This is a genomic window from Aeromicrobium sp. Leaf350, assembly GCF_916858655.1.
Lineage (GTDB): Bacteria > Actinomycetota > Actinomycetes > Propionibacteriales > Nocardioidaceae > Aeromicrobium.
The window spans coordinates 447457-503655 of the sequence record NZ_CAKASL010000001.1; the positions used below are offsets into that span (position 1 = coordinate 447457).

The following is a 56199-nucleotide window of genomic DNA, read 5'->3' on the forward strand; positions in this document are numbered from 1 at the left end:
ACGCGCCGTACCTGGCCTACGTGGCCGACGTGCTGCCGAGCCTCGGCGAGGAGGGCGTCCAGACATGCACCGTGCGCGACCTCGTGCCCGAGGGGCGACGTGCGCGCGCCGAGTCCGATCCCGAGGTCGCCCGGCTCAAGGCCGGCGTCGAGCTGCTGACCGCGATCGAGCCCGCCGTCGCCCTGTACGAGGAGGCACCCACCCAGCCCCTCTCGGTCGAGACGCCCTGGGCCGACGTCCGCCTCGCGTCGCGCGACTGGGCGGAGGCGTTCGCGGCGGCCGAGCCCGGCGTCCCGCACAACGTGGCCCGCGACCAGGTGTGGGACGCCCTCGTCGCGATCGTCGCCGACCGGGTGGCGGAGGCGCTCGGCGACGTCGACGACGACCCCGAGGCGGAGCGCGGCCCCAGCGACGGTCTCCGGCGCTCGCTCGACCGCAACCGCGACCTGCGGGAGACCTTCGACCGCGCCTGGACGATCGTCGAGCCCACCGACCTGGTCGCCGACCTCTGGACCGTGCCGGCCTACCTGCAACGGTGCGCCCCGTGGCTGAGCGACCAGCAGGTGCAGCTGCTGCAGCGCGACGACGGCTACGCGTGGACCGAGGCCGACCTGCCGCTGCTCGACGCCGCACGCCTGCGCCTGGGCGACCCCGACGCCTCGGCCCGACGCCGACGCCAGCAGGAGGCCGTGGCGGTCGAGCGCGACCGCATGAGCCGCGTCGTGGACGACCTGATCGCGACCGACGACTCCGAGCTCATGCTGATGTCGATGCTGAGGGGCGACGACCTCAAGGCGTCGCTCGACGACGCGGCGGTCGCGCCGGACGCCGACCCGGACCTGCTGGCCGGGCCGTTCGCGCACGTCGTGGTCGACGAGGCCCAGGAGCTCACCGACGCCGAGTGGCAGATGCTGCTGGTGAGGTGCCCCTCCCGCAGTCTCACGATCGTGGGCGACCGCGCCCAGGCGAGGCACGGCTTCGCCGAGTCGTGGGCCGAGCGGCTCGCCCGCATCGGGCTGGACCAGGTCGAGCTCGCGTCGCTGACGATCAACTACCGCACGCCCGCGGAGGTGATGTCCGAGGCCGAGCCGGTGATCCGGGCGGCGCTGCCGGACGCGAACGTGCCGACGTCCATCCGCAGCACCGGAGAGCCTGTCACGCACGGCGACGTCGCCGAGCTCGAGGACGTGCTGACCGCCTGGCTCGAGTCGACGGACGAGGGCACGGCCTGCGTCATCGCGCGCGCACCGTCGGACCAGGCGCCGGCGGATCCGCGGGTCCGGACGCTGACGCCCACCCTGGCCAAGGGACTCGAGTTCGACCTCGTCGTGCTCGTCGACCCGGAGACCTTCGGCACCGGCATCGCAGGCGCCGTGGACCGCTACGTCGCCATGACACGAGCCACGCAGCGGCTCGTCGTCCTGACGTCGCCGTCGGTCTGAGCCGGCGAGTGGGGTCCGCCCGGTTGCCGGGGCTTGGAGCGCGTGGTTCCGTGGAGGGGACTCACCGGTTGAGCACTCAGCCGTTCGAGTCCGAACCCCGGGGACGTACCCATGTCAGTCTCAGTCGACCTCGAGGAGCAGTCTCACCGGTTGCTCACCGAAGCCCATTCGCACGGATCGCTCCAGCGCGAACGCCTCCAGAACCAGGTCATCGAGGACAACCTCCCTCTCGCGCGCCGTCTCTCGCGCCGCTACTGCGGTCGAGGGGTCGCGGCCGACGACCTCGAGCAGGTGGCTCGACTCGGTCTGCTCCAGGCGGTGCGACGGTTCGACGTCGAGCAGCGCTCGTTCCTGGCCTTCGCCATCCCGACGATCTTGGGTGAGCTGCGGCGCCACTTCCGCGACCAGGCCTGGGTCGTGCGTCCCGGACGTCGGATCCAGGAGGTCCAGGCTGCGGCGACGGCCGCGCGGGACGATCTTCGCGCCGAGCTGTCCCGCGAGCCGACGTCCCACGAGGTTGCCGATCGCATCGACCAGCCCGTCGCGGCGCTGACCGAGGCCGACGCCGTCGCGGGTGCGTTCTCGCCGCGGTCGCTCGACGCCCCGACGCCCGGGACCGACGTGGCGCTCGCGCAGACCCTCGGCGCCGAGGACCCGAACCTCGCGCTCGCCGAGGGACTCGTGGCCGTCGCCCCGGCCATCCGCGCGCTCGACGAGCGGGACCGACGCCTCCTGCAGCTGCGCTTCGCCGAGGACCGGAAGCAGAAGGACATCGGCCGCGAGCTCGGGATCTCGCAGATGCAGGTCTCGCGACGCCTGACCACGGTGCTCGCCCGACTCCGCGACGCCGTCGACGACACGCCACTGGCGAGCTGAACGGGCACCGAGACATCTCCACCCATCGAGAGGACGCACCATGACCATCGCTCCGCAGGATCCTGACCGTCCCCCGGTCAAGCCGACGCAGCCGGACACGCCCGGGGCCGACCCGGCGATCGAGCCGGGACTCCCGGCTCCGGACCCTGACGTCGACCCCGCGGGCACCCCGGCGGGAGACCCGGTCCCGAGCGACTGACTCGCGGTCCGGCGAAACTTCCTGCGTCCGACGGCATGCGACTCGGCGGAGCGGGTACGTCTCCTGCATGGATCGGGTGCCCCGCGGGACAGCCGCTCCCAGGCCCCGGTGGTCAAGCCCACGGCTACCGGGGCCGCCCCCTGTCGGGGCGGCCCCACGAGCTCAGAGGCGGTCGAGCACCGTGGTCATGTCGTCCTCGGTGTCGCTGCCGATCTTCTCGAACACGAGCTTCACGAACGGCGTGCCGAGCTTGGCGGCGCCCTTCATCTCGATCTCCGCCGTGTAGGTGATCTCGCTGCCGTCGCCCGCGGGCACGACCTCGATGGTGTCGGTCGTGCTGGCCGAGTCGTTCGACCCGGTGAACACGACCCGCGAGTCGGTCAGCTCGACGAGCTCGTAGACGAGCTCGGTCGACACACCGGCGATCTTCGAGACGTTGTGCCAGCGCGTGCCGACCTCGACCGGGCCGCTGTCGATCTGCTGGCACGTCTCCGTGCCGGGATCCCACTCCTCGGCGTTCGCGAAGTCCTTGAGGTAGTCGAGGACGACGGCAGGCGTGGGCTGGACGGTGAACGTACGGCTGATGGTGGTCATGCGACGGGAGTACCCGCCTGGACGCCGCGCGAACCTAGAGCTTGCGCCAGGCCACGACGATCGCGACGGCGGTGACGGCCAGCACGGCGAGCTGCGGCCAGCGCTCGGCGGCGCCGTGCTTCGCCTGCGCGGCGACGTTGGCCGGGCTGACCTTCGCGCCGAGCGCGTCGACGGTGTCGGCCAGCTGCTCGCGGGTCTGCTCGATGTCGGCGCGGATCTCCTTCGCGGAGGCTCCGGGCCCGGGTCGGTCGCTCATGCGTGCTCCCCCTTCACGGCAGCCAGATCCTTCTTCACGTTCTCGGCCGTGTGCGGCGGGCCGACCTCCTTGACCTGCTTCACGCCGAGCAGGGCGCCTAGCCCGGCCAGGACGAACAGGATGCCGGCCACGATGAGGGCCGCCAGCCACACGTCGACCACGAGGGCGAACGCCGCGATGGCGGCCGCGACCAGCGCGCCGACTCCGTAGACGGCGAGGAGCCCGGTGGCGCCGAACAGTCCGACGCCGATGCCGGCGTGCTTCACGCTCTCGCGCACCTCGGCCTTGGCCAGCTCCATCTCGTCACGGACGAGGCGACCGGTCTGCTCGGCCAGCTGGGCGGTCAGCTCACCGACGGTGGGCTCGCGCGCGTCGCCCTCAGGCATCGTCGGCCTGGACGGGGTTCTCCGGGGTGCCCGGGAGCGGGTCGCCGTGTGCCTTGGGGGTCTTGCCGCTGGGGGCGCCCTTGACGGAGGTGTCGGGCGTCGGCACGTCGTCCGACGACACGAGGTCCTGGACCTTGTCCTTCGCCGTGGCGGCGGCCTCGGCAGCCTTGTCGGCCGCCTTGCCGGCAGCAGCCTGCGCCTTCTCCTTCACGACGGGCGCCTGCTGCGCCGCGTAGTCCTGGGCCTGGTTCGCGGCCTTCTGCACGTGCGGGTCGCTCTTGACGCGGCCGGCAGCGGAGACGATCTGCTCGTACCGCTCCCGCCCGGCGCGTGCACCGAGCACGTAACCCACGGCAGCAGCCGCGAGGATGGTGGTCTTCCTCAGCATGGTTCCTCCCGAGTGTGTCGCCGACGGGCCGGGCCCGCCTGTCGCGTCGGACGTACCCCTCGACCCTTGCACCATTCGCGACACGTCGCAGTCCGAGGATCAGCCGGCGTCGCGGCGCAACCATTCGCGTGGCGGCATGCCGTGCGCGGTGCTGAAGGCCCTGCTGAAGGCCGAGACGTGCGCGTACCCAAGTCGTCGCGCGACGACCGAGGGCGGATGGCCGTCCCACATCAGGGCCCGCGCCTCGGTCATGCGCGCCGTGGCACGCCACCGCGGGAACGGCGCGCCGAGGCACAGCTCGAAGTCGCGGCGCAGGGTCGCGGCGTCGACGTCCAGCTCGCACGACCAGGCCGCCAGGCTGCGTCGGTCCGACGGGTCCTCGATCACGGCGGTCACGATCGCCTCGACCGGTGCCGGCAGCTGCTCGGGCACCGGCTGCACCGGGTGGAGCAGGTCGAGGAACGCCTGCTCGTCGTGCCCTCGCGGGCGGAGCAGGAAGTGGTTCGCCACCACGGTGTGGAGCAGGTACAGCTCGACGTCCTCGTCCTGCGGCATCCGGACGACGCGCAGGTTCTCGGCCCGCACCGGGCGACCACCGGGCTTCCACCCCAGCGGCAGCACGACAGAACCCTCCGCGACCTCCAGCTCGTGGGCGAGCCCACGACCGAGCCAGACCACGTCGCCGGCCGTGAGCTCCCGGCGACGTCCTCCCATCTCGATCGTGGCGGCACCGCGGTACACCCACAGCACGCTGTCGAAGGGGGTGATCCACGAGGCCAGGGGCACCGCCGGCACGGGTGGCGGAGCCGTCGGCAGCGCCTCGGCGACGACGAGCGACGCCAGGTCGTGGGACGGCGGACCGGAGGCCGGGGCTGCCGACGCGCGACCGGCGGCGAAACGGCCGGGACTGACGCCCATGCGGTCGGTGAAGGCGTGGGTGAAGCCTGTGATGCTCGCGTACCCGACCCGATGCGCGGTCCAGCCGATGTCCCGGCCCGCGGCGAGATGAGCGGCCGCCGCATCCGTCCTGATCGCCGTGCGCCACTGCGCGAGACTGCATCCTGTCTCCGCCCGCAGCTGGCGCTGCAACGTGCGAGGACTGGTCGTGGCCCCGGACGCCAGCTCGGTCAGGCTCGCGGCGCAGGCGGGGTCGCGGAGCAGTCGATCGACGACCGCGCGGGGGCCGGGCGACCGTGGCATCGGTGGGAGGGGTGTCCAGTCGGTGTCACCGCCGGCCGGCACGAGGCCGGCCAGCAGGTCACGCAGGCGGGAGCGGTCCGGGACGGCCCCGCTGCTGAAGCCGAACGAGCGTGCCATGCGGTGGACGATCCAGTCGGACCAGTCCGGCGGCACCGCGACGACGCACGGGCCCACGAGCGGCTCGGGGAGGTCGTCGCCGTCGGCGAGCAGCGGCAGAGCCACGCCGCCTCGGGCCAGGTCGACCGAGTGCCGCAACCCCGGTGGCACCCACACCGCCTGACCGGCCGTGGCGACCAGAGCCTCGCGACCCTCGACCTGCACGGTCAGCGTGCCGTGCCGCACCCACATCAGGACGGCGTCGTCCTCGGCGACCGGCTCGATCCGCGACGCCGGGATGCTCGGGACGGCGCCGCGCCAGAGCGGGGTCAAGCAGGTGGCGCGTTCGAGCAACTCGGTCACGAGAGGGAAGGCTAGCCTAAGACGGTTTGCTGCCCACCCGAGAGGCCCTCATGTCCCCCGTCACCTCCCGCCGCCCGCGCCGCACCCTCGGCGCCGCGCTCGCTCTCGTCCTCACCGCCGGTCTCGTCGCCTGCGGCGGCTCGTCCGACGCCGGTGACGGCCCCGTCGCCGCCGTCCCCCTGCCCGAGGCCGAGGGCACGACCGAGTACCCGCTGACCCTCGACACCTGGCTGGGCGAGTCGACGCTCGAGGAGCGTCCGGAACGCATCGCCGTGGTGGGCTTCTCCTCCAACCTCGACGCGCTCGAGGCCATCGGCGTGACCCCCGTGTACTACGGCGGCCGTGACGCCGAGAAGGGCTGGGCCTGGAACGACCCGGCCTACCTCGAGGAGATCGGCGTGACCGACGTGCAGGACGACGTCCTCAACTTCGAGGGCATCGCCGCCGCCGAACCCGACCTCATCGTGTCTTTCAACGCGATCATCGAGCAGGCCGACTACGACAAGCTGGCCGACATCGCCCCCGTGATCGACCTCACCGAGGATCCGGGTGTCGGCGACAAGGTCGACTGGCGCGAGGTCCAGCGACAGCTCGGCGAGGCGCTCGACCTGAGCGCGGCCGCCGATCAGGCCGTCGCCGACGCCGAGGCGACGATCGCCGAGGTCGCCGCGTCGCACCCCGAGTACGCCGGGAAGACCTCCACGATCATGTACGACTACGGCTCCGAGTTCGGCATGTCCTACTACACCGTGACGGGCGGCCCGACCGAGGGCGTCATGCTCGACCTCGGCTTCGTGCCCAACCCGCTGGCGGAGAACTTCACGACCGACGACGTCGTCTCGGAGGAGAACCAGGCGCTGCTCGACGGTGACGTCCTCGTGGTGATCTACACCGACGAGAAGAGCCGCGAGTTCCGTGAGGCCCAGCCGCTGTTCCAGGCCATCCCGGCCGTCGCCGAGGGCCGCTACGAGTCGCTCGTCTTCCAGGAGGACTCGGCGACGGATCAGCTGATGACCTCGGACGGCCAGCTCGTCGAGAACGCCGTGTGGGTCCTGCGACGAGGCGCCAGCGCGATCGCCCTCCCGTGGGCGGCCGACAAGATCGCCAACGGCTGGCTCGGCGGCGTCGACCTCTCCTGACCCGACCGGCCGGTCCGCACGTGCTCGGGGGCGTGCGGACCGGCCACCACCCCACCCGTCACCCGAGCCAGCGGAGGAGCAACCATGACCACGATCCACCCCACCCGGCGACGCCTCGTCCTTCTCGCGACCGCGGGCGTGCTGGTCGCCGGCCTGCTCTCCGCCTGCGGAGGATCCGATGACGAGGGTCCCGTCGAAGCGGTGGCGCTGCCCGAGGCCGAGGGCTCGACCCAGTACCCGCTGACCCTGGACACGTGGCTCGGTGAGTCGACCCTCCAGGAGCGTCCCGAGCGGATCGCGGTGTTCGGATACTCCTCGAGCCTCGACGCGCTCGAGGCCATCGGCGTGACGCCCGTGTACTACGGAGGCCGCGACGCCAAGGCCGGCTACGAGTGGAACGACTCCGCCTACCTCGACGGCATCGGCGTCGCCGACGAGATCACCGACTTCGTGCTCGACTACGAGTCGATCGCCGCCACCGAGCCCGACCTGATCGTCGTGCCCGGCTTCCTGCAGGACACCGAGCAGTTCGACAAGCTCAGCGACATCGCTCCCGTCCTCGACCTGCCGGAGGACCCGGGCAACGGCGACCGGACCGACTGGCGGGCGTTGCAGCGACAGATCGGTGAGGCCCTCGACCTGAGCGAGGCCGCCGACGAGGCCGTCGCCGAGGCGGACGCACACATCGCCGAGGTCGCTGCAGCCCACCCCGAGTGGGCGGGCAAGACCGTCACGATCGGCTACGACTACGGCCCCGAGTACGGCATGTCGTACTACACGGTCGCCGGCGGACCGGCCGAGGGCCTGCTGCTCGACCTCGGCTTCGCGGCCAACCCGACGGCCACCAGCTTCGTCGAGTCCGACGCGATCTCCGAGGAGAACCAGGGCCTGCTCGACGCCGATGCCCTCGTGATGATCTACAACGACGAGGTCGGCCGCGAGGCTCGGGAGTCGCAGCCACTGTTCCAGGCCGTGCCCGCTGTCGCCGACGGTCGCTACGAGTCGCTCATCTACCCCGCAGGGGCTGCGACCGACCCGCTGATCACCTCGGACGGCGGCGAGGCAGCCAACGCCGTGTGGCCGTTGCGTCGCGGGGCCAGCGCCCTCTCCCTGCCGTGGACCGCCGACGCGCTCGCCGACGGCTGGCTCGCCGACATCCCGTTCTCCTGACCCCGCAGCCTCCACCGGCGCAAACGGCTTAGGCTGCCCTACGTTCCCGAGAACAGGACCTGATGACCGCCACCAGCACCCCCGCGACCGACCGGGCACCCGACGAGGTGCCCGCCCGGCCCGACGGATCGCTGTACCGGCGGCGCGCGCTGGGGCTGCTGGTGATCCTCGGACTGCTGGTCGTCTCGATCGCGCTGAGCCTCATGTACGGGGCGAACCCCTTGCCGCTCGACAGCGTGTGGCGCGGGTTCTGGGCGCACGACGACACCGAGGCGTCGATCATCGTGTGGACGTTGCGCATCCCGCGCACGCTCGTCGGCATCATCGTCGGGGCGGCATTCGGGGTCGCCGGCGCGCTGATCCAGGCGCTGACCCGCAACCCGCTGGCCGACCCGGGCATCCTCGGCGTCAACGCCGGCGCGGGCTTCGCGGTGACGCTCGGCGTCGGCATCTTCGGCATCTCCAGCGCGCAGGGCTACGTCTGGTTCGCGTTCCTCGGGGCTGCGATCGCCACGGTGCTGGTCTACGTCATCGGTGCGTCCGGCGGCGGGTCGGCCTCGCCGATCACGCTCGTGCTGGCCGGTGTCGCGCTCGCCGCGGTGCTCGGCGGCGTCGGCACGTTCCTGACCCTGATCGACCCCGAGACCTTCCAGCGCCTGCGACGGTGGGGCGTCGGCTCGATCGACGGCACCAACCTGACCGACACGTGGCAGGTGTTCCCGTTCCTGATCGCGGGTCTGCTGCTCGCGCTGGTCCTGTCCGGCGCGCTCAACTCGATCGCCCTCGGCGACGACCTCGCCGCCTCGCTCGGCACGAGCATCATGCGCACCCGGGTGCTCGGCATCGTCGCCGTGACGCTCCTCGCCGGCGGCGGCACCGCCTTGACCGGTGGCATCGGCTTCGTCGGTCTGATGGTGCCCCACATCGTGCGCTGGTTCACCGGGCCCGACCAGCGCTGGGTCATCGCCTACTCCGCGCTGGCCGCGCCGATCCTGGTGCTGCTGTCCGACGTGATCGGCCGCGTCATCGCCCGGCCTGGCGAGATCGAGGTCGGCATCGTCACGGCGGTGGTCGGTGCTCCCGTGCTGATCCTGCTGGTGCGTCGATCGAAGGCGAGCGGACTGTGAGCATCCTCCAGCGGCAGACCGGGACCAGCGTCGACTTCGGCTACGCGACCCGCAGCCTGCGCACGCGCTGGTTCTCCGCCCGGGTACCGGTGCGGATCCTCACGGTGTCGGCGATCCTGTTCGCGATCGCCCTCGGCAGCGGCGTCGTGGCCCTGCGCTTCGGCGACTACCCGCTGACGCTCGAGCAGGTCGTGCGCACGGTCACCGGTGGCGGCCAGAGCTTCCACCGCATGATCGTGCTCGAGTGGCGGCTGCCGATCATCGTCGCCGCGATCGTGTTCGGCGCCGTGCTCGGCATCGGCGGGGCGATCTTCCAGTCACTGACCCGCAACCCGCTCGGCTCCCCCGACGTCATCGGCTTCGACGCGGGCTCGTACACCGCGGTCGTCGTCGTGATGCTGCTGATGAACACCCGCGACTACTGGTCGCTGGCCTCCGCCGCGATCATCGGCGGCATCGCGACGGCCTTCGTGGTCTACGTGCTGTCGTACCGACGCGGGGTGCAGGGCTTCCGGCTGATCATCGTGGGCATCGGCGTCTCGGCAATGCTCGGCTCGATCAACAGCTACCTCATCACCCGCGCCGACATCGAGGACGCGCTCGCCGTGGGGTTCTGGGGAGCCGGCTCGGTCAGTCGTGTCACGTGGTCGAGCATGGTGCCGGCGCTCATGATCTTCGGCGTGATCTGCGCGTGCTCGGCCCTGCTCGCGCCCGCGCTGCGGAGGCTCGAGCTCGGCGACGACGCCGCGGTCACGCAGGGCACCCGCGTGGGCGCGACCCGGCTCGCCCTGATCGTCGTGGGTGTCTCCACGACGGCCCTCGTCACTGCCACGGCGGGGCCGCTCGGATTCATCGCCCTCGTGGCACCGCAGATCGCCCGACGCCTGACCCGCTCCCCCGGCGTCAGCCTGCTCTCGGCCGCCGCGATGGGCGCGGTGCTGCTCATGGGCGCCCAGCTGCTCTCGCTCGTGGTCGCCAGCTTCTACCGGCCGATCCCGGTGGGACTCATCACGGTCTGCGTCGGCGGCGTCTACCTCATCTGGCTGCTCGTCCGCGAGGCGCGCCGCCACCAGACCACCTCGATCGCGTGAGACGGGACGAGACATGACATCAGGAACCGAGAGCTCACGCCTGAGGGCCGACGGCGTCACGATCGGCTACGACAAGCGCACGATCTCGACCGACCTGACCGCCGAGATCCCCGACGGCTCGTTCACCGCGATCATCGGCCCCAACGCGTGCGGCAAGTCGACCCTGCTGCGCGCGCTGGCGCGCGTGCTCACCCCCACGACCGGGCAGGTCGTGCTCGACGGCGAGGCCATCCGCTCGTACAAGTCCAAGGAGGTCGCGCGCCGCCTCGGGCTCCTTCCCCAGACCTCGCTCGCCCCCGACGGCATCCGGGTCGCCGACCTGGTGGCCCGCGGCCGTGCGCCGTACCAGTCGCTGATCCAGCAGTGGCGTCCCGAGGACGAGACCGCCGTCCACGAGGCCATGGCCGCCACCCGCGTCGACGAGCTCTCCGGCCGCTACGTCGACGAGCTCTCCGGCGGCCAGCGCCAGCGCGTCTGGGTGGCCATGCTGCTGGCCCAGCAGACGCCGATCATGCTGCTCGACGAGCCCACGACCTTCCTCGACATCGCCCACCAGTACCAGCTGCTCGAGCTGCTCACGACGCTGCACGGCCAGGGGAAGACGCTCGTCGCCGTGCTGCACGACCTCAACCAGGCCGCCCGCTACGCCGACCACCTGATCGTCATGAAGGACGGTCGCATCGTCACGACCGGGGCGCCCGAGGACGTCATGACCGCGGAGCTCGTCGAAGAGGTCTTCGAGCTGCCGTGCCTCGTCTCGCCGGACCCCATCACCGGCACCCCGACGGTCTACCCGCTGCCGCCTGACCACGCGCGGGATCACGTGCTGACGTGAGTGGAGCCCCGACGTCGGCCTGGAACCCGCCGAAGCGGCTCCCGGTCTTCTTCGACGTCCCGGACACGCCGCCGAAGCCGCGCATCGCGATGCGCGGCGGCATGCGTCCGCTGCAGCTGGCGGTCGCGGTGATCCGCTCCGGCGGCTGGCTGGCGGGCGTCGGATGCCTGCTGCTGATCACCTACAACACCGCGTTCACGCTGGTGCCGCTGGCGCTCGGAGCCGCGATCGACCGCGGCATCGGCCCGGTCACCGAGGGAGCTGCGGCGAACGACGCGATCGGGACGTTCCTGGCGTGGGCCGCGGTGATCGCGGGCCTCTACGTCGTGATCAACCTGACCTACCGCTTCGGCGGCCGCATGGGCTGGCACTGCGTGCAGCGGGCCCAGTACGAGCTCTCGGCGCGGGTCGTCGAGCGCATCCTCGACGTCCGCGGGTCGGCCGGTCCGGCCCAGCTGCCCGGTCGCCTGCTGTCGGTCGCCACCTCCGACGCGTCCCGCACCTGCAGCGCGCTCTACTTCGCGATCTACCCGCTCGGCAGCGTCGTGGGCATCGTGGTCGCGACGGTCTCGCTGTTCGTCATCCACCCGCTGCTGGGAGGACTCGTGCTGGTGGGCGCACCCCTGTTGCTGGCCGTCATGACGGTGGCGTCGCGACCTCTCCGCACCCGCGCCCAGCGCGAGCAGGAGACCATCGCCGACGCCTCCGGCACGGCAGCCGACCTGATCGCGGGTCACCGCGTCATCGCCGGCATCCACGCTCAGGCCGCAGCCTCGGAGCACTACCGCCACGTCAGCCGATCGGCCCTGCGCGGCTCGCTCGCCGCCAACTCCGCCGAGGGCGCACTGGTGGGCACCAACGCGATGCTGACCGGGCTGTTCGCCGGACTGGTCACCGTGGTGGCCGCCCTGCTGACGTTCGACGGCGCGATCTCGGTGGGCGCCTTGATCGCCGCGGCCGGCCTGGCCCAGCTGCTCCTGCAGCCGTTGCGGCACCTCGTGGAGGAGGCCGCGACCTTGGGGGCCGTGGTGCTCGCCTCCGCCGGACGCGTGCTCGACCTGCTCGGCAGCGAGCCCAACCCGGCCGCGCTCGGCACGGCGGCGGTGCCCGCCTCACCCCGCCTCCGCCTCGTCTCGCCGCACCTCGACGCGCCGGTCGAGGTGGAGTCGGGCGACTTCGTCGTGATCGACCTTCCGTCCGCCCACGCCGACGCCCTGGTGGACACACTCGTGCTCACCTCCCGGGGTGAGGGAGACACCGAGGCCACCCTCGACGACCGTCCCCTTCACGAGCACGACCCCTCCTCGGTGCGCCGCACGATCCTCGTCGCGCCCCACCACGCGGACCTGCTGGAGCCGACGGTGCTCGCGAACGTGCACGCCGATCCCGCCCTCGCCCGAGCGGCGCTCCAGGTTGCGCGCTGCGAGAGCCTCGAGCACGAGCTGCCGCTCGGCTACGACACCCTCATCGGCGACGCCGGCCGGACGCTCTCGGGCGGCCAGCGTCAGCGCGTGGCGCTCGCGCGGGCGATCGCGCACGAGGCACCCGTGCTCGTGCTGCACGACCCAACGAGCTCGGTCGACGCGGTGACCGAGCACGACATCGCGGCACGGGTCCGCGCTGCGCGGCAAGGGTCGACCACGATCGTGATCACCTCGTCGCCCGCGTTCCACGCCGTGGCCGACCGCAGCATCGGGTCCGCCCACGGAGTGCGGTCGTGAGCAGGGCCGACGAGGGGCTCCTCCCCCGCCTTCCCGTCGCCGACCGCGCGCAGATGCGTGCCGAGGTCGGCAGGCTCGCGAGCGGTCGCGGGTGGTCGATCGCCGGCATCCTGGCGCTCCTGCTGCTGTCCGCCGCCAGCACGCTGGTGCTGCCGCTCACGATCGGCTGGATGGTCGACACCGTCACGACGAGCGACGGAAGCGGCGTCCCGGCTGTGTTCTGGTGGCAGCTCGGCGCCCTCGCTACCGCGGCGGTGGTCGGCGGCATCGTCGAGCTCTTCGGGGTCGTGGCGCTCGGCAGGCTCGTCGACACGATGGCAGCCGAGCTGCGCGAGAGGTTCGTGGCCTCGTCGCTGGACCTTCCCGAGGCCGAGGTGGAACGGGTCGGCGTGGGCGACGTCGTCACCCGCGCCGCCACCGACACCCGCGCCGTCGCCGACGACCTGCCCGGCATCCTGCCGACCATGGCGTGGGCCGGTTTCACGATCGTCCTCGTGCTGGCCGGCACGGCGGTCATCGACTGGCGCTTCACGATCGCGTTCGCGCTCGGGCTGCCGCTCTACGTCCGCGCACTGCGCTGGTACCTCCCCGCCGTGCCGCCGGTCTACGCCGCGCTGCGGTCGTCCGACAGCACGCGCGGCGAGCAGGTGCTCACGACGCTGAACGCATTGCCGACCGTGGCCGCCTTCCAGACCGGCCCGGCGCGTGTGGCCGGCGTGCAGGCCGCCACGTGGGAGGTCGCGCGCTGGGAGGTGCGCGCCCGCATCATGCAGAACCGCTTCTTCGGCCGCATCAACCTGGCCGAGGCCGTCGGGCTGCTGCTCGTGCTGGGGTGCGGCTTCGTGCTCGCCGACCGCTTCGGCACGACGCTCGGGCAGGTCACCGCAGCCTCGCTGCTGTTCCTCCAGGTCACCGGCCCTCTGCAGGCGCTGATGTTCGTCATGGACGACCTGCAGTCGGCGGCCGCCTCGTTCGCGCGGGTCGTGGGGGTCACGAGCTCGGGGTCCACCGCGACCACCCCCGCGTCCGCCTCGGCCCCTGCCACCAGAGCCGTGGTCGAGGTCGACGGGGTGGGCTTCGCGTACCGATCCGGCCACCCCGTGCTCCAGGACGTCTCCTTCAGCGTCGCTCCAGGCGAGCACGTGGCCGTTGTGGGCTCCACCGGGTCGGGCAAGACGACCCTCGCGCGACTGGTCGCCGGCGTGCGCGAGCCGACCAGCGGCAGCATCGCCACCGGGGTCGACCGGTCGCGCATCGCCTACCTCGACCAGGCGAGCCACGTGTTCGCCGGGACGCTACGCGACAACCTGAGGTTCGCCGCACCCGAGGCGTCCGACGCGACGTTGCACGACGCCCTGCGCACGGCCCGGGCCGACGGGGTGCTGGCCGCTCTGCCCGAGGGACTCGACTCCGCGCTGGGCGACGAGGGTCACCGCATCACCGGCGCCGACGCGCAGCTGCTGTCATTGGCCCGGCTGGTGCTGCACGACCCGGACCTCGCCATCCTCGACGAGGCCACCGCCGAGGCGGACTCCCGCACCGCGGGCCACCTCGCGGCCGCCACGGCCCAGGTGCTCGCCGGACGCACGGCGATTGTCATCGCGCACCGGCTCTCGCAGGCGAAGGCGTGCGACCGCGTCGTGGTGCTCGAGCAGGGACGCGTGCTCGAGGAAGGCAGCCACGACGACCTCCTCGCCGCGGGTGGCCGCTACGCCGAGCTCTGGCGCGTCTACAGCGGCACCTGACCCCGCACCGCACGGCGAGCAGGAAGTGCCTCTGACACACTGACGAGCAGTCGACGAAAAGGTGCACCATGCAGCAGGTCAAGGCCGTCATCGCCCGTTCGAAGGGGGCTCCTGTCGAGCTCGTGACGATCAACGTGCCCGACCCGGGACCGGGTGAGGCCGTGGTGCAGGTGCAGGCGTGCGGGGTGTGCCACACCGACCTCCACTACCGCGAGGGCGGCATCAACGACGAGTTCCCGTTCCTGCTGGGCCACGAGGCCGCTGGCGTCGTCGAGGCCGTCGGGCCCGACGTCACCGAGGTCGCCCCGGGCGACTTCGTGGTGCTGAACTGGCGCGCGGTCTGCGGTGACTGTCGCGCCTGCAACCGCGGTGAGCCGCAGTACTGCTTCGCGACGTTCAACGCGACGCAGAAGATGACGCTCGAGGACGGCACGGAGCTCTCCCCCGCCCTCGGCATCGGCGCGTTCGCCGAGAAGACCCTGGTCGCCGCCGGCCAGTGCACCAAGGTCGACCCGGCCGCCCGCGCCGCGGCTGTGGGCCTGCTGGGCTGCGGCGTCATGGCCGGCATCGGTGCCGCCATCAACACCGGCGGCGCCACGCGCGGCCGGTCCGTCGCCGTGATCGGCTGCGGTGGCGTGGGGGTGGCCGCGATCGCGGGTGCCGCGCTCTCCGGCGCGAGCCCGGTCATCGCGGTCGACATCGACGCCAAGAAGCTGGAGACCGCCCGCAAGCTCGGCGCGACCCACACGGTCGACTCCTCGAAGACCGACCCCGTCGAGGCGATCAAGGAGATCGCCGCCCAGACCTACCCGGGTGCCGAGGGAGCCGACATCGTCATCGAGGCCGTGGGCCGCCCCGAGACCTGGGAGCAGGCGTTCTACGCCCGCGACCTGGCCGGCACCGTGGTCCTGGTCGGCGTGCCGACCCCGGACATGAAGGTGCCGCAGCTGCCGCTGATCGACGTCTTCGGCCGCGGCGGATCGCTCAAGTCCAGCTGGTACGGCGACTGCCTGCCGAGCCGCGACTTCCCGATGCTCGTCGACCTGTACCAGCAGGGCCGCCTCGACCTCGACGCGTTCGTGACCGAGGAGATCGAGATCGACGCCGTCGAGGCCGCCTTCGAGCGGATGCACCACGGCGACGTGCTGCGATCGGTCGTGGTGCTCTGATGACCGCCCGCATCGACCACGCCGTCACGAGCGGCACGTTCAGCCTCGACGGCGAGACCCACGACGTCGACAACAACGTCTGGATCGTCGGCGACGACACCGAGTGCGTCGTCATCGACGCCCCGCACTCGGTCGACGCGATCCTCGCCGCGGTCGGCGAGCGCACGCTGACTGCGATCCTCTGCACGCACGCGCACGACGACCACGTGCGTGTGGCGCCCGAGCTGCGCGAGCGCACGGGCGCTCCGATCTACCTGCACCCCGACGACCGTCCGGTGTGGGAGCTCACCCACGGCGACGCGATCATCTGGGACCACGACCTCTCCGACGGGCTGTCGATCGAGGTCGCCGGCACGACCCTCATCCTGCTGCACACGCCGGGGCACGCGCCCGGTGCCGTGTGCCTGCACGCGCCGGAGCTCGGTGCCGTGTTCACGGGCGACACCCTGTTCAACGGCGGACCCGGCGCGACCGGTCGCTCGTTCAGCGACCGACCCACGATCGAGGCCTCGATCCGCGCGAAGCTGTTCGCGCTGCCCGACGAGACCGTCGTGCACACGGGCCACGGCGACGACACCACGATCGGCGCCGAGAAGGCCAACCTCGACGCCTGACCTCCGCCCGCCCCGCCCCTTGACGTGCGACGACTGAGGTCAGACCTGCTCGTCCTCGTCGGGGTCGTCCTGCTCGATCTCGGGGTCGACCACGGCACCGTCGTTGCGCTGCACCGGCTCCGGCTCGGACGGGTCGGACGAGAGGCGCACGGAGTCGGGCGTGGAGTCGACGGCCATCGCGTCCTCGACGGTCCAGTCCTTGGCGTCCTTCTGGTCCATCTTCTTGTCCTGGTTCTGATCCTGGGTGCTCATGTCCCCGGGGTACCCGTCGTGCCGTCGGTCACGCGCGGGCGAGCCGGTCGATCCTGCGGAGGGCGAGTGCCACGACCGGCGCATAGGCGGGCGCCCAGACCGGGGTGCCCATGCTGAGCCGCGTGCCGGCTCCCGAGGCCTCGACGGCGTGGCTCGTGGCGGGCACCCCGGCGACCTTCCACGACCAACGGCGGCCGGGCACGACGGTCGTCAGCTCGAACGGCAGGGGTGGCCCGAGCGGAGGCCACACTCGACCCGTCGCTCCTGCCACGAACTCGCCGTCGATCTCGGCTCGCCTGACCGTCGGACCCCAGAGCGGCCAGGCAGCGAGGTCGGTCAGCAGGTGCCACACCTGGTCGGGGTGCGCCGGGATCTCGCGGTGGAGGGTCAGCATCGGTCCAGCATCGTCGCGGCGGACCGTGCGCGCGCGACGAACCCCCGTCTCGAGGTGAGACGGGGGTTCGGCCGGAGGCACCGGGTCAGGCGTCGACCGACTCCTTCGTCCGCTCGCCCTCGGCGTACTGCCCCGACAGGTGCGGGCGGTGCAGGTTCTCGCCCTCGATGTCGACGTTCGGGATGATCCGGTCGAGCCACTTCGGCAGGTACCAGGCCTTGTCGCCCATCAGGTACATCAGCGCCGGAATCAACATCATCCGCACGATGAAGGCGTCGAAGATGACCGCCGCAGCGAGCGCGAAGCCCATCGACTGGATGATCGGCTCGTCCATGAAGATGAAGCCGGCGAACACCGCGGTCATGATCAGCGCCGCCGCCGTGACGACGCGGGCACTGTTGCGGAACCCGTCGACGACTGCCTCGCGCGGCGACGCGCCGTGCACGTACGCCTCACGGATGCGGGTCACCAGGAACACCTGGTAGTCCATCGCCAGGCCGAACACGACGCCGATCAGGAAGATCGGGATGAAGCTCACGATCGGCTGGCCCGGGAACAGCCCGAACAGACCCTCCTGGAACAGCGCGACCGTCGCGCCGAGCGTCGCCATGACCGAGAGCAGGAAGCCCAGCGTCGCGGTCAGCGGGACGAGCAGCGAGCGGAACACCATGACCAGCAGCAGGAACGCCAGGCCGATCACGATCGCGAGGTAGATCGGCAGGGCGTCCGCGAGCTTCTGCGACACGTCGGTGCCGATCGCGGTCATGCCCGTGACGCCGACGGTCGTGCCGGTCTCGGCCTCGATGTCGGCCTCGCCGTCGCGCAACGCCTGCAGCAGGTCCTCGGTGGCGGTGTCCTCGGCCGAGGACGACGGCTCGACGAGGATCATCGCGCCGTTCTCGTTGCTGGTGGCCACCATCGCGTTGGTCACGTCGTCCTGGCTGCCGGCCCACGCCGCGACAGCCTGGTAGGCGGCCTGCTGCTCCTCCGGCGAGGAGACGTCACGCGCGTCGACGACGACCAGCATCGGCGAGAGCCGGCCAGGGCCGAACGCCTCGGCGACCAGGTCGGAGGCCTCGCGCTGCGTGGTGCCCTCGGCAGCGGTGCTGTCGGACGGCAGCGCCAGGTGCATGTCCTTCGCCGGGATCGCGAGGGCTCCGAGCCCCACGACCACGATGATGACGGCGGCGATCGGCGCCTTGCCCAGGAACCGGGCCCAGCGCACGCCGTTGTTGACGATCCGGCCGTTCGCCTCACGCCGCGGGCGGTAGCGGCGGAAGGTGCCGCCGAAGGCCTTCGACTTCAACATGCCAAGCACGGCCGGCAGCAGGGTCAGGGCCACGAGGACCGCGACCGCGACGGTGACCGCCGCACCGATGCCCATCGCGGTCAGGAACGAGATGCCGACGACGCTCAGGGCGACGAGGGCGATGATCACGGTCAGGCCGGCGAACACGACGGCGGAGCCCGCGGTGCCGACGGCGACGCCGATGGCCTCCTCGCGGTCGTCGGTGTGGTCGAGCTCGCCGCGGAACCGCGCCAGGATGAACAGGGCGTAGTCGATGCCGACCGCGAGCCCGAGCATGCTGGCGAGCGCAGTGGTGCTGGAGGGCACCTCGGCGAACGCGGTCATCGCGGTGATGCCCGTGATGCCGATGCCGACGCCGATGCCGGCCGTGAGGATGGGCATGCCGGCCGCGACGAGCGAGCCGAAGGTCAGCGCGAGGATCACCAGCGCGAGCGCGATGCCGATGAGCTCCGACGAGGCGCCGTGCTGCTCGACGATCTGCATCGCCGGGCCCGAGACCTCGACCGTCAGGCCGGAGTCACGCGCGGTGTCCATGAGGTCGACGACCTCGTCCTGCATGTCGGAGGTGACGTCGAGCTGGGTCGGCTTGTCGAACGTGAAGGCGATCGTGCCGATGCGCCCGTCCTCCGACAGCGGCGTGGCCGAGGCGACCTGCGCCTCGGCGGCCTCGAGCGCGGCATCGCGGTCGAACGGCTGACCTGCAGCCGTCGCCTGGGCCTCGGCCTCGTCGACGCCTGTGGTCACCTGCGCCTGCAGGGCCGCTGCCGTCTCCACGGGTCCGACCACGCCCTGCGAGACGTCGTCGAGCGAGCCGAGGTCGGTCACGAGGGTGGTCACCGCGTCCGCGTACGGCTCGTCCGCGAGGGTCTCCCCCTCCGGCGCCGCGACCACGATGGTCGCCGACGGCGCGTCGACCGCGGCGGCCTCGGGGAAGAGCTCCTGCTGGAGCTCGGCGGTCTCGACGGACTCGACCCCGGGGATCGAGAACGTGTCGGACATCGGCTTGGACAGGGCGCCGGCAGCGGCGCCGAGGCCGACGAGGGCGACGACCCACGCGGCGAGGAAGATCGGCCAACGCCGGTAGGCGTTCTTGCCGAGTCGGTAGAGCAGGGTGGCCATGTCAGGGATCTCCTGGGTCGAGGTGGCTGGTGGTGGTCAGGAACGTGCTGGAACGGAAGGGGCCCCGCCGAGGAGGTCGGCGGCGCCCGTGAACACGCGGTCGAAGTGCTGGGCGAGGTCGAGGCTGCCGTCGGCGAGCGACTCGTCGAGAGCGACGTCGAGAAGGCTCACGGTCAGCCGGGTGACGATCTGGGCGGTCAGCGGAGCGACCGCCCCCTCACGCTGCTCGATGAGCCCCGAGAACATCGAGACGACGTCGACCAGGCGCTCGTGCACGGCGCCGTACAGGCGCGGGTCGCTGCGGATGAGCCGGCGGATGCGCGCGACCTCGGCTGCGTCGACGTCGTCGGCCGCGAGCGCGACGCAGAGCAGCTCCTTCACGTCGGTCATCAGGTGACCGGTGGGACCGCCCGAGAGGAAGTCGGCCAGGAGTGCCGGGTCGGGGTCCCCGTCGGCCACGCCAAGCACGGCGTCGACCTTGCTCGGGACGTAGTTGAACAGGGTGCGGCGCGAGACGTCGGCACACGCGGCGAGGTCGTCCATCGTGAAGCCGTCCAGGCCGTGCTCGATCGCGAGACGCTGGGCGCACTGCGAGATCGAGCGAGCCGTCCGGCGACGACGCGCAGCACTTGCACTCTCATCCATAGAGTGCAGTTTTGCACTATCGAAAGTAGAGTGCAATCGGCCGTGAGGGTGATCCTCCCCTCCGCCTTTCGGCGGAGTCAGGCCGCAGTGGTCGCCTCCGCCAGTCCCGACTCGGGGTCCGCGAGCAGGTCGAGCAGGATCGTCTGCACCACGTCGAGCACGTCGGCGTCCGGCGCGACGCTGGCCGCGAAGCCCGCCAGGTACAGCAGGTTCTTGAAGAACAGCACGAGCTCCTTCGGCATGCGGAACCCGTTGCGGGCCAGCACCTGCAGCAGCCGGCCCAGGGTGAGGCCGAGCTGGTCGAAGGTCACCGCCCCACGAGACCGGTCCTGCAGGAGGTCGAGCTCGACCTGCAGCTCGGCCACCAGGGCCTCGATCTCGGCGTCGTGCGCGATGGCGCCGAACGACTGCATCGCGCGGATCTGGCCCTCGGCGTCACTCATCGCCCAGGCCGTGAGGTACTCGACGAGTCCGGCGCGCTGCGCCGCGTCGAGTCGCCCGGCGATGCCGAAGTCGACGAGCGAGAACGAGCCCGTGTCCTCGTCGACCAGCACGTTGCCGGCGTGCAGGTCGCCGTGGAAGACACCGTGCTTCAGGGTCGCCTCGACGACACCCTTGATGCCCAGGTGGAGCAGGCGCTCGCCGTCGTGGTCGCGGGAGGGGTCGAGGCGCGCGTACGACACCCCGGGCAGCAGCTCCATCACGAGGACGCGCTCGGTCACCATGCCCGGCACCGGCCGCGGCGCGCGCATGTGATCGGCTCCGAGCGCCTCCAGCACGGCGGTCGAGTCGACGAGGTTGGCGGCCTCCAACCGGAAGTCGAGCTCCTCCAGCGCCAGCTGGGCGAACAGCTCCACGAAGCCGGGCAGGTTCGCGGAACGCGTCCCCTCGTGCAGCTTCTCGGCGGCCGCGGCCGTGAGCGCAAGGGTCTCGATGTCGGCCCGGAAGCGACGTCGCAGGCCGGGGCGGCGCACCTTCACCACGACCTCGGTGCCGTCGACCAGGCGTCCTCGGTGGACCTGGCCGATCGACCCGGTCGCGAGCGGCTCGTCATCGATCCACGCCAGCTGATCACGCACGTCGGCGAGCTCGCGGTCGACGACGCCGAGCACGACGTCGGTCGGCAGTGCCGGGGCCTCGTCGCGGCACCAGGCGAAGGCCTGGACCCACTCGTCGGGGAGCAGGCCGTCGGCCGTGGCGATGAACTGGCCGAGCTTGACGTAGGTGGGACCGCCGGCGCGCACGAGTCGCTGTGCGCGCTCCAGCGTGCCGGCGCTCGCGTTCGGCGGCTCGACCCGCAGGCCGACCGCCGCCGCGGCGGCACCGAGCAGCTGGAACGGCACGTCGGGGGCGGCGGTGGTGACCACGCGCCAGCCCATCGAGAGCAGCGATCCGATCGTGTCGGGCCACAGTCGCGGCGTGGCGAGGCGCTTCGCCTCGCGGCTCACGACGACGCGCTGGTCGGCGGCCTCGTGGTGCCACTGCAGGGCCTGCTGCGTCAGACCGGGGACGGCGGCGAGGCGCTCCGAGCCACGGATCAGGGCGTCGAGGTTCGGCAGCGGCGGCGGGATGCTCATGACATCGAGAGTGTCACATACCGACGGTATGGTGCGAGCCCTGCGCGGGGTGTGCGCCATCACGAGGCGCGCGCCACACCGCGGCCGGACTCCCCTTCGACGCGTCCTACGTCGCGATCGCGCGGCTGTGCCGGGTGCCCAACCTGCTGCTGGCGGTGCACCTGACCCGCCGAGACGTCGGGGCGCCGCGACGCGCGCGGAGCATGGCCGACCGGTCAGACGACGTCCTCCACGCGTAGGTCGAAAGCACTCACGAGAGCACGGGCCAGGTCACCCTCCTGCCGCTCCAGCAGCACGCCGACTCGACGGCCGAGATCGGTCGTCGACACCGTCTGGACGTTGTCGCACGAGATGACCCCTCCCTGCTCCAGGCCGTTGTCCGGCCCCACCGGCACCTCGGTGACCAACCCCCTCACGGTCGTCGTGATCGGCACCACGGTCACCGAGGTCATCGCTCGCGCGGCCGACTCCCGGGTCAGCACAACGGCGGGCCGAGTCTTGTCCAGACGAACCAGGTGGATCGGACGCATCAGTCGAGGATCGGGAAAGAGCGACGGCCGTCGTCGGACTCGGTCCACCTCACCGGCTCGGAGGCGCGGTAGATCTCCGCGTCCTGCTCCGCCTCCAGATGACGTCGGTACCGCCGGAGCGCCTTGGTCGCCACGGCAGCTCGAGATCCGGCGCCGTTCGCGACCTGGGCGTCGATCCAGGCCACGAGGTCGTCGGGAAGGCGGACGGCGATCTGCGTGCTCATGCGCACGACGGTACCGGTTTGGGATGCACTCGTCATCCGATCATCGTCTCCACGACGGTTCCTGTCGTCGACCGCCTGTCCACAGACTCACCGCTCCGTCCCACCCCTGTGGACGGCGATCCCCGCGACGGATCGAATCGGCCGAGACTGCCGGGCATGAGAATCCAGGACCGACCCATCCGCACGATCCACGACCTGACCCGTGTCTGGCGCTTCATCGACGGCGACCTCGGCTACGACGCTCCGCAGCTGTTCGCCCTGGTGGTCGACCGACGTGACCGCGTCATCCCGACCGTGATCCAGGTCTACGACACCGAGCACGACGGAGGCCTCGACCGTGACGTCATGGAGAAGTTCCTCGCGGCGCACGCCGAGGTGATCCGCACGGAGCATCCCGGAGGATCCCTCGCACTGATGCGGGCGCGCCCGGGTCAGTCCGCGCTCACTGATGACGACCGAGCCTGGTGCCGCATGACGCACGAGCTGCTGGTCGCCGCACCGTTCGCGAGCCGCCCCCTGTTCTTCGCCACCGACCGCTCCTGCGGCGTCGTCCCGCCGGACGCCCTGGCATCCGAGGTCGGGTGAGACTCGCCCCAGCGGGTACTCCCCCGGCATGAGCACCTCCGACATCGAGCGCCTCGTCGACCTGACCAAGGACTCCCGCTTCTGCATGCTGACCACCACCGACGCAGACGGCACGCTCGTCAGTCGTCCCATGGCGCGACAGGAGGTCGATCTCTCCGTCGACCTGTGGTTCATCGCGACCCGCGACTCCCGCAAGGTCGAGCACGTGCGGGCGAACCCCACGGTCGGGGTGACCGTCAGCAGCGAGACCTCCTGGGTCTCGCTCGCAGGAAAGGCATCGGTCGTCGACGACGTCGACAAGCTGCGCGAGCTGTGGAGCACGTTCGCCGAGGCCTGGATCCCGGAGGGCCCCGAGGACCCGAACGCGATCCTGCTCAAGGTCGACGTGGAGTCGGCCGAGTACTGGGACAACCCGGGCGGCCGGGTCGCCACCGCGATCAGCTTCGTGAAGTCGAAGATCACCGGCCAGCCGTACGACGGCGGGGACCACGCGAAGATCGACGACGTCTGAGGCTCAGGCCCGGTTGAGGTCGACGGCGCGGCGGACCAGCTCGACGAAGGCCTCCTCGTCGAGGGCGTCCGGGGCGGGGATGTCGACCGCCCGCCGCGTGCCGGCGTCCAGGCTGGCGTTGAAGACGCCCGACGGGTCGTCGACCGAGGCGCCCTTCGCGAACGTCACCTTGACCTTGTCCTTGTAGGTCTCGACGGTGCACACCAGACCCTCAAGGGAGAAGGTCGGCACGCCGTCAGGGTTCGAGGGCTTGCGCCACTTGACCTCCTCGACCACCTCGGGCGCCGCCTGCACGATCAGGGTCCGCAGTCGGTCGATGAGTTCACCGCGCCAGTCATCGCTCACATCGGGAGACTAGACCCGTTGGGCCGTCGGTTCCAGAGGTTGGCGACGCGCCGCGAGCAGCACCGCGAGCGGGATCAGCACGTGGATCCCCAGCACCGACGCGAGCAGGACGGCGTCGCCCGTCGACCAGCCGCCGAGGTTCAGGACGTGGAACCCGAAATGGGTGGCCGCGTAGACGACGTTCCCCGCCAACGCGGCGCACACCAGGTGGTACTCGAGGAACACCGCGGCGAACACGATCACCACCGCGAGGGCCAGGCCCAGCCCTCCGACGTCGCGCATCAGGTGCTCGTTGAACGGAGTGTCGTTGTCCACGGTCGGGACGTCGTCGTAGAACGACCGCGGCAGCACGAACTGCCAGAGGCCGACGAGCACCTGGTACGAGGCGAGGTACACGAGTCCGGCGCGGACCCAGTCCTTCGAGGTCATGAGGTCTCCGATGTCGAGGCTCGCCGGTGGCGGGCGGTGGACGATGCGAAGACACGACGACACAGGCGGCCGGAGTGTGAGGTCGGACGGGAGCCGGCCGACTAGGGCTTCGCGCTGCCCGCGACCTCGTCCGCCACGGTCGTGCTGACGTCGGGGCCGGTGCTGTAGGCCAGCACCTCCTCGGACTCGACGTGCTGCTTCTCGTCCGCTCGCGGCGCGGTGCGGGCAGCGACATCGGCAGGCGTCGCTGCGGGCGTCGACTTCTTCGCGGGCGCCTTCGCGGCCGGAGCCTTCTTAGCTGCCGGCTTCTTCGCCGGAGCAGCCTTGGTCACGGGTGCAGCCTTCGTCACGGGTGCCGCCGCTGCCGGAGCCTCCCGCGGAGGAGCCGGGTTGGGCGCCGGCACCGGGGAGTCGCCGCCGGTGCCGTCATCGCCGGTGCCACCGGAACGGACCCGACCGATCACCGCGGTCGCCGTGCTGACACCCACGCTCACGACACCCTGAGCAGCGCGCTGCGCGAGTCGGACGGGGAGGGACAGGACCGAGCTGATCATCTGACGACCTTTCGGGGCGGGAGGTGAGTGCGATCAGGGGTACCCGATCCCCCGTGCGCCACGCAGGGCGAGCGTGTGCGGTTCTTCACGCCCCCAACAGGGTCAGACGACGTTGCCCACGAATGGCAGCACCAGCTGGCACGGCACCGGCCGCGGGTGAGCCGGATCGAGAGCGTTGAGCACCAGCGCCGCCGCGACCGGGTCGGCCACGATCTGGAAGTGCTCGCTCAGGTCGAGACCGCAGAAGTCCTGCACCACGAAGTTCGTCATGCCCGGCTCGATACCGCTGGTGTACGGGATCACGAGCTCGTCGTACCGCGTGACGATGTTCGTGTACGTGATGCCCGGGACGGCAGGACCGCCGCCGGACCGCATCTTCTCGATGAACGGCGAGCCGGCGAGCAGCTGCGGACCCGAGGCGAAGAACGGCTGGAGCGCGGCGTTCAGGACAGGCGTCAGCCCGAACGGGGTGCCGATGAGGCTCAACGTGCCGAGACCGGCCAGGTCGGTGCCGTGCCAGAGCGGCGCGATCGAGACGTACTTGTCGATCTTGCCCGCCCCGTCGAGGAACTTCGCGTAGTAGTTCGGCATCAGGGTGCCCTCGGAGTGGCCCAGGATGTCGACCTTCGCCGCACCCGTGGCCGCCAGCACCTCGTCGACGAAGACCGAGAGCTGCGCCGCGCTGGCCTCGATGGGTCCGAGTCCGCCAAAGACCTGGTTGTACGGCGCGGGGGCGAGCGTCGACTGGCCGTACGTCAGGGCGAAGACGCAGTAGCCCTCGTTGGCGAGCAGCGGCGCGTACGTCTGCCAGTTGGTGGCCTTGTTGCCCGTCAGACCGTGCACCAGCACGACCGGCGTCGGGTGCTCGGGCGACGGCTGGCAGTCCCAGTCGTTGGCGCCCGGCGGATCGGCATCGATGCCGAGGCCGGCGATGACCGCCGGCAGCAGGAAGGAGTACGGCACCGGCAGCGGCGGGTTCGGCGCCGCCTGCGCGGGGGCCGTCGTCACCCCCGCGACCAGGGCGGTCAGGGCCAGGACGGCGCCTGCCAGACGAGGAGTGCGCATGAGGGACCTCCGGGGTCGTGACGGTAACCCGAAGTTACCTCAGTCACACCGGATCGGCTCGCCTCACGCCGGGGCGGTGGCTGCCGCCAGCTCCGGCACCAGCTCGTCGATCGCCCAGAGCAACGCGTTCGGACCGCTGTAGGACAGCGCACCCGTGAGCGTCGACTCCCACGTGGCGTACATCGTGCGCCCCTCCTGCACGACGGCGAGACGCGAGAACACCGGCGACTCGAGCATCTCCTCCTGCGTCGCACCCAGCACGAACAGCACGTCCTGGTCGAGCACGTCGAGCCGCTCCTCACTGACGTCGCCGACCGCGTCCTGCGCCGCGAAGCCCAGCAGGTCGAACACGGTGCGCCGCGGATCCCCCGCGCCGATCGCGTAGTGGCCGCCGTCCTCCGGGCCGTAGTCCATCGTGAGCACCTGCCCGGCGAACTCGGGGTGCGCCTGGGCCACCTCGGCGACCTTGGCGTCGACCTCCGCGATCAACGCCTCCGCCTCGGCGCCCTTGCCGAGCGCCTGCGCCGTGAGCCGCAGCTGCTCGTCCCAGGGCGTCTCCTCGTCCTCGAACTCGGCCGACTGCACCACGGTGGGGGCGATGTCCGAGAGACGGTCGTACGTCTTCTGGTCGATCGAGTCGTAGATCGCGAAGATCACGTCGGGCTCCTGCGCGGCCACGTCCTCGAAGTTGACGTCGTCGCCGGCGAGCACGGGGATCTCCTCCCCGCCGGTGACCTCGGTGACCCACGGATAGTCGCTGTACTCCTCGAACCAGTCTCGCGTCGCCACCGGGACGACCCCCAGGGCCAGCACGAAGTCCTGGTCGTTGTAGCCCACCGTCACGACGCGCTCGGCGTCCTCGGGGACCTGGGTCGTGCCGAACTTGTGCTCCACGGCGATGGTCGGTCCGGTGGGGCCCTCGTCGCTCGAACCGCAGGCGGTCAGCACGGCGAGCACGAGGCCCGTCACAAGTGGCAGGGCGACGCGACGCTTCACGACATCTCCTTCAGCCACGCGGCACGGCACCGCTTAGGCGAGCCTCACCATACTCGATTCACGTCAGCTGTTCGAAGAGGGAGACCACGATCCCCTCGGGCCCCCGGACGTAGGCCATCCGCACGCTCCCCTCGTACTCGCCGACACCACCGACCAGCCCGTAGCCGTCGGCGGCGACGGCCTCGACGGCCGCGTCCAGGTCGCCGACCTCGAACGAGACGTTGCGCAGCCCCACCTCGGTCGCCATGGCCTCCGGCGGGCCGTCGACGTGGTCGGGCGACACGAAGCTCGAGAGCTCGAGACGCGGACCCCCACCCGGCATGGCCAGCATCGCGATCCGGCAGTGCGCGCCGGGGATGGCACAGACCGTCTCGACGAACTCCCCCTGCACCTCCCCCGTGCCCTCGACCTCCAGGCCCAGCCCCACGAAGAACGCCGTGGCGGCCTCCAGGTCGCGCACCGTGATGCCGATGTGGTCGAAGCGCCGCACGTGAGTCATGCGCCCATCATGACGAGAGACTCGGACATCGAAAGACCGGGACAACGAAAGACCGGGACCTCAGTTCTCACTGAGATCCCGGTCTGATTGGTAGCGGGGACAGGATTTGAACCTGTGACCTCTGGGTTATGAGCCCAGCGAGCTACCGAGCTGCTCCACCCCGCGTCGCTCGCTCTACTTTACAGACGGGTGACGGCAGAGCCAAATCGGGGTGGTCCCGATACGGTCACTGGTGTGATCTCCGGACGGTACGAGCTCGAGGACAAGATCGGCCAGGGCGGGATGGGCGCCGTGTGGCGCGCCACCGACACCCTGCTCGGTCGCACGGTGGCGCTCAAGCGGCTGGGAGGTGTCGGAACCGCGGACGGTCCGGACCAGCGGCGCGCCCAGCGGGAGGCACTGCTCGCCGCCCAGCTGAACCACGGCAACATCGTGTCGGTCCACGACCTCGTGACCGACGACGAGGGCTGGTCGTGGCTCGTCATGGAGCACGTCCCCGGCATCTCACTCTCCCAGGCCATCGCCCAGGGGTCGCTGCAGACCGAGGGCATCGCGCGCATCGGCCAGCAGGTCGCCGAGGCGCTCGCCACCGCCCACGCCGCCGGCATCGCGCACCGCGACGTCAAGCCCTCCAACATCCTCCTGACCCAGGACGGCACCGCCAAGCTCTCCGACTTCGGCATCGCGCGTGGCGAGAACGACGACGCCCTCACGCGCACCGGCGAGATCACCGGCTCCCCCGCCTACCTGCCGCCGGAGGTCGCCCGAGGGGCGAACGGCGGCGCACCGGGCGACATGTGGTCGCTCGGAGCGACCCTGTTCCACGCCGCCACCGGCCGCACGCCCTACGCCGGTGACGGCAGTGGCGTGGCCACGCTGTTCCGCATCGTCAACGACCCGCCGCCCCGCCTCACCGACCGCGGTGGCCTGAACGACGTGGTCGCGCAGCTCATGACCGTCGACCCGGCAGCGCGGCCCACGGCGACCACCGTCGCCGTCGCGCTCGGCGTGCTCGCCGGAGATTCCCGCGACGAGGCCACGCAGTCGACCCAGGCGATCGGCCCGGTGGCCGCCGCACTCACCCCGGCGGCCGAGGCGACCTCGGTCATCGCCGCGGCGCCCGGCCCTGTCCCGGCCGCGGCACCCGCGCCGGGGCCCGATCCCGAGGAGCCGGAGGAGCGCCGCCGGAACCTGCTGCCGTGGATCGTCGTCGGCGTGCTCGTGGCCGTGCTGCTGCTCGTCGCGGTCTTCGCGATCGGCAGCAACCGCGACGACGACTCCGACGAGCCCGACCCGACCCCGCCGGCCACCACCAGCGAGCCCACCGAGACACCCTCGGAGACCCCCACGCCGTCCCGTACGCCGTCGGAGACCCCGAGCCCCACCCCGACGCCCACGCCGACCCCGACTCCCACCCCGACGCCGACGCCGACCCCGAGCCCGACGCCGAGCCCGACCGCGACCACACCGTCGGTACCCACACCCTCGGTCCCGTTGCCGGCTCCCGCGCCCTGATCCCGCCGACTCGTCGTTTCCCGGCTCCTCCACTACCGTCGGGCGAGTGATCGCAGGACGGTACGAGCTCGAGAGCGAGATCGGTCGGGGTGGCATGGGCGCCGTGTGGCGCGCCCGCGACACCCTGCTCGGTCGCACGGTCGCGCTCAAGCGGCTCGGAGGCGTCGGCACCGCCGACGGCCCCGACCGCGGGCGCGCGCACCGCGAGGCCACGCTGGCCGCGAGCCTCAACGACGCGAGCATCGTCTCGGTCCACGACCTCGTCGAGGACGACGAGGGATGGTCGTGGCTCGTCATGGAGCTCGTGCCCGGGCACACCCTGTCGCAGGAGATCCGCACGCACGGCGCCCTCCCGGCCCACCAGGTCGCCTCGATCGGCCGGCAGGTCGCGGACGCGCTGGCCGCCGCCCACGCCGCCGGCATCGTCCACCGCGACGTCAAGCCGTCCAACATCCTGATGACGCCCGACGGCACCGTGAAGCTCTCGGACTTCGGCATCGCCCGCGGCGACGGCGACGACGCCCTCACGCGCACCGGGCTCGTGTCCGGCTCCCCCGCCTACCTGCCGCCCGAGGTCGCGCGCGGCGAACGCGGCGGTCCCGCAGGCGACCTCTGGTCGCTCGGGGCCTCGCTCTTCCACGCCGCCTCCGGCCGCTCCCCCTACGCACCGCCGGAGGGCGAGAGCTCGAACGCCGTCGGCACGGTCTTCCGCATCGTCCACCTCGAGCCGCCCCGGCTCGAGGGCGACGGCGCCCTGTCCGCTCTCGTCGCCCGCCTGATGAACCAAGAGCCGTCGAGGCGACCGTCAGCGGCGGAGACGTCCACCGCCCTGTCGCTCGTGACCGCCGATGACGAGCCGGGAGCGACGCAGGCCCTCGTCCCGCGTCCTCCGGTCGAGGACGAGGGCACGGCGATGCTGGGCATGCCGCCGGTCCCGCTGCCCGAGCCCGACCTGCCGCCGCCGCCGAAGGGGGACGCCCACCCGACCCGCCGCCGCAGCTGGCTGGTGCTCGCCGGGGCCGCAGCCCTCGTCGTCGTGCTCCTAGGGACGCTCGCCGTGGCCCTCGGCGGAGAGGAGGCCTCCGACAGCGCGAACGCCGGAGAGGCCACGACGCCGCCCGCTCCGACCGCCGAGGAGCTCGACGCGTTCGCGCGTCAGTACGTCACGACGACCGCGACCGACCCGGGAGCCGGCTACGCCTTGCTGACCGAGGACGCCCGCGACGCGGTCGGGGGCTTCGAGCCGTTCCAGGCGTCCTGGACGTCGATGCCCGGCGTCACGGTCTCGGCCATCACGACCGACCCCGCCACCGGCGCTGCGTCGCTCACGCTCCAGTACACCGTGACGTCGACCGTCGAGGTGCCCAAGGAGGAGAAGGGCCCGAAGAAGGACGACGACGACGAGGACGAGAGCAAGGGGCCGGGCACCGAGACGCAGACCGTCTCGGAGACCGTGACGCGCTCCCTGCAGCTCACGATCGAGCGCGACGGCGACGCCCTGCGGATCGCGAGCAGCACGCTCAGCTGATCGCTGAGCGCCCGATCACCGAGTTGGGCCGGAACGACACCGCTCCGCCGCGCTTGGTCGGCCGCACGAGGTCGAACCCGCCGGTCGTCAGCACGACCCACTCTCCCGGGGCCTCCGCGTGACCGAGCACGGCACCCCGGGGGGCGTGCTCGCGCACGGCCTCCTCGGCGCACGCGACGTGACACGGGGGGAACAGGAACTCCACCGCGTCCGCCTCCTCGGCCGAGCCGAGAAAGGCCACCGGACGCGTCAGCACCTCGGCGCAGATGCCGCAGATGCGGCTCAGCGCACAGCGGATCGCCCGGGCCTTCACCACGGTGTCGTGGCGGCCGCCGTCCGCGTCGTCGACGCAGGCGAACGGCAGCCGCACTCCGTCGACGACCGGGCGGTTCAGCCCCTCGATGACGCTCATACGATCGAGGCCGCGGTGTTGGTCCACCGCCCCAGCTCGGACCGACGGCCCGGGCGCTGGTCGTCACTCAGACGGCCCGACCGCGGCTTCGGCGGCGGGGTGGCGTCGTCCTTGGTGCGGCGGTTCGGCAGCGACAGCTTCATGATCGTGCGGATCACCTGGCCGTACTGACGGTGCAGCGGACCCGTCGTGTACGGGATGTTGTAGCGCTGGCAGATGTCCTTGACCTTGACCGAGACCTCCGCGTAGCGGTTGCTGGGCAGGTCGGGGAACAGGTGGTGCTCGATCTGGTAGCCCAGCTGGCCGCTCATGACGTGCAGCAATTTGCCGCCCTCGAAGTTGGCCGAGCCGAGCATCTGGCGCAAGTACCACTCGGCGCGGGTCTCGTCCTCGAGCTCCTCCTCGTCGAAGTGCACCGCCCCGTCGGGGAAGTGACCGCAGAAGATGATCATGTACGCCCACACGTTGCGCACGATGTTCGACGTGAAGTTCGCCGACAGCGTGTGGAAGAACGCCGGACCCGTCAGCGCCGGGTAGACGATGTAGTCCTTCAACGCCTGCTTGCCGACCTTGTCGCCGATCTGCTTGAGCTGCTTCTTGAGCAGCTTCGGGTCCTTCTTGCCCTTGCGGATCGCCTCGATGTCGAGGTCGTGCAGCGCCACGCCGTACTCGAAGAACAGCGCGAGCAGGGCGTTGTAGACCGGCTGACCCAGGTTGTACGGGGTCCACTTCTGGTCGCGGCTCATGCGCAGGATGCCGTAGCCCACGTCGTTGTCGTGGCCGAGCACGTTCGTGAACTGGTGGTGGATGTAGTTGTGCGAGTGCTTCCACTGCTCGGCCGGCTGGGTCGTGTCCCACTCCCAGTTGCTGGAGTGGATCTCGGGATCGTTCATCCAGTCCCACTGGCCGTGCATCGTGTTGTGGCCGATCTCCATGTTCTCCAGGATCTTGGCCGAACTCAGCAGCGCGGTGCCCAGCAGCCACGCCGGCGGGAACATGCTGGCGAACAGGGTGATGCGTCCGGCGACCGCGAGTCGCCGCTGCAGCGCGATGATGCGCAGCACGTAGTCGCGGTCGGCCTGGCCGCGGGAGGCCTCGACCTCCGCACGGATCTCGTCGAGCTCGCGCCCGATCTCTTCGACCTCTTCGTCGGTCAGGTGGGTGTACTCACGCACGTCGGCGTAGGCCATCGTGTCCTCCTCGTTCGGGGTGGTCGGGTGGTCAGACGGACAGGGTGCAGTCGCCCACGGCGACGGACACGCAGGTCTGGATGTACTCGCCGGGCTCGCCGTGCTCCTCGCCGTTGCGCAGGTCGCGCACGCGGCCGTCGGCCAGGGGCACGTCGCACGTGTGGCAGATGCCCATGCGGCAGCCGAAGAGCATGTTCACGCCGGCTCGCTCGCCGGCCTCGAGCAGCGTCTCCGCGCCGTCGACCTCGACGGTCGGGCCGCCGACGCCGAACGTCGCGGTGCCGCCGGCGTCGCCCGAGTCGGCGCGCTGCAGCGTGAAGCGCTCGACGTGGATGTGCTCCTCGAGACCGGCCTCGGTGTAGTGCTCGGTGAAGGCGTCGAGCATCGGCCCCGGACCGCAGGCCCAGGTCTCCCGCTCGCGCCAGTCGGGACAGACGTCGTCGAGCTGGTCGGCCGTGAACATGCCGTCGGTGTCGGTGAAACGCTCGTGGAACGTGAACGTCGGGTACCGCAGCGCCAGGACCCGCAGCTCGTACAGGAACATCATCTCCTGCTCGCTGACGGCGGAGTAGACGAGCTCGACGTCGGGCATGTGGTCACGGCGGTCCAGCGTGCGCAGGATCGACATGACCGGCGTGATGCCGCTGCCGCCCACGAGGAACAGCATCTTGGCCGGCGGCGGCTCGGGCACCGTGAAGTCGCCCTGCGGGGCGGCCAGGCGCACGATCGTGCCGGCCTCGACCCCCTCGACGAGGTGGTTGGAGAGGAACCCCTCGGGCATCGCCTTGACCGTGATGCTGACGGTCTTGCCCTCGACCAGCGGCGGGGACGACAGCGAGTACGACCGCCAGTGGTACTTGCCGTTCACCTCCATGCCGATGCCGATGTACTGGCCGGGCTTGTGGTTGAACGTCCAACCCCAGCCGGGTCGGATCACGAGGGTCGCCGACCGCTCGGTGACCGGCTCGACGCGCTCGATGCGGCCGCGCAGCTCGCGCGCCGACCAGAGCGGGTTGACCAGGCTGAAGTAGTCGTCGGGGTGCAGTGGCGTGGTCAACGCCTTGCCCACGCGGCGCACGTTGCGCAGCACCCGCGAGCGTTCGATCAGGGAGTCCGCCATATGGTCACCGTGACACCGAGTTACACGTTGAGCAAGCGGAGATTTTCCGGCGTCGCAACGCCGCAGGTCAGAGGCACTTGCCGTGCGGGACGTCACGTTCCGAGGCACGGTGGAAGGGCCCCTTCCCACACCCCGAAAGGACCACCGTGCCGACTCTCGAGTCCAACGACATCTCGCTCGCGTACACCGACTCCGGCGGCGAGGGCCGCCCCGTCGTCCTCATCCACGGCTGGCCGCTCAGCGGCGCGTCGTGGTCGCAGCAGGTGCCGGCACTGACCGCCGCGGGACACCGCGTCATCACCTACGACCGCCGCGGCTTCGGCGACTCCGACAAGCCCGCCGACGGGTACGACTACGACACCTTCAGCGAGGACCTCGCCGGTCTGCTCGACCATCTCGACCTGACCGACGCGACCCTCGTGGGCTTCTCGATGGGCGGCGGCGAGGTCGCGCGCTACCTGGGCACCCGCGGCTCGCAGCGCATCCGCTCCGCCGTGCTGGCCGGCGCCGTGCCGCCCTACCTGCTCAAGACCGACGACAACCCCGACGGCGGTCTGGGCGACGACGACGTCGAGGGCATGAAGCAGGGCGCGCGCGACGACCGCGAGGGCTTCCTCGACGGCTTCGCGACGGGCTTCTTCAGCGCCGGCGACGACCTCAAGGTCACGGAGGCCCAGCGCCAGGAGGCGCTCGACCTCGCGAAGTCCGCACGTGACGAGGCGCTGCTGGCCTGCATCGACGCCTTCGGTCGCACCGACTTCCGTGACGACCTGGCCAAGATCGACGTGCCCGTCCTCGTGATCCACGGCGACAGCGACGGCATCGTGCCGTTCGAGGTCTCCGGCCAGCGCTCCGCCGAGGCCATCGCCGACGCGACGCTGCACGTCGTCGAGAACGGTCCGCACGGCTTCAACGTGAGCCACGCCGACGAGTTCAACACCGCGCTGCTGGACTTCCTCCAGAAGTAGCGCAGGAGGTTCGCAGCCCCGCACGCACGAAGGCCCCCGCCGGATCCGGCGGGGGCCTTCGTGCTCATGCGCTCACTGACCGGGCGGCAGGGACTCCTGCGCTCCCACGATCGCGGCGTTCATCGCGTCGATCTGCTGCTGGTACCCGGCGAGGTCGCCGGCCGCCAGCGCGTCCTGAGCCGCGTTGTAGGCCGCAGACGCCTCCGCCAGCCACTGCGACGTCGTCTTGGCCGTGCCGGTGTCGGCCGGGGGCTCCTCGCCCTCGTCGACGTCGTCCGGCTCGTCCAGGTCGGTCGGCACCTGGGCCGGCTGCAGGCCCAGAGCGTTCGCCAGCGCGTCCTCCAGCGTCGTGCCGAAGCCCACGTCCTCGCCGAACGAGACCGCCACGAACTGCAGCACCGGGAAGGAGCCGTCGCCCGCGCTGCGCTGGATGTAGACCGGCTGCACGTAGAGCAGGGCTCCGCCCACGGGCAGGGTCAGCAGGTTGCCCCGCAGGATCCGTGCCTCGTTCGACTGGGCGAACGGGAGCAGGGCCTGCGTGACCGCGCTGTCGGTCTCGAACTGGTTGGCGATCTGCGACGGACCCGGCACCTGTGTGTCGCTCGGCAGCTGCAGGATCTGCATCGTGCCGTAGTCGTCGCTGGACGCCTCGGAGTTGACCGACACGAACGACGCCAGGTTCTGACGGCTGTTCGGCAGGAACACGCTGGTGAGCGAGAAGAACGGCGACTCGTTCTCACCGGGGCGCGCCATCGTCAGGTAGTACGGCGGCTGCAGCACGTTGGAGTCGCTGCCCTGCGTCGGGTCGCTCGGCACGCGCCAGCGCTCACCGTCCTCGTAGAACGTCTGCGCGTCGGTCACGTGGTAGCGGGCGAGCACGTCGCGCTGCACCTTGAACAGGTCGACCGGGTAGCGCAGGTGGCTCATCAGGTCGTCGCTGATCTCGGACTTCTTCTCGACCGTGCCCGGGAAGACCTTCATCCACGCCTCGAGGATCGGGTCCTCCTCGTCCCACTCGTACAGCTTCACGCTGCCGTCGTAGGCGTCGACGACGGCCTTGACGGAGTTGCGCATGTAGTTGATCTCGTCGGTCGGCAGGGCCGCCTGGGCGCTGGTCTGCGTCAGGGTGTCGGCCGTCGCCGTGCGCAGCGAGCGGTGCTCGGAGTACGGGAAGGAGTTGCTCGTCGTGTAGCCGTCGACGATCCAGACCACGCGTCCGTCGACGACCGCCGGGTAGACGTCGCCGTCGACCGTGAGCCACGGGGCGACCTTCTCGACGCGCTCACGCGGGTGGCGGTCGTAGAGGATCTTGGAGTTCTCGTTGACGCGGTCCGAGAGCACGATGTTCGGCTCGTTGAACTTCACGGCGTAGAGCACCTTGTGGAACAGGCTGCCGACGTTGACGCCGCCCTCGCCGTCGTAGGTGTTCTGCGTCGCCTGCGCGTCGCCGTCGGTGCCGGCGTCGTCACCGCTGCCGCTGCCGCCACCACGCGGGATGTCGACCTCGATCGGGTCGGCACCCTCGGGGCGGCCGACGATCGAGTAGCTCGGCGAGTTCTCACCGAAGTAGATGCGCGGCGGGATCTCGGTCTCGATCTGGCCGACCGGCGGGATGTCCTGGACGGCCCACACGGGCTCGCCCTGGTCGCCGCGCTGGTTGCCGTAGGCCGCGATGACGCCGTAGCCGTGCGTGTACACGGTGTGGTCGTTCGACCACGTGCGCTGGCTCTCCTGCAGACCCGCGAGGTCGACCTCGCGCGCCGCGATGATGACGTCCTGCGGGGTGTCGCTGCCCTCGAGCAGGTACCGGTCGACGTCGAGCGTCTCGGGCACCGTGTAGTAGCCGCGCACCTGCTGCAGCTGCTGGAAGGCGTCCGAGATCAGGGTGGGGTCGAGCAGACGGCTGCTGACGCGGGACTCCGCGGAACCGGCGAGCTCCTCGGCCGACAGCTCGGTGGCCGCCGTGTAGTCCTCGACCTCGGAGTCTGCCACGTCGTAGGCCTCGCGGGTCGCCTCGATGTTCTTGGCGATGTACGGACCTTCGCGGTCCGGCTCGGATGGGCGGACCTGGAACGACTGCATCGCGTACGGCCAGATGCCGCCGATCACGATCGAGGCCAGCAGGAGGCCACCGAGGCCCAGGCCGGGCAGCGTCCAGGACTTGAGGAAGATCATCGCGAAGAACAGCAGCGCGACGACGATCGCGACGATCGCCAGCACGTTGCGGGCCGGGATGCGGGCCATCGCGTCGGTGTAGCCGATGCCGTCGAAGAGCGAGGAGTTGCCGACGGCGTAGCCGTAGCGGTCCAGGTAGTAGCTGAACGCCCGGAGCAGCAGGCCCACGCCGACGATGACCGACAGGTGCACCTGCGCCGCACGGGTGAAGCGGATGCCGCCCAGCACCCGGATGCCGCCGAACACGTAGAGCACGAACGCGGTCACGACGAACGTGATGATGACCGTCGTGAAGCCGAACGTCGACAGGAACCGCAGCCACGGGTAGTCGAAGACGTAGAAGCCGATGTCGCGGCTGAAGTGCGCGTCGTCGATGCCGAACGAGCCGCCGGCGCGCCAGAGCTGGAAGGTCTGCCACTGGCCCTGGGCCACCGAGCCGGCGAAGGCCGCGAGCAGCAGGGCCGCGACGATCGTGACCGGACGCAGGATGGGCGACAGCGCCTGGCGGTACCGGACCGCCGGGTCGTCGCGCCGGGCCGGCGGGTTCTCGGGGCGGAAGCGCCAGGCGAGGTAGGCGCTGCCCACGACGAGCAGCGCGAACAGCAGACCGAAGGCCGCGAACATGCCGATGCGGGTCAGCAGCACCTTCGTGAAGACGTCGGTGTAGCCGACCGAGCTGAACCACAGGCGGTCGGTGTAGATGTTCGTGAAGATCGACCCGAGGAAGATCAGCACGGCCACCGTGACGAGGGTCGGCACCAGCACGCGGCGACGACGCTCGGGGGCCGCGGTCGGGGTGGGCTGGTCGGGCGTACCGAAGATGTCGCTCACAGGGCTCCTGAGTCGGAAATTGAGTCCGTGACGGATCGAGTCCGTGGAACCCGAACTCTACGTCACGCCTCAGCAGCGAGCGTCTGGTCGAGCAGTGCAACCAGTCCGGGCACGAGCTCCGGGCCCTCCAAGAGGTCGGAGTCGCCGCTCGGCTCGCCCGTCCCGCCGCGTCGACGGACGGCACTGTGCGACCCGCCCTCGCGGAGCACGGCCGCCACCAGGCGCACCTCCTGCCGCTCGGGGTGCTCGGCCAGCGCGGCAGCGGCGGCCTCGGGGTCCTCGGGCAGGTCCTCGGCAGCGTCCTGCGGCAGCATCACGCGCTCGATCACGGCCGCGCAGCCGTGCACCTCGTCGGGCCACGCGAGCCGCGTGAGCGCGTCCTCGAAGTCCTCCGCCGGCACGCCCTCCTGCTCGATCGGGGTGAACGAGCCGTCCGCGCCGTCGCCCACCTGGGCGGCGAGCTCGGGCTGCTTGGCGACGAGCTCGGCGGTGCGCACGAGCGCGAACAGCCGGGGCGGCTGGTCCCAGCCGGCCTCGGCGACGTGCTGCTCGACCTCGAGGGCTGCCCGGCGCAGGGGCGAGTCGGGATGCAGCTCGAGCACCCCGTCGGTCGTGGGAGGCAGGTCGCTCATGAGCAGGTCGGCACCTTCGCGTCGGGGTCGGCAGCCAGCTTCTCGAGCGAGCTGATCGCGTCGTCGAGGGTCGTGATCTTGACGATCGTCATGCCGAAGTCGTCACCGTCGGCGGCCTCGGCGCAGTTGCCGGCCGGGACGAGGAAGACCTCCGCGTCGTCGGCGTTCGCGCCGGCCATCTTCTGACGAACGCCGCCGATGGGGCCCACCTCGCCGTCCGGCGTGATCTCGCCGGTGCCGGCGACCCGCTGGCCACCGGTGAGGCTGCCCGGCGTCAGCAGGTCGTAGATCGCCAGGGCGAACATCGTGCCGGCGCTCGGGCCGCCCACGGAGTCGCCCACGTTGTTGTCGATCTGGACCGGCAGGTCGAACGTCGACGCGAGGCTCACGCCGATGCGCGGGACCTCGGGGTCCTCCTCGGCGGGCCGCGTCGTGATGCTGAGCTCCTGCTGGGCGCCCTCGCGGTCGATGACCAGCGTCACCGGGTCGCCCGGGGACACGGTCGAGACGACGTCGATGGCCTGCTGCGGGGTCGAGACCGCGGTGCCGTCGACCGAGAGGATGACGTCGCCGGCCTCCAGCACGTCGGCGGACGCGCCGTCCTCCGCGACGTCGGCGACCGAGACCTGCTCCGGGACCTCGTAGTCGAGGGCCCGCAGCGCGGCGACCGTCGAGCTGTCCTTCGACGACGCGAGCTGGGCCGCCGATCGGGCGTCGGACTCCTCCGCGGTCTCGCCGTCGGGGTACAGGAAGTCCATCGGCACGAGCTTCACGTCGGGGTCGAACCACGCCCACAGGGCCTCGGTGAAGCTCAGACGACCGTCGGGACCCGTCACGGAGACGGTCGTGAAGTCGAGCGCGCCGTCGGTCGGGTACGTCTGCACGTCTCCCTCGACCGTGAGCATCGGCTCACCGTTGAACTCGCCGAGCGTGTTGAACACCGGGCCCGGCTCGAGCGTCGCGTACGGGACGGGCATCAGGAAGGCGACGATCGTCAGCAGGATCGTGCTGAGCGCCGCGACGACCACCGTGACGTACCGGCGGCTCACGGTCGGTTCGAGGCCGATCCACGGATCGTGGTCGGGGCCGACCGGAGGGGGTGGCGTGACGGACACGCGCCCCACGATAGGGCCGCACTCCCAGCCCTGGGGACGTTGGGCTGCAGTGGCTATCGTGGATCCATGTCCGACCATGGCGCAGACCGGCCCGACGACTCCGGCGACGACACGCCGCAGAACCCCTTCGCAGGCACGCCCTTCGAGGCGCTGTTCAACCAGCTCGGCTTCACGCAGCCCGGCGCGGGCGGCAGTGGCGGCCCGGCGGGCTTCCTGCCGAACGGCCCCTCGGGCACTCCGGCCCCCGACCTCAACGCGCTCATGGCGCAGGTCCAGCGCATGTTCCAGCCGCACGAGGGCACGGTCGACGCGTCGGTGACGCTCGACGTCGCCCGGCACACCACTGCCGCGGCCGGGCCCGATCCCTCGACCACGCCGTCGCAGCAGGCCGCGTTGGCCGACGCCGTGCAGCTGGCCGAGATGTGGCTCGACCACGCCACCGACCTGCCCCGCGGGGCGACCACCAGCACCGCGTGGAGCCGCGCCGAGTGGATCGAGCACACCGCCGGCACGTGGCACACCCTGTCGGAGCCGGTGGCCCAGCACGTCGTCGACGCGATGAGCCAGGCCATGCCCGAGGAGATCCGGACCATGGCGGGCCCGCTCATCGGCATGCTGTCGCAGGCCGGCAGCGCCATGTTCGCCCAGCAGCTCGGCCGGGGCCTCGGCGAGCTGGCCGGTGAGGTCCTCAGCTCCACCGACATCGGTCTCCCCCTCGGCCCCACCGGGGTCGCCGCCGTGCTGCCCTCCAACGTGGAGGCGTTCGGCGAGGGACTCGAGCTGACCTCGACCGACGTGCTGCTGTACGTCGTGCTGCGCGAGTGCGCCCACCACCGCCTCTTCGCCTCCGCGCCGTGGCTCAAGCCGGCGCTCGTCGCGGCCATCGAGGAATACGGCCGCGGCACGAAGATCGACCTGGAGGCCGTCGAGCGTCGCGCCGCCGAGTTCGATCCCTCGCGACCGCAGGAGATCGTCGACGCCCTGCAGAACGGCCTCTTCGACCCCGAGCCGACCCCCGAGCAGCGCCAGGCGCTCGACCGTCTCGAGCACCTGCTGGCGCTCGTCGAGGGCTGGGTCGACGAGGTCGTCACCCAGGCCACGCACGACCGCATGCCGGCCGCCACGGCCCTGGCCGAGACGATGCGTCGACGCCGCGCCAGCGGCGGACCCGCCGAGCAGACCTTCGCGAGCCTGGTCGGCCTACAGCTTCGCCCCCGCCGCCTGCGCGACGCCGTCAACCTGTGGGCCGCAGTACGCGACCGCCAGGGTGCCGAGGCCCGCGACCGCTTCTGGCAGCACCCGGACGTGCTGCCCTCGCCGGCCGACCTCGACGATCCCCTGGGGTTCGCCGAGCCGAGCGACGACGAGGGCACCGACGCCTTCGACGCCGAGCTGCGCCGCCTGCTCGACGGCGACGAGTGAGCCTGCACGCCGACGCCACCCGCACGCTGGAGCACTGGGACGCCCCGGACGCCGAGCAGGACGCCCTGCGGCGGCTCTACCTCGAGGTGCTGGCCGGTGCCGAGGACGCCATGTGGCGCTCCTGTCGTCCCGACCACCTCACGGCGAGCGTGCTGGTCGTCTCGCACGACCGTCGACGGGTACTGCTGACGCTGCACGGCAAGGCGGGTCTCTGGCTGCAGACCGGTGGCCACTGCGAGACCGAGGACGCCTCGATCGCCGGCGCCGCGCTGCGCGAGGGCACCGAGGAGTCGGGCATCGCCGACCTGACGATCGACCCCGTGCCGGTGCTCCTGTCACGGCACGCCGTGCCGTTCTGCGTGCCGGGAGGGCACCACCTGGACGTGCAGCTCGTGGCCGTCGCTCCCCCGGGCGCCGAGCCCGTGATCTCGGAGGAGTCGGAGGACCTGCGGTGGTTCGACGTCGACGCGCTGCCCGAGCGCACCGACGACGACGTGCGGAACCTCGTCAGCGCTGGTGTGCAGCGCCTTCGAGAAAACCCCTAGCCCGCTCGGCCCGGGGGTAGCGGCCCAGCACCTCCCAGAAGCGGGGCGGGTGGCCGCCGGGGACCACGAGGTGCACGAGCTCGTGCAGCAGCACGTAGTCGACGACCCAGGCGGGCATCTCACGCACGAGGTGCGAGATGCGGATCTCGCCCGTGCTGGCCGTGCACGATCCCCATCGGGTGCTCTGGTTCGTGACCCACCGCACCGACGTCGGCCGCGCCTCGCCGTCGAGGTAGGTCCTCGAGAGCGCCTCGCACCGCCCCATCAGGTCGTCGTCGCTGAGGTCGCGGCGCTTCTCGCTGCGCTGGATCTTCGCGACGAGCGACTCGACGATGCGGCGCTCCTCGGCGGCGTCGAGGCCGGCGGGCACCAGCACGACGATGCGGTCGCCCTCGCGGCGCGCCTGCACCGTGCGTCGGCGGCGCGCCGAGCGCCGGATCTCCACCTCGTCCACCCGACGAGCGTACGGGGCGCGTCCGACCTCGTGCGGAGGTTGCCCACAGGCTGTCCACGGGTCCGTCCACACCGTCACTCGGCGATTCACACAAGGTTGTCCCCAGAGTTGTCCACAGCGGTGGACAGACTTTCCCGAAACCGCTTGACGAGCGATGTCACACGTCGTAGGACCTCGTGCCCCTATGCTCGGGTGTGACCGGCGTCACAGGCGTGACGCCCGACCGAGGAGGAGCACATGTCCGAGTCCTGGAGTGGTGAGTTCTACTGCGTGAAGTGCCGCGAGAAGCGTGAGGCGACGGGTCACGTCGAGGTCAATGCCAAGGGCACCAAGCTCGCCAAGGGCGTGTGTCCGACCTGCAGCACGAACCTGACCCGCATCCTCGGCAAGGCCTGACACCGCCCCTGTGGACGGTGGCGTGACGCCGACGGCGTGACGCCCGAGGGTGGACCCATGGTCCGACGGCCCGCCCTCTCCCCCGGAGCACATCTCACCCGGCACGACGCCCGGCGGTTGCGGATCGGGTCGCACCCCGGCGTCGTCGTCGACGACTCGCCCCTCCTGCGCGCCCTGGTGCGGGCGATCGACGGCGTGCAGGACCAGGCGCAGGTGTGCGGCGCTGCTGCCGAGGCGACCGGCAGCGACCCGCGTGACGCGCACGCGCTGCTCGACGAGCTGGTGCGCCGCGGTGCCGTCGTCGACGCCGACCCGTGGCTGCGCGTGCGCGCACCTCGCGACGAGGTCGTCGCCGCCGTGCTGTGCGGTCGCGACCCGGCCGCGGCCGGCGGACGGGCCCGCACCGGCCTCGTCGTGCACGCCGCGCCTGCGTGCCACGACCTCGCCGACCTCGTCCGCCTCGGGGCCCGGATCGGTGGCGTCTCCCACCGCTCCGACCGGCCCACCCGCGTGCAGGTCGTCGTCACGACGGGCGAGCCGCACCGCGAGACGATCGACGCCCTGGCGTGCAGCGGCAGCGCGGTCCTGCCCGTCACTCTCGCCGAGGGCCGTTGCGTCGTCGGGCCGTGGATCGAGCGGGGGCGCACCCCGTGCCTGCGGTGCGCCGACCTCTCGCTCACGGCGTGGGACGCCGGTTGGTCCGGGCAGTGGCCCTCGCTCGACCGTGCCGACCGGCCGCACGGAGTGGGGGTCGAGGTCGCCCAGGCGACGGCCGCACTCGTCGTCGCCGACGTCCTGGCCGCCTGCGACCGCGGACGGCCGCGCACCGTCGGCGCCCGATTCACGATCGGGCCCGAGCCGGCGCGCGCCACCCGACTCGCCGTCGGGTTCGACCCCGAATGCCCCTGCCACCTGCTCGCCCTGCCGTCCTCGGTGCCGGCCGTATCCTGAGGCGGTGGGCAACGACGACCGCAAGGGGGACGACCGTCGGCGCGATCAGCGCCGGACGGTCATGCCGAGCAGCGCGTTCGGACGCACGGCCCGGCTCGCCGCCCTCCCCGTGGGCTTCGCCGGTCGAGCGACCCTCGGTGTCGGCAAGCGCATGGTCGGCCGCCCCGCGCAGGTGGTGCTGACCGACGTCCAGCGTCGCACCGCCGAGCAGATCTTCTCGGTCCTCGGGCAGCTCAAGGGCGGCGCGATGAAGTTCGGCCAGGCGATGAGCGTCTTCGAGGCAGCGCTGCCCGACGAGCTCGCCGGCCCGTACCGCGAGGCGCTCACGAAGCTGCAGGACGCCGCACCCGCGATGCCCGCCGCCACGGTCCACGGCGTGCTGGCCAACGAGATGGGCGACTTCTGGCGCGAGCAGTTCCAGGAGTTCGACGACACCCCCGTCGCCGCCGCGTCCATCGGGCAGGTGCACCGCGCGACGTGGGCCGACGGGCGCGAGGTCGCCGTCAAGATCCAGTACCCCGGAGCCGCCCGCGCCCTGCGGGCCGACCTGCGCCAGATCGCCCGCCTCTCCCGCCTGTTCTCGGTGCTCGCGCCGGGCCTGGACGTCAAGCCGCTGGTCGCGGAGCTGCAGGCGCGCGTCGAGGAAGAGCTCGACTACTCGCTCGAGGCGGCCTCACAGGCGGTCTTCGCCGCCGCGTACGCCGACGACCCGGTCTACGTCGTGCCCGGGGTCGTGGCGCACACCGAACGCGTGCTCGTGACGGAGTGGCTCGAGAGCACCGGCTCGCTCGCCGCCGTCATCGCCGACGGCACCCAGGCCGAGCGTGACGAGCGCGGCGAGCAGTTCGCCCGGTTCCTGATCGGGAGCCCGCGTCGGTCGGGCCTGCTGCACGCCGATCCGCACCCGGGCAACTTCCGCACGCTGGCCGACGGACGCCTCGGTGTCGTCGACTTCGGCGCCGTCGCGCACCTCGAGGGCGGATTCGCACCGGTCATCGGCGAGCTCCTGCGTCATGCCGTCCAGGGTGATGCCGAGGCCGTGACCGAGGGCCTCCGCGCGGAGGGCTTCATCCGTCCGGGCGTCACGATCGACCCCGAGACCCTCGCGGCCTACATCGGCCCGTTCTTCGAGCCTGCCACGGTCGACGCGTTCACCTTCAGTCGCGAGTGGCTGCGCGACCAGCTCGCCCGCGTGACGGCACCCGGGGCCGAGGGCATGGGCACCGCGATGAAGGTCAACCTGCCCCCGGAGTACCTGCTGATCCACCGCGTGTGGACCGGCGCCATCGGCGTGCTGAGCCAGCTCGAGGCCACGGCCCACTTCCGGCAGATCCTGCTGGACGAGCTACCCGGCTTCGCCGACGATGGCCAGGACTGACTCGCCGAACTCCTCGAGCTTGCGTCGCCCCACGCCACTGATGCGCAGCAGCGCCGGGCCGTCGGACGGCTTGACCTCCGCGATGAGCTTGAGCGTGTTGTCGTTGAAGACGACGTAGGCGGGCACCTTGCGGTCGGAGGCGATCTCGGTGCGCCACGTGCGCAGCCGCTCGTAGAGCCCCTCGTCGTAGGTGACGGGGCAGTCGGCGCAGCGACCACGCTTGCGGTCGGCCGCCGTGGCGAGCACCTGCCCGCACACGGGGCACGTGCGCACCTTGCGGTCGGAGCTGCGGCTGGCTCGCGCGGCGTGGTTGGCCGGCAGGAGCGGGTCGAGGAACCGGGTGGGGCTGCGCTTGGTGCGGGCCGTGGCGGTGCGCGCGGTGGCCCAGGTGAGGTAGAGGTGACGGCGGGCCCGCGTGACACCCACGTAGAACAGACGGCGCTCCTCCTCGACCGCCTCGGGGGTCTGGGCGTGCACGATCGGGAGCATGCCCTCGTGCAGGCCGGTGCAGAACACCGCGTCCCACTCCAAGCCCTTGGCCGAGTGGAACGTGGCGAGCGTGACGCCGTCGGCCGTGGGCGCGTGGGCGGCCTCGGCGCGACGCTCGAGGTCGGCCACGAGGCTGGCGACGGTGGCCTGCGGGTCGGCCTCGACGAAGTCGGCCGCCATCGTGGTGAGCGCGTGCAGCGACTCCCACCGGTCGCGAGCGGCACCCGTGCCCTTGGGGGCCTGGTCGGGATGACCCATGCCCGACAGCACGGCCCTGACGTCGCCCATCAGGTCGCCCGACGCCTCGGCGACGGCGGCGCCGCGCAGGAGCGTGACGGCCTGGCGCACCTCGGCGCGCTGGAAGAACCCCTCGACGCCCCGCAGCATGAACGGCACGCCGCGGGAGCCGAGCGCCTCCTCGAAGGCCTCGGACTGGGCGTTGATGCGGAACAGGACGGCCGACTCGCGGTACGGGACCCCGCGTCGGTTCAGCGCGACGATCTCGTCGGCGACGGCCTCGGCCATCGACGCCTCGTCGGCGTAGCCCGTGTAGTCGACCGGGTCGCCCGCCGGGTTCTGCGGCTGCAGGGTGACACCGGTGCGCTGCGAGCCGCTGAAGACGGCGTTGGCCGCGGCCACGATCTGCGGCGACGACCGGTAGTTGCGCACCAGCTCGACGCGGGTGGCGTCGTCGAAGCGCTGCGCGAACGTGCGCAGGGCGGCGGGCGAGGCCCCCGCGAACGTGTAGATGGTCTGGTACGGGTCGCCCACGACGCAGACGTCGGAACGGCCCCCGAGCCACAGGTCGAGCAAGGTGGACTGCAGCGGGTTGACGTCCTGGAACTCGTCGACCACGAACCAGCGGTACTGGCTGCGGACCTGCGCGGCGATGCGTTCGTCGGCGTCGAGCATGCCGGCGGTGAAGAGCAGGATGTCCTCGAAGTCGATCTTGCGCTGCTCGCGCTTGATCTCCTCGTAGGCCAGGAAGGCCGCGCCGACGTCGCCCAGGTCGAGGTCGCCGACGGACCGGCCCGCAGCGCGCCGCGTGTAGTCGTCGGGCACGACGTTGCTGACCTTGGCCCACTCGATCTCGGACGCCAGGTCGCGCACGATCGCGTTGTCGGGTCGCACCCCGGCGCTGCGTGCGGCGCCCGCGACCATCGCGAACTTCGAGCCGATGATCTCCGGCAGGTCGCCGCCGTAGAACTGCGGCCAGAAGTACCGCAGCTGACGCAGGGCGGCGGAGTGGAACGTGCGGGCCTGCACACCCGGGGCTCCCAGCTGCGACAGCCGCCCGCGCATCTCGCCGGCCGCACGGGTGGTGAACGTGACCGCCAGGACCTCCTGCGGCTTGTACAGACCCGTGTCGACGCCGTAGGCGATGCGATGCGTGATGGCGCGGGTCTTGCCCGTGCCCGCACCGGCGATGACCGCCACGGGGCCCTTGAGCGCCACGGCGACCTCACGTTGCTCGGGATCGAGTGCCTCGAGCAAGGGGTGCGACGGCGTGCTGATGCTGGGCTCCTGGTGGCGCGTGGGGTGGAATCAGATGATGGCGGGCGTGGTTGACTCCAGCGTAGAGGTCGAAGGAGACAGTCCCATGAGCGAGACGTTCACGATGTACAGCACCCCGTGGTGCGGCTACTGCCACCGGCTCAAGAGCCAGCTCAAGCGTGAGGGCATCACGTTCGACGAGGTCGACATCGAGCAGGTCCCCGAGGCCGCCAAGCTGGTCGAGAAGGCTAACAACGGCAACCAGACGGTCCCGACCCTCGTCTTCGCCGACGGCACGGCGCTGACCAACCCCTCGGTCGCCCAGGTCAAGGCCCAGCTCGCCCTCGCCTGACCGTCCCGCGCGCTCGCGGCCAGCTGGTCAGCGGGTCTGGAGCGTGATGTCGCCCGAGCCGGTCTCGACCGCGAGGAACGCCTCGCCGTCCTCGTCGGTCGGGACGTCGGTCTCGACGTCGCCGGAGTCGGTCTCGGTCAGCACGTCGTAGGCGAGGTCGGCGTCCGGCACCGCCACGTCGACGTCGCCCGAGTCGGTGACGACCTTGACGCCATAGGTCTGCTCCGCGAGCTCCAGGTCGACGTCGCCCGACGTCGTGGTGACCCCGAGGTCGAGCGTCGTGAGGTCGCGTCCCGTGACGTCGCCCGAGGTGGTCCGCACCGAAACGATGCCGCCCACGCCCGTCAGGTCGACGTCGCCGCCGTCCGCATCGACCTCGAACTGCGCGCCCGCCGGCACCCCGATCGTGACGGTGCCGCCGCACCCGGGGATCAGGAGCGGCAGGCACGAGGCGTCGAGCGTGATCGTGCCGCCGTCCTGCTCGGCCGTGAAGTCCGTGCCGAGCCAGCCCCCGACCACCTCGGCGTCGACCGTGATGTCGTCACCCTCGGCCTGCACGACCTCGACGTCGAGGTTCGTCACGGCGAACGTCAGGGGCTGGTTCGGATCGGTCGTGAACGTGTCCGCGACCCGGTCCGTGCTGCGCGTCAGGCGTCCGACACCGACGACCAGACCCAGCACCACGAGCACGACCACGATCGTCACGCCCACCGTGATGAGGGTGCGCGACAGCGGCGACCGCGGGTCCGAGAGGTCGTCGATCTCGGGCTCGACCGGGTCGAAGCTCATGCCGAGCCCTCGGGGCCGGGCGGAGCGGGCTCCGACGGCACCTCGGGCTCGGGCGCCCTGCCACGGCGCGGCAGCTTGACCGGCTTCTCCGGCTTCGTCTCCTTCTCGACCTTCTCGGCCGGCGAGACGCTGATCGGGACGACGTCGGGCGCGCCCATCCGGGCGGCATCGGCCGTCTCGTCGTCGGGCATCGTCTGGCTCTCCCGCTCGGCCTCGACGCGCTTGAGGTAGTGCTCGACCTCGCGGGCGCGCTGCGAGCGGCTCCAGCCGAGGGTCTTGCCCATGAGCTCCGCGACCTCGGTGGCGACCTCGGTGCCACGGTCGAACGTCTCGAAGGAGATGCGCGTGCGGCGCGCGATGACGTCCTCCAGGTGGCGCGCTCCCTCGTGCGTCGTGCCGTAGACGACCTCCGCACGCAGGTAGTCGTCGGCACCGCCGAGCGGCTTGCCGAGGTCGGGGTACTTCCGCACGAGGTCGAGCAGCTCGAGGGTCAGCGACCCGTACCGGTTGAGCAGGTGCTCGATGCGCCCGACGCTGAGGCCGGAGCGGGAGGCGAGCTGGTGGCGCTGGTTCCAGAGCGCCTCGTACCCGTCGGCCCCGAGCAGGGGGACGTCCTCGGTGCACGACGGCGGGACCTTGCGGTCGAGCTCGCCGCTCATCGCGTGGACCGCGGCGTCGACGGCGTCCTTGGCCATGACGCGGTACGTCGTGTACTTGCCGCCGGCGATGACGACGAGCCCCTTGGTGCTGGTGGAGACGGCGTGCTCGCGCGAGAGCTTGCTGGTGGCGTCCGACTCGCCGGCGAGCAGCGGACGCAACCCGGCGAAGACGCCCTCGACGTCGTCGTGCGTGAGCGGCTCCACGAGGACCGCGTTGACGTGGTCGAGCAGGTAGTCGATGTCGCTGCGGCTCGCCGCCGGGTGGTCCTTGCTGAGCGACCAGTCGGTGTCGGTCGTGCCGATCATCCAGTGGCGGCCCCACGGGATGACGAAAAGGACGGACTTCTCGGTGCGCAGGATCAGGCCCGACTCGCCGCGGATGCGGTCACGCGGCACGACGAGGTGGATGCCCTTCGAGGCGCGCACGTGGAACTGGCCCCGCTCCCCCGCGAACGACTGGGTCTCGTCGGTCCAGACGCCGGTGGCGTTGACGACCTGGCGGGCCCGCACGTCGATCTCTCGTCCGGTCTCGAGGTCCGCCACGCGGGCACCGATCACGCGGCCGCCCTCACGCAGCAGGTCGACGACGCGGGCACGGGTCGCGACGTGCGCACCGTAGGCGGCGGCCGTGCGGGCGATCATCATCGTGTGACGGGCGTCGTCGACCTGCCCGTCGTAGTAGTGCAGGGCGCCGACGAGGGCGTCCTTGCGCAGCGCCGGCATCACCTTGCGGGCCCCGCGGCGGGTCAGGTGACGGTGGTGCGGCACGCCGCGCGAGCGGCCCGAGAGCCGCGCCATCGAGTCGTAGAGCAGGACGCCGGACCCGGCGTAGAAGCGCTCCCACACGCGGTGGGTCAGCGGATAGAGGAAGGGCACCGGCTTGACCAGGTGCGGAGCGAGCTTCTCGATCAGCAGGCTGCGCTCGGCGAGCGCCTCGGCCACGAGCCGGAAGTCGAGCATCTCGAGGTAGCGCAGGCCGCCGTGGATGAGCTTGCTGGAGCGGCTCGACGTGCCGGAGGCGAAGTCGCGGGCCTCGACCAGGCCGACGGAGAGTCCTCGGGTCGCGGCGTCGAGCGCGGCACCCGCACCGACGACCCCGCCGCCGATCACGAGCACGTCGAGGTGCTGGGCCCCCATCGCCTCGAGCGAGCTGTCGCGCTGGGACGGGGACAGGGCCACGGAACGCATGCCCCCAGTCAATCAGGCGCGCGCCACCCCCACACCCCCACGACCCCGGCCCGCGGGGTGCTCCGCGGGTCAGACCCAGTCGTGGGTGCGCTGGACGGCCTTGGTCCAGCGGGCGTGGGCCGTGTCCCGCTGCTCGTCGTCCCACCGGGGATCCCAGTGCTTGCTCTCCTGCCAGTTGTCGACGAGCTCCTCGCAGCTCGACCAGAAGCCGACCGCGAGCCCGGCCGCGTAGGCCGCTCCGAGCGCGGTCGTCTCGGTCACGACGGGGCGGCTGACCTCGACGCCGAGGACGTCGGCCTGGATCTGCATGCAGAGGTCGTTGGCCGTCACGCCGCCGTCGACCCGCAGGATCGACAGGTCGAGCCCGGCGTCGACGACCATCGCGTCCACGACGTCCTTGCTCTGGAAGCAGATCGCCTCGAGGGCGGCGCGCGCGATGTGCGCCTTGGTGTTGAACCGCGACAGACCGACGATCACGCCGCGGGCGTCCGGGCGCCAGTGCGGGGCGAACAGGCCCGAGAACGCAGGGACGAAGCAGACGTCGCCCGTGTCCTCGACGCTCGCGGCGAGCTCCTCGGTCTCGGCGGCGTCGTCGATGATGCCCAGCTGGTCGCGCAGCCACTGGATCGCCGACCCCGTGACTGCGATCGACCCCTCGAGCGCGTAGACCGCGGGCTCGTCGCCGAGCTGGTAGGCGAGCGTCGTGAGGAGGCCGTGGCTGGACCGCACGATCTCGGTGCCGGTGTTCAGCACCAGGAAGTTGCCGGTGCCGTAGGTGTTCTTGAGCTGGCCCGGCTCGAAGCACGCCTGCCCCACGAGCGCCGCGTGCTGGTCGCCCAGATCACCGGCCAGCCGCACCTCGCCGCCGAACGGGCCGTCGGCGAGCGTCGTGCCGTACACCTCCGACGACGACCGGATCTCCGGCAGCATCTGGCGAGGCACGTCGAACACGGCGAGCAGCTCGTCGTCCCAGGCGAGGGACTCCAGGTCCATCAGCATCGTGCGGCTCGCGTTCGTGACGTCGATCAGGTGCTGACCGCCGGCAGGGCCGCCCGTGAGCCACCACAGCAGCCACGTGTCGATCGTGCCGAACACGGCGTGGCCCGCCTCGGCGTCGTCGCGCACGCCGTCGACGTTGGCCAGGACCCAGGCGATCTTGCCGCCGGCGAAGTACGCGGCCGGAGGCAGGCCGGAGCGGTGACGGATGAGGTCGCCGTGCTTCTCGTCGGCCTCCGCCGCGATCGCCGCGGTGCGGGTGTCCTGCCACACGATCGCGTTCGCGTACGGCTCCCCGGTGCGCCGGTCCCAGATCACGGTGGTCTCGCGCTGGTTCGTGACGCCCACGGCGGCCAGGTCGGCGTGGGTCAGGTCGGCCGACGCCAGCGCCTCCCGGATGCAGAGCTCGGTGTTGCGCCAGATCTCGGTCGCGTCGTGCTCGACCCACCCGGCGCGCGGCATGATCTGCTCGTGCTCGACCTGGTGGCGGGCCACCTCCGCGCCGGCGTGGTCGAAGACCATGAACCGCGTGCTGGTCGTGCCTTGGTCGATCGCTCCGACGTACCGTGCTCGATCGGAAGAGGGGGCCTGCGTCATGCAGGGCAGCCTAGTGACGCAGGCCACCTCCGGGGGCCGCTCGGGTCAGGCCAGCGTGCGCAGCGTGTCGACGAGCGGGGTGGTGGGTCGCCCGATGACCTGCGCGAGGGTGCCGGGTGCCGCGGCGAGGTGACCCTCGGCGATGTGGCCGTCGGTCGCGACGACGAAGTGCACGGTGCCTTCGTCCAGGCCCGCGCCGGACAGGATCTCGGCGTGCTTGGCCGCGTCGACGTCGAGCACCGACACGTCCTGGCCGATGACCTCGGAGACGGCCGAGGCCAGCTCGGCCTGGGTCCAGGCGACGTCGCCGGAGAGCTCGTAGATCTTCTCGGGCGAGTCAGTGGTGACGACGACGGCGGCCGCGGTCGCGAAGTCGTCGCGCGATGCGCTGGCGACGCGACCCGCTCCGGCGCTCGTGACGACGGCACCGCTCGCGCGCGCCGCGTCGATGCTGGGCGCGTAGTTCTCGTGGTACCAGCCGTTGCGCAGCAGGCTGTAAGCCAGACCGGAGTCGGCGAGGAGCTGCTCGGTCTCGACGTGCTCGGGGGCGACCAGCAGCGGCGAGCCCTCGGCGTGCAGGACGCTCGTGTAGGCGATGAAGGCGACGCCGGCGGCCTTCGCGGCCTCGATCACGTTGCCGTGCTGCACGGCGCGCTGGCCGATCTCGTTGCCCGAGACGAGCACGACCTTCTCGACGCCGGCGAAGGCGGCGGTGAGGGCGGGGACGTCGGTGTAGGTGGCGACGCGGACGTGGACGCCCTGCTCGGCGAGCGACGCGGCCTTCGCCTCGTCGCGGACGACGGCGACGACCTCGGACGCGGGGACGCGCTCGAGCAGCTGGGCGACGATGCGGCGGCCGAGCTGGCCGGTGGCACCGGTGACGGCGATGGTCATGGGATCTCCTCGGAAGACGGGGTAGGTACTAACCAAACGTTAGCACTTACTTCTCGAAAGCACTATCCCTGGGTTAGCATTGAGGCAGGAGGTTCCCATGAGTGCACCGGACTACGACGTGTTCGCGACGCAGTGCCCGTCCCGCGAGACGCTCGAGGTCGTGACGAGCCGGTGGGGCACGCTGACCCTCGCGGCCCTGCACGAGGGCGAACGGCTCCGGTTCGGCGAGCTGCGCCGCCGCATCGACGGCATCAGCGACAAGATGCTCTCGCAGACGCTCAAGCAGCTCGAGGCGCGCGGGCTCGTCACGCGCACGGCACAGGACTCCTCGGCCGCCCACGTCGACTACGCCCTGACCGCCGAGGGGCGAACCGTGGCCACCGCCGTCATCGCCCTGGTGCAGTCGGTCTACCGCGTCCAGCCCGCCCTGGGGTGACCCCGCTGGGGTGGGCGGTCGATCCTCCACCCTCCGGACCGATCCCCAGGGATGGGCGGTGGATCCTCCACCGTATGAGCGCTCAAACGGTGGCTGCCTCACCGCTCCCCCGGGTCCACGTGCGTTCCGGTGGTAGATCCACCTCGCACCACGGGGTGCCGTCGGTCCCGGACGGCGGGACCCCGGGCTGCTGGTCAACAGCTAAGAACTCATGGAACACGAGCGGACGGCCGGGGGCCCTCAACCGACCACCGCGCTCGGTAGGCGGTGGATCCGCCACCTTCCGGACCGACCCCCGGGGGTGGGCGGTGGATCCTCCACCGTATGAGCGCTCAGACGGTGGCTGACTCACCGCCCTGGGTGGAAGACTCACCGCCCGCCCGCCCGCCCGCCCCCGCCCGCCCGGGGCGGGTCAGAAGACGCCGGTGACGGCCTTGTAGAGCTCGTTCGCGCCGACGGCGAGGAACATCAGCGCGCAGACGCCGAGCACGACGTTGCCGAACAGGCCGTTGCGCCACTCCCGGGGCACCCGGTCGGTGTTGAGCAGGCCGAGCAGCGTGAGCGCCAGGAACGGCATGAAGATCGAGCCCAGGACGCCGTAGGCGAGGATGATCGCGACCGGCTCGTCGAGGAACAGCAGCGCCATCGACGGGAACGTCAGCCACAGCACGTAGCCGCGGTAGTAGGCGCCGCCGGAGTGCATCCGCGGGTCGTCCTTCGCGAGGCCGCGCGACGTGCCGAGGTAGTCGGCGAACATCAGCGAGACGCCGTGCCACACGCCGAGCAGCGACGAGAACGACGACGCCCAGAAGCCGAACAGGAAGAGCTTGCCGAAGAACTCGCCGTAGCGGTCGTCGAGCACGTCCGAGAGTCCGATCAGCGCCTTGTCGCCCGAGCCCACCGCGATGTTGCTGCTGTACAGCAGCTCCGCGCCCACGATCAGCATCGCGACCACGAAGATGCCGGTCATGACGTACGCCATCGAGTTGTCGATGCGCATGACCTTCATCCAGCCCGGCGTCGACCAGCCCTTCTCGCGCAGCCAGTAGCCGTAGGCGGCGAGGGTGATCGTGCCGCCGACCCCGCCCGCCACGGCGAGCGTGTTGACGAGGCCGCCGTCCGGGATCCTCGGCACGAGGCCGCCGACCATGTCGGGCAGGTTCGGCGTGGCCAGGACGGCGGCACCGACGACCGTCACGAACATGATGCCGACGAACAGCGCCATGAGCTTCTCGACGATCCCGTACCGGCCCAGCCACACCAGGGCGAAGCCGATGAGGCCCATCGAGATCGCCCAGACCTTGAGGTCGGGCCCCTCGGGGAACAGCGCCACGAGCGGCAGCGCCGAGGACGACATCGCCGTCGCGCCGTAGACGATGCCCCAGATCACGATGTACGGCCCGAAGTACCAGCCGGTCCAGCGCCCGAGCGTCTGCCAACCCTGGAAGATCGTGCGGCCCGTCGCGAGCGAGAACCGGCCCGCACCCTCGACCAGGGCGATCTTGAACAGCGTGCCGAGGACGACCGCCCACAGCAGCGCGTAGCCGAACTTCGAGCCGGCCGTGAGGGTCGCGACGAGGTCACCGGCGCCGACGCCCGTGCCGGCCACCACGAGCCCCGGACCGACGAGTCTCCACCGGGGCTTGACCTCGTCGGTGCTCGTTGCCGTGCCGTTGTCCCCGTCTCGCTGGCTCATCGATCCACCGTAGGCGAGGGTGCTCGGGGTCACATCTCGGCCCCGATAGCGTGGCCGCATGACCCAGCACCGCGACGTCGTGATCGTGGGCGGTGGGCACAACGCCCTCGTCGCCGCGACCCTGCTGGCCCGGACCGGGCTGTCCGTGACCGTGCTCGAGCGGCTCGAGCACGTGGGTGGCGCGGCCGTCAGCGCCCAGGCGTTCCCCGAGCACGACGCGCGGCTCTCGCGCTACTCCTACCTCGTCAGCCTCTTCCCCGACCGCCTCGTCGCCGAGCTCGGACTGCGGCTGGAGCTCAGGACCCGCGACGTCGCCTCCTACACGCCGTACCGGCGCGCCGACGGCACGGCCGACGGACTGCTCATCGCGGACGGCCCCGTCGAGACCGATGCGTCGTTCGAGCGCCTCGTCGGCGGGTCCGAGGACCTCAGCGCCTGGACCTGCTTCTACGGCGACGTCGACTGGTTCGCCGACGTCGTGGAACCGACCCTGCTCGGTCCGCTGCCCCGGGCGAGCGAGCTGCGGGAGCGCATCGACCCGGTGACCTGGGACGACCTCGTCGAGCGTCCGCTGGGCGAGGCGATCGAGCGGAGGTTCTCGAACGACCTCGTGCGCGGCGTCGTGGCCACGGATGCCCTGATCGGCACCTTCGCCTCGCTCCACGACCCGTCCCTCGTGCAGAACCGCTGCTTCGTCTACCACCTGATCGGCAACGGCACGGGCGAGTGGCGCGTGCCCGTCGGCGGCATGGGCGCCGTCACGAGCGAGCTCGAGCGGGTCGCCCGCGAGGCCGGTGCCGAGATCGTCACCGGCACCACGGTCGACGCCGTCGAGCCTGACGACGACGGCGTGACGGTGCGCGCCGGCGACCGCACGTGGCGGGCCGCGCACGTGCTCTCCGGAGTGGCCCCCGCGGTGCTCGGCGACCTCGTCGGCACCCCGACCCCCACCCGGCCCGAGGGCGCCCAGCTGAAGGTCAACCTGCTGCTCTCCCGCCTTCCCCGCCTCGCGAGCGGTATCGATCCTGCCGTGGCCTTCGCCGGGACCCTGCACCTCGGCGAGGCCTTCAGCGAGCTCGAGGCGGCCCACGCCGAGGCCGCGTCCGGGCGCCTGCCGACCCGGGCCGCGGGCGAGGTCTACTGCCACACGTTGAGCGACCGCAGCATCCTCGGCCCTGAGCTCGCGGCGACCGAGGCCCAGACCCTCACGTACTTCGGCCTGCACACGCCGCCCGCGACGCTGCCCGACGCCGCGGCCGCCGAGGAGGCGTACGCGCGCGTGCTGGCAGCGCTCGACGAGCACCTCGCCGAGCCCATCGCGCCCCTCGTGCTGGGCGCCGAGGTGAAGACCCCGAATGACATCGAGGACGCCCTCGCGATGCCCGGCGGGCACATCTTCCACGGCGACCTGGCCTGGCCCTGGCTCGACGACGACGAACCTGCCGACACCGCCGCGCAGCGCTGGGGCGTGGCCACGGCGCACCCGCGCGTGCTGGTGTGCGGCAGCGGGGCCCGTCGCGGAGGTGCCGTCAGCGGGCTGGGCGGGCACGGAGCCGCCGCCGCGCTGCTGGAGCACCTCGGGCGCGGAAGTCTCGACCTGTCCTGAGTGCGAGACGTGATCGACGAACTGAGGCGGACGCACTAATCTGCGGACATGTGGAACGCCTGTGACTCACATCACGCTCGTCGGACCGCCCTCGTCGCCGCGCTCGTGGCGGTCCTCCTGGTGCCGGGCACGGGGGCCTCGGGCGACGAGCTGACGCCGGTCGGTTCCCGCGAGGCCGCCGAGCAGCGCGAGGAGTCGGACCCCACGCTCGTGCCGCTGCCGGAGCCGGGACCTCGCTCGGAGGTGCCGCAGGACCGCTACGTGATGGCCGGCGGCTGCTACACCCTGCAGGCTCCGGACGGCTCGTGGATCGCGACGTCGGCCGGCGGCTACGCGACCACCACGACGGAGGCGGACGCGGCACCGTTCCACTTCCAGGCCACCGAGCTCGGCCGCTACCTGCTGTTCGACGCCGACGAGCACTTCGTCGCTCGCGGCGCCGGCGTGACGGCGGCCGAGGCGCCGAGCCCCGCAGCCGAGTGGACCGTCGACCTCGGACCCGACGGCTTCGTGCTGGGCGACGGCGCCGAGAGCCTGGCCGTCGAGGGCGGCTCCCCCGCCGTCGGTACTGCCACGCCCTTCGCCCTGCGCCTCGCCGACGGATGCGCTCCCTGGGACGAGATCGAGGTCAACGTCGAGGGGCCCGTCCTCGCCGGCACCTCCCCCCTGCAGGAGGTGCGCGGCTACCTCGACGACCACATCCACCACATGACGACGGGCTTCCTGGGCGGCGCGATCCACTGCGGCAGGCCGTGGCACCCGTACGGCGTGAAGTACGCGCTGCAGGACTGCCCCGACCACTCGGCGACCCTCGGCAACCTGGCGATCCCCGAGATCGTGCTGAGCGGCAACCCCACGCACGACCACGTCGGTTGGCCGACGTTCAAGGACTGGCCCGCTCACGACTCCCTCACCCACGAGGGCAC

Annotated in this window: 57 protein-coding genes and 1 tRNA gene (2 of these 58 cut by a window edge); 26 read left to right on the plus strand and 32 right to left on the minus strand. The window is 71.5% G+C overall.

What is annotated here, in order from left to right; all coding sequences use genetic code 11:
• The 3 genes from helR to LO931_RS02300 all read left to right on the plus strand — a co-directional run.
• Positions 1-1442, plus strand: the 3' portion of a protein-coding gene (gene helR, locus LO931_RS02290; RefSeq protein WP_229051591.1) for an RNA polymerase recycling motor ATPase HelR. The gene continues 754 nt to the left of window position 1, outside the view; the window shows 1442 of its 2196 coding nt (coding positions 755-2196); its start codon lies off the left edge, out of view; it ends in the stop codon at positions 1440-1442.
• A 111-nt stretch (positions 1443-1553) separates the two neighbouring features.
• A complete protein-coding gene (locus tag LO931_RS02295; RefSeq protein ID WP_229051592.1) occupies positions 1554-2318 on the plus strand; it encodes a sigma-70 family RNA polymerase sigma factor in 765 nt (254 codons plus the stop codon).
• Between the two features lie 40 nt (positions 2319-2358).
• The gene (locus LO931_RS02300) at positions 2359-2517 is read left to right on the plus strand and encodes a hypothetical protein (protein ID WP_229051594.1); all 159 of its coding nucleotides are present in this window, start codon (positions 2359-2361) and stop codon (positions 2515-2517) included.
• Positions 2518-2679: 162 nt separating this feature from the next.
• On the opposite strand, the gene LO931_RS02305 is transcribed toward LO931_RS02300, so the two are convergent.
• The 5 genes from LO931_RS02305 to LO931_RS02325 form a co-directional block, all read right to left on the minus strand.
• Positions 2680-3111: an SRPBCC family protein gene (locus tag LO931_RS02305; RefSeq protein WP_229051595.1), complete on the minus strand. Its 432-nt coding sequence runs from the start codon at positions 3109-3111 to the stop codon at positions 2680-2682.
• Positions 3112-3145: 34 nt separating this feature from the next.
• Positions 3146-3367: a DUF3618 domain-containing protein gene (locus LO931_RS02310; RefSeq protein WP_229051596.1), complete on the minus strand. Its 222-nt coding sequence runs from the start codon at positions 3365-3367 to the stop codon at positions 3146-3148.
• Entirely contained in the window at positions 3364-3753 is a 390-nt protein-coding gene (locus tag LO931_RS02315) for a phage holin family protein (protein ID WP_229051597.1), read from the minus strand. Before LO931_RS02315 ends, LO931_RS02310 begins: the two co-directional genes overlap by 4 nt.
• Complete coding sequence (locus LO931_RS02320; protein ID WP_229051598.1) at positions 3746-4141, minus strand: hypothetical protein; 396 nt, start codon at positions 4139-4141, stop codon at positions 3746-3748. The genes LO931_RS02315 and LO931_RS02320 overlap by 8 nt, the downstream gene beginning before the upstream one ends.
• Positions 4142-4240: 99 nt before the next feature.
• On the minus strand, positions 4241-5800 hold the full coding sequence (locus LO931_RS02325) for an AraC family transcriptional regulator (RefSeq protein WP_229051599.1): 1560 nt from the start codon (positions 5798-5800) through the stop codon (positions 4241-4243).
• Between the two features lie 50 nt (positions 5801-5850).
• Here LO931_RS02325 and LO931_RS02330 point away from each other — a divergent pair, with 50 nt between their 5' ends.
• From LO931_RS02330 to LO931_RS02370, 9 genes are all read left to right on the plus strand, one after another.
• Positions 5851-6939 (plus strand): ABC transporter substrate-binding protein, encoded by a 1089-nt coding sequence (locus LO931_RS02330; RefSeq protein ID WP_229051600.1) that lies wholly within the window; start codon positions 5851-5853, stop codon positions 6937-6939.
• An 84-nt stretch (positions 6940-7023) separates the two neighbouring features.
• Positions 7024-8109: an ABC transporter substrate-binding protein gene (locus tag LO931_RS02335; RefSeq protein ID WP_229051601.1), complete on the plus strand. Its 1086-nt coding sequence runs from the start codon at positions 7024-7026 to the stop codon at positions 8107-8109.
• A 62-nt stretch (positions 8110-8171) separates the two neighbouring features.
• Positions 8172-9236 (plus strand): iron ABC transporter permease, encoded by a 1065-nt coding sequence (locus LO931_RS02340; protein ID WP_229051602.1) that lies wholly within the window; start codon positions 8172-8174, stop codon positions 9234-9236.
• Positions 9233-10327 (plus strand): iron chelate uptake ABC transporter family permease subunit, encoded by a 1095-nt coding sequence (locus LO931_RS02345; protein ID WP_229051603.1) that lies wholly within the window; start codon positions 9233-9235, stop codon positions 10325-10327. Before LO931_RS02340 ends, LO931_RS02345 begins: the two co-directional genes overlap by 4 nt.
• A gap of 13 nt (positions 10328-10340) precedes the next feature.
• Positions 10341-11162, plus strand: a complete 822-nt coding sequence (locus LO931_RS02350; RefSeq protein ID WP_229051604.1) for an ABC transporter ATP-binding protein — start codon at positions 10341-10343, stop codon at positions 11160-11162.
• Positions 11159-12883, plus strand: a complete 1725-nt coding sequence (locus tag LO931_RS02355; RefSeq protein ID WP_229051605.1) for an ABC transporter ATP-binding protein — start codon at positions 11159-11161, stop codon at positions 12881-12883. Before LO931_RS02350 ends, LO931_RS02355 begins: the two co-directional genes overlap by 4 nt.
• The gene (locus LO931_RS02360) at positions 12880-14628 is read left to right on the plus strand and encodes an ABC transporter ATP-binding protein (protein ID WP_229051607.1); all 1749 of its coding nucleotides are present in this window, start codon (positions 12880-12882) and stop codon (positions 14626-14628) included. The genes LO931_RS02355 and LO931_RS02360 overlap by 4 nt, the downstream gene beginning before the upstream one ends.
• 68 nt (positions 14629-14696) lie before the next feature.
• Complete coding sequence (locus LO931_RS02365; RefSeq protein WP_229051608.1) at positions 14697-15797, plus strand: S-(hydroxymethyl)mycothiol dehydrogenase; 1101 nt, start codon at positions 14697-14699, stop codon at positions 15795-15797.
• Positions 15797-16411, plus strand: coding sequence for an MBL fold metallo-hydrolase (locus tag LO931_RS02370; protein WP_229051609.1), 615 nt, complete (start codon positions 15797-15799; stop codon positions 16409-16411). The genes LO931_RS02365 and LO931_RS02370 overlap by 1 nt, the downstream gene beginning before the upstream one ends.
• Before the next feature lie 39 nt (positions 16412-16450).
• On the opposite strand, the gene LO931_RS02375 is transcribed toward LO931_RS02370, so the two are convergent.
• From LO931_RS02375 to LO931_RS02405, 7 genes are all read right to left on the minus strand, one after another.
• A complete protein-coding gene (locus LO931_RS02375; RefSeq protein ID WP_229051610.1) occupies positions 16451-16663 on the minus strand; it encodes a hypothetical protein in 213 nt (70 codons plus the stop codon).
• A 28-nt stretch (positions 16664-16691) separates the two neighbouring features.
• Complete coding sequence (locus tag LO931_RS02380) at positions 16692-17057, minus strand: SRPBCC family protein (protein WP_229051612.1); 366 nt, start codon at positions 17055-17057, stop codon at positions 16692-16694.
• Between the two features lie 85 nt (positions 17058-17142).
• The gene (locus LO931_RS02385; protein WP_229051613.1) at positions 17143-19485 is read right to left on the minus strand and encodes an MMPL family transporter; all 2343 of its coding nucleotides are present in this window, start codon (positions 19483-19485) and stop codon (positions 17143-17145) included.
• Positions 19486-19521: 36 nt separating this feature from the next.
• Positions 19522-20130 carry a TetR/AcrR family transcriptional regulator gene (locus LO931_RS02390; protein WP_229051615.1) on the minus strand — a complete coding sequence of 203 codons (609 nt, stop codon included), beginning with the start codon at positions 20128-20130 and terminating at the stop codon, positions 19522-19524.
• Between the two features lie 77 nt (positions 20131-20207).
• On the minus strand, positions 20208-21707 hold the full coding sequence (locus LO931_RS02395; protein ID WP_229051616.1) for an AarF/ABC1/UbiB kinase family protein: 1500 nt from the start codon (positions 21705-21707) through the stop codon (positions 20208-20210).
• A gap of 215 nt (positions 21708-21922) precedes the next feature.
• Positions 21923-22237, minus strand: coding sequence for a type II toxin-antitoxin system PemK/MazF family toxin (locus LO931_RS02400; RefSeq protein WP_229051617.1), 315 nt, complete (start codon positions 22235-22237; stop codon positions 21923-21925).
• Entirely contained in the window at positions 22237-22461 is a 225-nt protein-coding gene (locus LO931_RS02405; protein WP_304523488.1) for a hypothetical protein, read from the minus strand. Before LO931_RS02405 ends, LO931_RS02400 begins: the two co-directional genes overlap by 1 nt.
• 156 nt (positions 22462-22617) lie before the next feature.
• On the opposite strand from LO931_RS02405, the gene LO931_RS02410 reads away from it, so the two are divergent.
• Entirely contained in the window at positions 22618-23046 is a 429-nt protein-coding gene (locus tag LO931_RS02410; protein ID WP_229051618.1) for a hypothetical protein, read from the plus strand.
• A 28-nt stretch (positions 23047-23074) separates the two neighbouring features.
• On the plus strand, positions 23075-23557 hold the full coding sequence (locus LO931_RS02415) for a pyridoxamine 5'-phosphate oxidase family protein (RefSeq protein ID WP_229051619.1): 483 nt from the start codon (positions 23075-23077) through the stop codon (positions 23555-23557).
• A gap of 3 nt (positions 23558-23560) precedes the next feature.
• Here the strand turns inward: LO931_RS02415 and LO931_RS02420 are convergent, their stop codons facing one another.
• From LO931_RS02420 to LO931_RS02450, 7 genes are all read right to left on the minus strand, one after another.
• Entirely contained in the window at positions 23561-23902 is a 342-nt protein-coding gene (locus LO931_RS02420; protein ID WP_229051620.1) for a DUF1801 domain-containing protein, read from the minus strand.
• Between the two features lie 9 nt (positions 23903-23911).
• Positions 23912-24331, minus strand: a complete 420-nt coding sequence (locus tag LO931_RS02425; protein WP_229051621.1) for a hypothetical protein — start codon at positions 24329-24331, stop codon at positions 23912-23914.
• A 101-nt stretch (positions 24332-24432) separates the two neighbouring features.
• Positions 24433-24885, minus strand: coding sequence for a hypothetical protein (locus LO931_RS02430; protein WP_229051622.1), 453 nt, complete (start codon positions 24883-24885; stop codon positions 24433-24435).
• A gap of 102 nt (positions 24886-24987) precedes the next feature.
• Positions 24988-25950: a triacylglycerol lipase gene (locus LO931_RS02435; RefSeq protein ID WP_229051623.1), complete on the minus strand. Its 963-nt coding sequence runs from the start codon at positions 25948-25950 to the stop codon at positions 24988-24990.
• 63 nt (positions 25951-26013) lie between these two features.
• A complete protein-coding gene (locus LO931_RS02440; RefSeq protein ID WP_229051624.1) occupies positions 26014-26946 on the minus strand; it encodes an ABC transporter substrate-binding protein in 933 nt (310 codons plus the stop codon).
• 58 nt (positions 26947-27004) lie between these two features.
• The gene (locus tag LO931_RS02445; protein WP_229051625.1) at positions 27005-27445 is read right to left on the minus strand and encodes a VOC family protein; all 441 of its coding nucleotides are present in this window, start codon (positions 27443-27445) and stop codon (positions 27005-27007) included.
• A gap of 88 nt (positions 27446-27533) precedes the next feature.
• Positions 27534-27610: transfer RNA gene (locus LO931_RS02450), tRNA-Met, on the minus strand.
• 69 nt (positions 27611-27679) lie between these two features.
• Between LO931_RS02450 and LO931_RS02455 the strand changes: the two genes are divergently transcribed.
• Entirely contained in the window at positions 27680-28960 is a 1281-nt protein-coding gene (locus LO931_RS02455) for a serine/threonine-protein kinase (RefSeq protein WP_229051626.1), read from the plus strand.
• Between the two features lie 46 nt (positions 28961-29006).
• Positions 29007-30488: a serine/threonine-protein kinase gene (locus LO931_RS02460; protein WP_229051627.1), complete on the plus strand. Its 1482-nt coding sequence runs from the start codon at positions 29007-29009 to the stop codon at positions 30486-30488.
• On the opposite strand, the gene LO931_RS02465 is transcribed toward LO931_RS02460, so the two are convergent.
• Genes LO931_RS02465 through LO931_RS02475 form a run of 3 tightly spaced genes read right to left on the minus strand, consistent with a single transcriptional unit; the run spans position 30481 to position 33210 of the window.
• On the minus strand, positions 30481-30900 hold the full coding sequence (locus tag LO931_RS02465) for a hypothetical protein (RefSeq protein WP_229051628.1): 420 nt from the start codon (positions 30898-30900) through the stop codon (positions 30481-30483). The two genes, LO931_RS02460 and LO931_RS02465, sit on opposite strands and share 8 nt — an antisense overlap.
• Positions 30897-32090, minus strand: coding sequence for a fatty acid desaturase (locus LO931_RS02470; protein ID WP_229051629.1), 1194 nt, complete (start codon positions 32088-32090; stop codon positions 30897-30899). Before LO931_RS02470 ends, LO931_RS02465 begins: the two co-directional genes overlap by 4 nt.
• A gap of 31 nt (positions 32091-32121) precedes the next feature.
• A complete protein-coding gene (locus LO931_RS02475) occupies positions 32122-33210 on the minus strand; it encodes a ferredoxin reductase (RefSeq protein ID WP_229051630.1) in 1089 nt (362 codons plus the stop codon).
• Positions 33211-33356: 146 nt separating this feature from the next.
• Here LO931_RS02475 and LO931_RS02480 point away from each other — a divergent pair, with 146 nt between their 5' ends.
• Complete coding sequence (locus LO931_RS02480; RefSeq protein ID WP_229051632.1) at positions 33357-34178, plus strand: alpha/beta fold hydrolase; 822 nt, start codon at positions 33357-33359, stop codon at positions 34176-34178.
• 72 nt (positions 34179-34250) lie between these two features.
• Here the strand turns inward: LO931_RS02480 and LO931_RS02485 are convergent, their stop codons facing one another.
• From LO931_RS02485 to LO931_RS02495, 3 genes are all read right to left on the minus strand, one after another.
• On the minus strand, positions 34251-37184 hold the full coding sequence (locus LO931_RS02485) for a UPF0182 family protein (RefSeq protein ID WP_229051633.1): 2934 nt from the start codon (positions 37182-37184) through the stop codon (positions 34251-34253).
• Positions 37185-37246: 62 nt separating this feature from the next.
• Positions 37247-37816, minus strand: a complete 570-nt coding sequence (locus LO931_RS02490; protein ID WP_229051635.1) for a PPA1309 family protein — start codon at positions 37814-37816, stop codon at positions 37247-37249.
• Positions 37813-38931 (minus strand): PDZ domain-containing protein, encoded by a 1119-nt coding sequence (locus tag LO931_RS02495; protein WP_229051636.1) that lies wholly within the window; start codon positions 38929-38931, stop codon positions 37813-37815. Before LO931_RS02495 ends, LO931_RS02490 begins: the two co-directional genes overlap by 4 nt.
• Positions 38932-38997: 66 nt before the next feature.
• Here LO931_RS02495 and LO931_RS02500 point away from each other — a divergent pair, with 66 nt between their 5' ends.
• Together LO931_RS02500 and LO931_RS02505 are read left to right on the plus strand one after the other, a co-directional pair.
• Positions 38998-40353, plus strand: a complete 1356-nt coding sequence (locus LO931_RS02500; RefSeq protein ID WP_229051637.1) for a zinc-dependent metalloprotease — start codon at positions 38998-39000, stop codon at positions 40351-40353.
• Positions 40350-40898 carry an NUDIX hydrolase gene (locus tag LO931_RS02505; RefSeq protein WP_229051638.1) on the plus strand — a complete coding sequence of 183 codons (549 nt, stop codon included), beginning with the start codon at positions 40350-40352 and terminating at the stop codon, positions 40896-40898. Before LO931_RS02500 ends, LO931_RS02505 begins: the two co-directional genes overlap by 4 nt.
• Here LO931_RS02505 and LO931_RS02510 read toward each other — a convergent pair.
• Positions 40861-41352: a M48 family metallopeptidase gene (locus tag LO931_RS02510; RefSeq protein ID WP_229051639.1), complete on the minus strand. Its 492-nt coding sequence runs from the start codon at positions 41350-41352 to the stop codon at positions 40861-40863. The two genes, LO931_RS02505 and LO931_RS02510, sit on opposite strands and share 38 nt — an antisense overlap.
• A gap of 237 nt (positions 41353-41589) precedes the next feature.
• Between LO931_RS02510 and LO931_RS02515 the strand changes: the two genes are divergently transcribed.
• From LO931_RS02515 to LO931_RS02525, 3 genes are read left to right on the plus strand one after another with little or no spacing between them, the layout of a single operon-like run.
• On the plus strand, positions 41590-41748 hold the full coding sequence (locus LO931_RS02515; protein WP_229051640.1) for a DUF5679 domain-containing protein: 159 nt from the start codon (positions 41590-41592) through the stop codon (positions 41746-41748).
• Positions 41749-41805: 57 nt separating this feature from the next.
• Complete coding sequence (locus tag LO931_RS02520) at positions 41806-42699, plus strand: hypothetical protein (protein ID WP_229051641.1); 894 nt, start codon at positions 41806-41808, stop codon at positions 42697-42699.
• Between the two features lie 4 nt (positions 42700-42703).
• A complete protein-coding gene (locus LO931_RS02525; RefSeq protein ID WP_229051642.1) occupies positions 42704-44077 on the plus strand; it encodes an AarF/ABC1/UbiB kinase family protein in 1374 nt (457 codons plus the stop codon).
• On the opposite strand, the gene LO931_RS02530 is transcribed toward LO931_RS02525, so the two are convergent.
• Positions 44045-46060 (minus strand): ATP-dependent DNA helicase UvrD2, encoded by a 2016-nt coding sequence (locus LO931_RS02530; protein ID WP_370636055.1) that lies wholly within the window; start codon positions 46058-46060, stop codon positions 44045-44047. The genes LO931_RS02525 and LO931_RS02530 overlap by 33 nt on opposite strands.
• Positions 46061-46166: 106 nt before the next feature.
• Between LO931_RS02530 and LO931_RS02535 the strand changes: the two genes are divergently transcribed.
• On the plus strand, positions 46167-46412 hold the full coding sequence (locus LO931_RS02535; protein ID WP_229051646.1) for a mycoredoxin: 246 nt from the start codon (positions 46167-46169) through the stop codon (positions 46410-46412).
• 27 nt (positions 46413-46439) lie between these two features.
• Here the strand turns inward: LO931_RS02535 and LO931_RS02540 are convergent, their stop codons facing one another.
• The 4 genes from LO931_RS02540 to LO931_RS02555 all read right to left on the minus strand — a co-directional run bounded on the left by LO931_RS02540 (position 46440) and on the right by LO931_RS02555 (position 51535).
• Positions 46440-47201, minus strand: coding sequence for a DUF4097 family beta strand repeat-containing protein (locus LO931_RS02540; RefSeq protein ID WP_229051648.1), 762 nt, complete (start codon positions 47199-47201; stop codon positions 46440-46442).
• Positions 47198-49048: a glycerol-3-phosphate dehydrogenase/oxidase gene (locus LO931_RS02545; protein ID WP_229051649.1), complete on the minus strand. Its 1851-nt coding sequence runs from the start codon at positions 49046-49048 to the stop codon at positions 47198-47200. The genes LO931_RS02540 and LO931_RS02545 overlap by 4 nt, the downstream gene beginning before the upstream one ends.
• Positions 49049-49117: 69 nt before the next feature.
• Entirely contained in the window at positions 49118-50641 is a 1524-nt protein-coding gene (gene glpK, locus LO931_RS02550; protein WP_229051651.1) for a glycerol kinase GlpK, read from the minus strand.
• Positions 50642-50686: 45 nt separating this feature from the next.
• Entirely contained in the window at positions 50687-51535 is an 849-nt protein-coding gene (locus LO931_RS02555) for an SDR family oxidoreductase (protein WP_229051655.1), read from the minus strand.
• Positions 51536-51632: 97 nt separating this feature from the next.
• On the opposite strand from LO931_RS02555, the gene LO931_RS02560 reads away from it, so the two are divergent.
• Entirely contained in the window at positions 51633-51971 is a 339-nt protein-coding gene (locus tag LO931_RS02560) for a helix-turn-helix domain-containing protein (protein WP_229051656.1), read from the plus strand.
• A gap of 412 nt (positions 51972-52383) precedes the next feature.
• Here LO931_RS02560 and LO931_RS02565 read toward each other — a convergent pair whose 3' ends face one another.
• The gene (locus LO931_RS02565) at positions 52384-53667 is read right to left on the minus strand and encodes an Nramp family divalent metal transporter (protein ID WP_229051657.1); all 1284 of its coding nucleotides are present in this window, start codon (positions 53665-53667) and stop codon (positions 52384-52386) included.
• Positions 53668-53725: 58 nt separating this feature from the next.
• Here LO931_RS02565 and LO931_RS02570 point away from each other — a divergent pair, with 58 nt between their 5' ends.
• Positions 53726-55273, plus strand: a complete 1548-nt coding sequence (locus LO931_RS02570) for an NAD(P)/FAD-dependent oxidoreductase (RefSeq protein ID WP_229051658.1) — start codon at positions 53726-53728, stop codon at positions 55271-55273.
• Between the two features lie 48 nt (positions 55274-55321).
• On the plus strand, positions 55322-56199 hold the start of the coding sequence (locus LO931_RS02575) for a hypothetical protein (RefSeq protein WP_229051659.1). Its footprint extends 1720 nt past the window's final position; 878 of the gene's 2598 nt are visible here — the first part of the coding sequence; the start codon lies at positions 55322-55324; its stop codon lies off the right edge, out of view.

Bases quoted from the DNA above. Each gene is read 5' to 3' on its own strand.
- LO931_RS02295 (WP_229051592.1), top strand. From the start codon at position 1,554: ATGTCAGTCTCAGTCGACCTCGAGGAGCAGTCTCACCGGTTGCTCACC.
- LO931_RS02300 (WP_229051594.1), top strand. From the start codon at position 2,359: ATGACCATCGCTCCGCAGGATCCTGACCGTCCCCCGGTCAAGCCGACG.
- LO931_RS02305 (WP_229051595.1), bottom strand. From the start codon at position 3,111: ATGACCACCATCAGCCGTACGTTCACCGTCCAGCCCACGCCTGCCGTC.
- LO931_RS02310 (WP_229051596.1), bottom strand. From the start codon at position 3,367: ATGAGCGACCGACCCGGGCCCGGAGCCTCCGCGAAGGAGATCCGCGCC.
- LO931_RS02315 (WP_229051597.1), bottom strand. From the start codon at position 3,753: ATGCCTGAGGGCGACGCGCGCGAGCCCACCGTCGGTGAGCTGACCGCC.
- LO931_RS02320 (WP_229051598.1), bottom strand. From the start codon at position 4,141: ATGCTGAGGAAGACCACCATCCTCGCGGCTGCTGCCGTGGGTTACGTG.
- LO931_RS02330 (WP_229051600.1), top strand. From the start codon at position 5,851: ATGTCCCCCGTCACCTCCCGCCGCCCGCGCCGCACCCTCGGCGCCGCG.
- LO931_RS02335 (WP_229051601.1), top strand. From the start codon at position 7,024: ATGACCACGATCCACCCCACCCGGCGACGCCTCGTCCTTCTCGCGACC.
- LO931_RS02340 (WP_229051602.1), top strand. From the start codon at position 8,172: ATGACCGCCACCAGCACCCCCGCGACCGACCGGGCACCCGACGAGGTG.
- LO931_RS02350 (WP_229051604.1), top strand. From the start codon at position 10,341: ATGACATCAGGAACCGAGAGCTCACGCCTGAGGGCCGACGGCGTCACG.
- LO931_RS02365 (WP_229051608.1), top strand. From the start codon at position 14,697: ATGCAGCAGGTCAAGGCCGTCATCGCCCGTTCGAAGGGGGCTCCTGTC.
- LO931_RS02370 (WP_229051609.1), top strand. From the start codon at position 15,797: ATGACCGCCCGCATCGACCACGCCGTCACGAGCGGCACGTTCAGCCTC.
- LO931_RS02375 (WP_229051610.1), bottom strand. From the start codon at position 16,663: ATGAGCACCCAGGATCAGAACCAGGACAAGAAGATGGACCAGAAGGAC.
- LO931_RS02380 (WP_229051612.1), bottom strand. From the start codon at position 17,057: ATGCTGACCCTCCACCGCGAGATCCCGGCGCACCCCGACCAGGTGTGG.
- LO931_RS02385 (WP_229051613.1), bottom strand. From the start codon at position 19,485: ATGGCCACCCTGCTCTACCGACTCGGCAAGAACGCCTACCGGCGTTGG.
- LO931_RS02390 (WP_229051615.1), bottom strand. From the start codon at position 20,130: ATGGATGAGAGTGCAAGTGCTGCGCGTCGTCGCCGGACGGCTCGCTCG.
- LO931_RS02395 (WP_229051616.1), bottom strand. From the start codon at position 21,707: ATGAGCATCCCGCCGCCGCTGCCGAACCTCGACGCCCTGATCCGTGGC.
- LO931_RS02400 (WP_229051617.1), bottom strand. From the start codon at position 22,237: ATGCGTCCGATCCACCTGGTTCGTCTGGACAAGACTCGGCCCGCCGTT.
- LO931_RS02405 (WP_304523488.1), bottom strand. From the start codon at position 22,461: ATGAGCACGCAGATCGCCGTCCGCCTTCCCGACGACCTCGTGGCCTGG.
- LO931_RS02410 (WP_229051618.1), top strand. From the start codon at position 22,618: ATGAGAATCCAGGACCGACCCATCCGCACGATCCACGACCTGACCCGT.
- LO931_RS02415 (WP_229051619.1), top strand. From the start codon at position 23,075: ATGAGCACCTCCGACATCGAGCGCCTCGTCGACCTGACCAAGGACTCC.
- LO931_RS02425 (WP_229051621.1), bottom strand. From the start codon at position 24,331: ATGACCTCGAAGGACTGGGTCCGCGCCGGACTCGTGTACCTCGCCTCG.
- LO931_RS02430 (WP_229051622.1), bottom strand. From the start codon at position 24,885: ATGATCAGCTCGGTCCTGTCCCTCCCCGTCCGACTCGCGCAGCGCGCT.
- LO931_RS02435 (WP_229051623.1), bottom strand. From the start codon at position 25,950: ATGCGCACTCCTCGTCTGGCAGGCGCCGTCCTGGCCCTGACCGCCCTG.
- LO931_RS02445 (WP_229051625.1), bottom strand. From the start codon at position 27,445: ATGACTCACGTGCGGCGCTTCGACCACATCGGCATCACGGTGCGCGAC.
- LO931_RS02465 (WP_229051628.1), bottom strand. From the start codon at position 30,900: ATGAGCGTCATCGAGGGGCTGAACCGCCCGGTCGTCGACGGAGTGCGG.
- LO931_RS02470 (WP_229051629.1), bottom strand. From the start codon at position 32,090: ATGGCCTACGCCGACGTGCGTGAGTACACCCACCTGACCGACGAAGAG.
- LO931_RS02475 (WP_229051630.1), bottom strand. From the start codon at position 33,210: ATGGCGGACTCCCTGATCGAACGCTCGCGGGTGCTGCGCAACGTGCGC.
- LO931_RS02490 (WP_229051635.1), bottom strand. From the start codon at position 37,816: ATGAGCGACCTGCCTCCCACGACCGACGGGGTGCTCGAGCTGCATCCC.
- LO931_RS02500 (WP_229051637.1), top strand. From the start codon at position 38,998: ATGTCCGACCATGGCGCAGACCGGCCCGACGACTCCGGCGACGACACG.
- LO931_RS02515 (WP_229051640.1), top strand. From the start codon at position 41,590: ATGTCCGAGTCCTGGAGTGGTGAGTTCTACTGCGTGAAGTGCCGCGAG.
- LO931_RS02520 (WP_229051641.1), top strand. From the start codon at position 41,806: ATGGTCCGACGGCCCGCCCTCTCCCCCGGAGCACATCTCACCCGGCAC.
- LO931_RS02535 (WP_229051646.1), top strand. From the start codon at position 46,167: ATGAGCGAGACGTTCACGATGTACAGCACCCCGTGGTGCGGCTACTGC.
- LO931_RS02540 (WP_229051648.1), bottom strand. From the start codon at position 47,201: ATGAGCTTCGACCCGGTCGAGCCCGAGATCGACGACCTCTCGGACCCG.
- LO931_RS02545 (WP_229051649.1), bottom strand. From the start codon at position 49,048: ATGCGTTCCGTGGCCCTGTCCCCGTCCCAGCGCGACAGCTCGCTCGAG.
- glpK (WP_229051651.1), bottom strand. From the start codon at position 50,641: ATGACGCAGGCCCCCTCTTCCGATCGAGCACGGTACGTCGGAGCGATC.
- LO931_RS02555 (WP_229051655.1), bottom strand. From the start codon at position 51,535: ATGACCATCGCCGTCACCGGTGCCACCGGCCAGCTCGGCCGCCGCATC.
- LO931_RS02560 (WP_229051656.1), top strand. From the start codon at position 51,633: ATGAGTGCACCGGACTACGACGTGTTCGCGACGCAGTGCCCGTCCCGC.
- LO931_RS02565 (WP_229051657.1), bottom strand. From the start codon at position 53,667: ATGAGCCAGCGAGACGGGGACAACGGCACGGCAACGAGCACCGACGAG.
- LO931_RS02570 (WP_229051658.1), top strand. From the start codon at position 53,726: ATGACCCAGCACCGCGACGTCGTGATCGTGGGCGGTGGGCACAACGCC.